The sequence below is a fragment of the Halomonas sp. NO4 genome, assembly GCF_010994375.1.
In the GTDB taxonomy this organism is placed as follows: Bacteria; Pseudomonadota; Gammaproteobacteria; order Pseudomonadales; family Halomonadaceae; genus Halomonas.
Genome location: NZ_WHMA01000004.1, coordinates 1 through 56,309, shown reverse-complemented (window position 1 = coordinate 56,309; position 56,309 = coordinate 1). Strand labels below are relative to the sequence as shown.

Here is a 56,309-nt window from a genome sequence, read left to right as displayed (position 1 = left end):
GTCGGTGTGGTCGGCGACGGCCGCCGCTACGAATGGGTCATCGCCCTGCGCGCCGTCGAGACCATCGACTTCATGACCGCCCGCTGGGCGCACCTGCCCTATGAGCTGCTGGAGACCGTCTCCAACCGCATCATCAACGAGCTGGAAGGCGTCTCGCGCGTGACCTACGACGTGAGCAGCAAGCCGCCCGCGACGATCGAGTGGGAGTGAGAGTGAGTTCAGACTGACACTGTTCTCAGTCAAGGGGCCTACCAATGGGTAGGCCCCTTTTTTTGCAATCCATCACAGGGTCCGGTGTACTGAGGCTAAGGCCGCTGAAACGGGCGCCAATAACGAGTGGTAAGGAACACAGGGACTGTCGAAGGGAGGTGGCATGAAGGGCCATCACACCATGCCGGGCAGGGCGGTAACCGGTTCGAGTGAGCATTGGACGGAGCGGGGGCATGGATAGGGCGGCCCTCCATCGGCAGTTGGCGCCGGAGGCCTGGCCGCGGCCAGGCCTGTCGCCGCTCAATCAGCTCATCTGTGTGCTGATCCTGCTGGCCTCGCTGGCCGCCGTGCTCGAGACAGAGCCGACCCTGCGTCGCCTGGCACCAGGGCTCTTCACTACTCTCGAGGTGGTCTTCGTCACCCTCTTCGTCCTCGAGTACCTGCTGCGCCTCTATGCAGTGGGGGAAGACCCGCGCTACCGAGGTCTCAGGGGCCGTATCCTCTATGTCTTCTCCATCTGGGCACTGATCGACCTGGTTGCCATCCTCCCGTTCTTCCTGGGCCTCCTTGCCCATAACAACGCCTTCCTGCTGCGGCTGCTGCGCATTCTTCGCATATTGCGCCTTTCGCGCCTGGGGCGTTTCAGCCGAGCCTGGTCGGCGCTGGCTGAAGCGCTGAAGACGCGCGTCCATGAGCTGCTGCTCAGCGTCGGGGTGGCGGGTCTGCTGCTGCTGTTCTCCTCAGCTTGCCTCTATGTGGTGGAGGCTGCCGACCAGCCGGAGGCCTTCGGCAGCGTGCCCCGGGCACTCTGGTGGAGCATCGCCACCCTGACCACGGTGGGCTACGGGGACGTGACCCCGATCACCGCCCTGGGCAAGTTCTTCGCCGGACTCACTGCCGTGGCGGGCATCGGCATCATCGCCATGCCCACCGGCATCCTGGCCGCTGCCTTCAGCGACGCCTTCCAGAACAAGCACAAGACATCAGGAGAGCGAGAATGGAACGACCCGACTTCGTGAAACGTGCCGAGGTGGCACGGCTTATTCCGGTGACGGCTGATACCAACCGGGAACAGCGAGCGGCCTCGATCATGCTGGCCGCCTTGCGTGGTGTACAAGAGTTTCGACAGCTGATGCTGGGTTCGCTGGGACTGCGGGTCGGTAGTCGCGCCTCTCTGGAGGCCTGGACGGAGGTGGAATTGGAGGCCGATGTCGGTGCTGCCAAGAGTGACCGTCCCGATGGACTGATCGTGTTAGAAACGGGGCGCAAACGCTGGCTGGCGCTCGTCGAAGCCAAGATCGGCAATGCCGAGATCGGCGAAGAGCAACTCAAGCACTATCTCCAGCAGGCCAAGAAGAACAAGGTAGATGCGGTACTCACCATCACTAATCAATTCGTGGCCATGCCCTCTCACCACCCGGTGAAGGTGCCGAAGACCATGCTCAAGGGTGTCGAGCTTTTCCACTGGTCCTGGATGTATGTGGTGACTCAGGCGACGCTGCTGCTGGAATCCGGCGAGATCACCTCACCCGATCAGCGGTTCCTGTTGGAGGAGGTGCTGCGTTACCTCGGCCACGAGTCCAGCGGGATCTCCCGTTTCGACAGCATGAACCGCGAGTGGAAGGAGGTGGTGAGCAAGGTGAAGAGCGGTGCCGTGCTGGGCAAGAGCACCGAAGAGGTGGAGAACACCGTCTCCAGCTGGCACCAGGAACAGCGCGACCTCTGTCTGGTTATGAGCCGTAAGCTGGGGCGCCCCGTCAAGCTAAAACTGGCCCGTGCCCACCGTACCGATCCAGTGAAGCGCCTCAAGGACGACTGCGAAGTGCTGGCTAAGGACAAGGTGCTGTGCTGTTGCCTGGAAGTACCGGATGCCGCAGCAGATCTGGAAGTCACCGCCGACCTCACCAAGCGTACGATCGTCTGTTCGATGCGTCTCACGGCTCCTCAAGACAAGAAGCGCAGCACGGCACGGGCCAACTGGCTGGCGCGGCAGCTTCCCAAGGCAGAGCCCGAGGGCATGTTCGTCAAGGCGATTCGTCCTGGCCGTGCCGAGGAGACCCAGGCGACCCTGACCAAGGTCCTCGAAGACGCCGCGGTGCTGGATTCATCGGTCACTGCTGTGGTTCCCAGTGCCTTCGAGGTCTTCTATATGGCTGATCTCGCCCACCGCTTCGCCGGCAACAAGGTATTCATTGAGGAACTGGAGAAGGCGGTGCCGCACTTCTATGAGCAGGTAGGCCAGCGTCTGAGAGCCTGGGTGGCACCGCCGCCCAAGCTGCACCGGCGAGACCCGGTTGAGGAAAAAGCCGACGCCGAACTGGAGGATACGGAGGGGGGGAATGATGATAGGGCAGGGTGGGATGCGGCTGAGTAGTGGTCATTGGCAACGGTCGTCGCGACAAGAGGATCATTGCCTGCGCGCTGGGAGACCATCGACTTCATGACCGCTCGCTGGGCCCACCTGCCCTACGAGCTGCTGGAGACCGTCTCCAACCGCATCATCAACGAGCTGGAAGGCGTCTCGCGGGTGACCTACGACGTTAGCAGCAAGCCCCTCGCGACGATCGAGTGGGAGTAAGGCTTGTGCTGTGTAGGCGACATCGTTCCAGGTTGTGGGTAAAAAGGCTCGTACGCAAGACGTAAGGAGTCCAAGCCATGCCAACACTACCCCATCCCACCCTCCGCCCCGAAACATCAGACGATGCCGAGGCCATCGAGGCCGTCACCGTGGCGGCCTTCCGCGAGGCGCCGCATACCAGCCATACCGAGCAGCATATCGTGCGGGCGCTGCGTGCGGCGGGGGCGCTGGCCGTGTCGCTGGTCGCCGAATGTGACGTCGAGGTGGTGGGCCATGTGGCGGCCTCGAAGGTGTCGATTTCGAACGGCGCACCGGACTGGTTCGGGCTGGGGCCGGTGTCGGTGTTGCCGGCGTGGCAGGGCCGGGGCATCGGCTCGGCGCTGGTGGAGGCGTGCCTGGCGCGATTACGGGAGCGTGGCGCCCGGGGCTGTGTGCTGGTTGGCGAGCCCGGCTACTACCAGCGCTTCGGCTTCCGCCCTCTGCCGGGGCTCATCCTGCCCGGCGTGCCGCCGGAATACTTCATGGCGCTGAATTGGAGCAGCGAACGGCCTGAGGGGCAGGTGGCCTTCCATCCGGCCTTTGCGGCGACGGCCTGATCACCGCTGCTCGCCGGTGAACCGGCTGGCTCTTGCGGCAGCGGGTACCCTATAGGGGTAAGGCCCACCACATGAGGTTCGAATGACACAGCCCGACCTCATCGCCTGCCCCTGCGGCAGCGGCCGGTCGCTCGCCGGCTGCTGCGGGCGATATCACGCCGGCGATCCGGCGCCGACTCCCGAGGCGCTGATGCGTTCGCGCTACAGCGCCTTCGCTCTCGATCTGGCCGACTACCTGTTGGCGACCTGGCACCCGAGCACCCGGCCAGCGAGACTGGACCCGGACCCCGCGACCGTCTGGAAGTGTCTCGAGGTGCTCGAGGTGCTCGAGAGCGGCGAGGAGGGCGAACGGGGCTGGGTGCATTTCCGTGCCACCTTCCGCGAGGGGCGGCGCTGGTCGGTGCTGGAGGAGTCGTCGCGCTTCGTGCGCGAGGCGGGGCGCTGGTTCTATCTCGATGGCAACCCCACTGTCCATCGGCTCAAGCCCGGCCGCAACGCACCCTGCCCGTGCGGCAGCGGGCGCAAGTTCAAGGCCTGCTGCGGCTAGGCCTGGCCGAGTCGGTGGTTGCTCCGCTGCTAGGGTGTTGCACGGGAGAAATGGCAGTGCAATCCCGCCTTCGGCGTCGACTCACCCACTTTGGGCTTTCGGTGGAATCTTGACCACACTGGCAGTGACGCCCTGCATCTCACGCGGCCGATGTCGCGTTGCAGGATTGTGATCCATCCGGCCAGATCGACCACCGCTCACCGAGGGGTATTCCGCCATGGCCCATCACGGCAAGTCCGAGGAGGAACTGCAGAGAGAGCGTGAGCAACGTCATGAGGCGCACTTAGAGAGTTCCTACAAGGCGTTCATCAATGAGCTGTGCCAGCCCGGCGACATGGAACCGGGCGAGGCCGAGTGTGCCGCCACGGCGGTGTTGTGTGCCCTGGAAAACCGCATCCATCCTGAGGAGTCGCAAGACATGGAGGCCCAGCTTCCCCAGAAGCTGCGGGAGCTGCTGGCGCACTGCCGCCATGGCAAGGCGGAGGCGCCGCAGCGGTTCGGCAAGGAGGCCTTCATCGACCGAGTCGCGGCGGATCTCGATGTCACGCCCGAGCAAGCGGAATCGGTGGCGCGCCGGGTCTTTGCCACGGTGCGCGACCAGATCAGCGAGGGCGAGTGTCAGGATATCGAGGGCCAGCTTCCCCCGGATATCGCCGACCTTTGGCGCGCCCCGCCGGTGTGATCCCCGGCATGCACGCTACCTCTGCCAGGGGGGTAGCAATCGGTACCCGAAACGATGGGAGGTGGCCGTATGGATCAGCGTCTCAGCGTGATCACCCTGGGCGTGGGCGACCTGGCACGGGCGCGCCGCTTCTATGAGGAGGGCCTGGGCTGGCAGGTGGGCATGGCCGTAACGGGCGAGGTAGTGTTCTTCCAGCTCAACGGCCTGATCCTGTCGCTCTATCGCCGTGCTGACCTGGCGAAGGATGCCGGCGTGCCAGACCCGGGCAGCGGTTTCGCGGGCATCGCGCTGGCCCACAACGTAGCGATCGAGGCCGATGTGGACCGGGTGATCGGCGAGGCGGAACGCGCCGGCGGCCAGGTCGTCAAGCCGGCTTGCAAGGCGGAATGGGGCGGCTATTCCGGCTATTTCGCCGACCCTGACGGGCACCTGTGGGAAGTGGCGCACAATCCCCATTTCCCCATCGATGACCAGGGCAACACCTGGCTCGGTTGAATATGGATGCCGGCAGTGAGGTGGCATGCTCGCCTGCAGTAGAGGATCATCCGGCACCTCGCCGTCATCGTCTCGGGGGCTCGAGATCCCGAGACGATGCGCAAAGAAGGCCTGAGACGGCCCTGTGCCCGGCGTCCGAAATGGGATGGCCGCTCGGGGCGGCAGACATACAACGAAACGGGCCCGCCTAGGCGGGCCTTGTTATCGAACGGGGCGCTTCGAGAACGCGTTAATCCCGAAAAAACCGTCGTTTGACGAGCTGCTTGAAAGGAGCCATGTCCTGACAGACTTGGCAGTCAGCCGACTTGCTCTGCCGGCAACGGGTGCCCTATACGAGTAGGATCCACCACGCGAGGCTTTTGTCATGACCGGTACCCTTTATCGACTCTCGGCCTTTACCCAGGACCCCGCCGGCGGCAACCCCGCCGGCGTCTGGCTGGGCGAGGCCCTGCCCGATGCCGCCACCATGCTGCGCATTGCCGCCGAGGTGGGCTATTCCGAAACCGCCTTTCTCGCGCCGATGCAGGGTGAACGGCGCACCGTGCGCTACTACAGCCCCCAGGCCGAGGTGAGCTTCTGCGGCCATGCCACCATCGCCAGCGGTGTGCTGCTGGGGCGCCTGGAGGGAGCGGGCACCTACGTGCTGGAAACCGCGGTCGGCGAGGTGCCGGTCACGGTCACCCGCGAGGGCAATGACTGGCACGCTGCGCTGGAGTCGGTCGCGCCCGCCCACCGGCCGGCCGAGCCGGCGCTGGTGAGTGAGGCCCTGGCACTGCTGGGCTGGCACGCTGATGAGCTGGCCGCCGACCTGCCGCCGGCGCTGGCCTACGCCGGGGCCTGGCACCTGGTGCTGGCTGCCGCCAGCCGGCAACGGCTCGAGCGACTGAACTACGATTTCGATGCCCTGAAGGCGCTCATGGAGCGCGAAGGCCTCACCACGCTGCAGCTCGTGTGGCGCGAATCCGCCACGCAGTTCCACGCTCGCGATCCCTTCCCGGTGGGCGGGGTGGTGGAGGACCCGGCCACCGGCGCGGCGGCCGCGGCGCTGGGCGGCTATCTGCGTGACGCCGGGCTGATCCAGGCGCCCGCCCAGCTGACGATTCGCCAGGGAGAGGCCATGGGTCGGCCGAGCCGCCTCGAGGTGACGATTCCCGCCGCCGGCGGCATCCAGGTGTCGGGCTCCGCCGTCGAGCTGTGAGCGAGATGCCCGGCGGACGCGCCCGGCCGATAGAGCGCCGGGCGCGTCCGCCGCCGGGGCTCAGGCAATCTGTCGTTGCTCTTCGGCCGGGGCGGTGGCGCGGCGCAGGAAGTCCCGATTGAGGGGACTGTGCGGCTTCAGCGCCAGGCGTTCGTTAGCCAGGCCCTCGGCCAGTTCGCGATTGCCGCCGCGCAGGGCGGCCTCGGTCAGCGTCCAGTCGATGATGTCGCGCTGTGCGTGGCTGCCGCCGAAGGCGTTGGCGATGAAACGCGCCGGGTGCAGGCGCTCGGCCGCAGCGGCGTGGTCGCCGTGCCAGAAGGCGACGAAGCCTTCCACCAGAGGCAGTCCGATGCGCCGGGCCCAGGCCGCCGTCTCAGGGCTGTGGCCGGCGTCGCCCAGCGCTGCCCGCAACGCCGCGACCCGGTCGGCGCGCCCGGCACCCAGGTAGGCCATGACCGCGTGCCAGTCGTTGAAGGGGTAGAGCTGGCCGTCGGCGTGCGCGTCCCAGGCGTCCGCCAGCTCCTGCCAGCGTTCTCCCACGTCCTGGCCGGTGAGGGTCAACCGCCAGAGCAGGGCCGAGGCGTCGACCATATCGAGCGCCACGGCGCTGCGTGCCTCTCGGATCGGCCCGTCGTAGAGGGCCAGCGCCTCGTCGGTCTGGCCGAGGTCGAGATAGCAGAGGGCGAGGTGCCACCAGTTGTGTACCTTGAAGAGGTTGTCGTCGCCGGACCAGTAGGGTTCGCGCGCCCGCATCCAGCCGATGCCGTCCTGGGCGCGGCCCTGCATCTCCATGACGTGGGCCACGGCGTGATGTGCCCAGCAGTCCAGCGGCTGCCCGTCCAGCGCCTGGCGGCCGGTCTCCTCGGCGCGGGCGTAGTCGCCGGTCTCTTCCAACCCGAAGGCGTACATGCCCAGCGCGATCGAATGGCCCGGCATGTCGGACGACCACCGCGGCAGCACGCGGGCGAGACGGTCGCGCAGGTTACGGGCGTTGGCGCGGTAGAAGTCGATCAGGTGCCCCGCCTGCAGGGCCAGCAGATCGTGCGGGTAGCGCAGGTTGTGGCGATCCAGGGCAAGCCCCGCGGCGCTCCACTCGCCGGCCAGCAGCTGCTCGAGAGCGGCCGCATGGGAGGCCTCTCGGTCGTTCAGGCGCGAGCCCTTGATGGCTGCCAGGTCGGTCCTGGCGATAGCGGCGGCGTCGGGCTCGGTGGCCAGGGCGAAGAGGTAGGCCCGGGCGAGGCGCGCCATGATGAAGTCGGGGGCGGCCTGAATGGCCTGGTCCAGCGGCGTCACGGGATCGCCGCGGTAGATATTGAAGGCGTCGATGGCGCGGTTATACAGCGTCAGGGTTTCGGCGGTGGCGCCGGGCAGGGGGTTGCCTTGGCGGTCGGTCAGCATGGCATGGGCTCCACGTTCTCGTTGTTGGCGGCGACGGCGTGTCGACCGCCCGGCGGCGGCCGGGCCGCTCGCCATGCTGCTAGACTAGGTTGAGGTGCGGGGAACCAGAATGGCCGAGGCGCCGGCGTTGTTGTCCGATCCGCCGCGATAGAGGCACTCACCCATGGATGCGGCGCTCGATGTGCTGCGCATGATCCGCTTTACCGGCGGCATCTTTCTCGATGCGGAGTTCTCTGCGCCCTGGTGCGTGGCCGCACAGGTCACCCCGGAGGATTGCCGACCCTTCACCCCGGTGCCCCAGGGCATACTGGCCTATCACTACGTCAGCACCGGCCGTCTGCTGCTGCAGGTGGAGCCAGGCCTACCGGTGGCAGTATCGGCGGGGCACATCGTACTGCTGCCGCGCAACGACCCGCATCGCCTCGGTAGTGAGCTCGGCGGTCGACCCGTCAGCGTCGACCATCTCCTTCAGCCTATGATCGCGGGCGGGCCGGCGCGCATCGTCTACGGCGGCGGCGGCGAAACCACCCGGCTGCTGTGCGGCTTCCTGCATGGTGACAGGCCCTGCGATGCCCTGATCGGCATGCTGCCCAGGGTGATGACGCTGGACGTCGCGGAGGGCGCGGCCGGGGCCTGGATCGAGAGTTCCTTGCGCTTTGCCGCCAGCGAACTGGGCAGCGGGGCGGTGCACTCGCCGGCGCTGCTCGCCCGGCTTGCCGAGCTGCTCTTCATCGAGGCCGTGCAGCGCTATCTCGCCGGCCTTCCTCCCGAGCAGCGGGCCTGGGTGGGCGGGCTGCATGACCCCTTCGTCAGCCGGGCGCTGGCCCAGCTGCACGACCATCCCGAACACCACTGGACGACGCAGGCGCTGGCGCGCCAGGTCGGTCTCTCCCGTTCGGCCTTTGCCGGGCGTTTCACGGAGCGGGTGGGCGTGCCGCCGATGCGCTACCTGGCCCGGCTGCGCATGCAGAGTGCCGCGCATCGTCTGCGTGAGTCGCCGACGCCCATCTCGCGCATTGCTCTGGAAGCGGGATACGAGTCGGAAGCCGCCTTCAGCAAGGCCTTCAAGCGTGCGTTCGGTACGCCGCCGGCCACCTGGCGCCGGAAGCAGCGCTCTGCCCCGGCGCCGACCCGGGGCGAGTGACAGGCGGGGCACTGTCGCGGCGTGGTGCCGCTGTGCTTGTCGGGGCCGTGTGAGACGCCATCCTGTATGAGCGCTATCATGCGGGGCCAAACAGCCATCGCAGCGTGTGAGGAGGCCAGGTGGGGGTAGTGATTGATTGTCAGGATTGGCAGGAGAGGGTGCGCGGGGTGGTGACACGTGCAGGACGTGGGCTGCTGCTCGCGGGACTCGCGCTGCTGGCCGGGGGCTGCGCGATGCTGGCGCCGGCGCCGCCGCAGGATCAGAGCAATATCTGCGAGATCTTCCGCGAGCAGCCGGAGTGGTATGACTATGCCCGCGACTCCCAGGAGAAGTGGGGCTCGCCGATCGCCACCCAGATGGCCTTCGTCCAGCGGGAGTCGTCGTTTCGCAGCCACGTGCGCCCGCCCCGCGAGCGCTTTCTGTGGATCTTCCCCGGCTCGCGCCCCTCGTCGGCGTATGGCTATGCCCAGGCCCAGGACCCGGTATGGGGCGAGTACGAGGCGGATGCCGGGAGTCTCTTCGCTCGGCGCACCCACATGAAGCACGCCACCGACTTCATCGGCTGGTACAACGCGCGCACCCACCGCCAGCTGGGCATTTCGCTTCATAACCCCGAGCATCTCTACCTGGCCTACCATGAGGGGGCCGGCGGCTATCGGCGCGGCACCTATCGCAGAAAGCCGCGGGTGATGCAGGCGGCACGGCAGGTCAGTGCCCAGGCGAGCCGCTACCAGTCGCAGCTGGCGTCGTGCGAGGCGGAGTTTCGCTGCCGCCGCTTCTACCAATTCTGGCCGTTCTGTCGGGCGTGACCGGCCGGCTCGTGAATGAACCTTACCAGGCTAGCGTTTGTCGCACGGGTGTTATACACCTGAGCTGCCATTGTGCAAGATGCGGCAAGCCTACTGCCATCAAGGAGTCATCATGAGCCAAGGAACCGAGTACGTGCCGCCGAGAGTCTGGAAGTGGGAGAAGGCCAGCGGCGGTACCTTTTCCAGCATCAACCGCCCCGTGGCCGGCCCCACCCACGAGCAGGAACTGCCCGTCGGCAAGCACCCCTTCCAGCTCTACTCCATGGGCACGCCCAACGGCGTCAAGGTCACGGTGATGTTCGAGGAGCTGCTGGCGCTGGGCTACCGGGACGCCGAGTACGACGCCTGGCTGGTCCGCATCGGCGAGGGCGATCAGTTCGGCAGCGGCTTCGTGGGGATCAACCCCAACTCCAAGATCCCGGCGCTGGTCGATCACAGCACCACGCCCCCCACCCGGGTGTTCGAATCGGGGGCGATCCTGCTCTACCTGGCGGAGCGGTTCGGTGAGTTCCTGCCGGGTAGCCTGACCGGGCGTACCGAGACCCTGAACTGGCTGTTCTGGCAGATGGGCAGTGCGCCCTTCGTGGGCGGCGGTTTCGGCCACTTCTATGCCTATGCGCCGGAGAAGCTGGAGTACCCGATCGACCGCTATGCCATGGAAACCAAGCGTCAGCTCGACGTGCTCGACCGGCGCCTGGCCGAGGTGCCCTATCTCGCCGGCGATGACTACACCATCGCCGATATCGCCACCTGGCCTTGGTATGGGCAGTTGGCGCTGGGTCGGCTCTACGACGCCGGTGAGTTCCTGCAGGTGCAGGAGTACGAGCACGTGCAGCGCTGGGCCAAAGAAATCGATGCCCGCCCGGCGGTGCAGCGCGGGCGCATGGTCAACCGCACCTTCGGCGATCCGGCGATGCAGCTCCACGAGCGCCATGACGCCGGCGACTTCGCGACCCAGACCGAGGACAAGCGCGAGACCCAGACCTGAGTCGCCTCCACCGACCCCCACGGCGGGGCCCGACGATGTGCCCCGTTGACAGCCATGGTTTCCCCGTCGTGCGTGCTTGGGCGTGACGGGGATACCGGTAGCCGCCCCCCTTGTGGCATCTTGGGGTTTTCTGCCTGGAGGCCAGCGACATGCCAAGCGTCTTTTCCCGCATCATCCAGGGTGAGCTGCCCGGCAACTTCGTCTGGGAAGATGAGCTGTGCGTAGCGATCATGACCCTGAACCCCATGAAGCCGGGGCACCTGCTGGTGATCCCCCGCGAGGAAGTGGATCACTGGGACGACCTGCCGCCGGTGCTGGCGAGCCACCTGATGGCGGTATCGCAGCGGCTGGCCAAGGCGCAGAAGCGTGCCTTCCCCTGTGCCCGGGTGGGGCTGCTGGTGGTGGGGCTCGAGGTGGCGCATGTGCACCTGCATCTGGTGCCGCTCGATGCCATGCAGGACATTCGCGTCGAGGGCCTGCCTCAGGCGGAGGCGGAGGAGCTGGCGGCGGGCGCCGCGCGGCTTCGCGAGGCCCTGGAGGCTGAGTGAGCCTGCCCAACGAGGGCGCTCTTCCCGCAGGACAGCAGATGGGAGGGCAGGGGGAGGCAGCGAACTGAGGGCGCCTCGCGCCCTCAGTTAGTTGACGAGCGTGACAAGCACCGGCGCAGTACCGCGATGGAGCATGCCGAGCTTCTTGGCGGCGCGCTTGGAGAGGTCGATGATGCGTCCCTTGACGAAGGGGCCGCGGTCATTGATCAGCACTTCCACCGCATTGCCGGTATCCGGCCGCGTCACGCGCACCTTGGTGCCGAAGGGCAGGCTGGGGTGGGCGGCGGTCAGCGCCTGCTGGTCGAAGGGCTCGCCGCTGGCAGTGGTGCGGCCCTGGAAGTAGTCGCTGTAGTAGGAGGCCACGCCGCGCTGGGCGTCGGTATTGTGGGCGTGGACGGTACCGACGGTGCCCGCGGTCAACAGGGCGGCGAGACAGACGGTCAGGGCGAAACGGGTCAAGGCTCCCATGGGAGTACCTCAGGGTGGTCGTGCGGCGCGGGGATCGCGGCCAGCGATGAGGGGCCTGGGTGGCGAGTGGATGGTAACCGCCACGGTTGGGTGCGGCAAGGCATTACGGCTTTCGGCAAGACCGAAACGCTGGCCGGGCCGCGAGGAACCGACGACACGAGGGGAAAACGACGGGGGGAGACAGCCATGACACGGTCAATCCGCAGGGCGGGGTGTGTCGGCGGGTGCCTTCTCGGGCTTGCCTGGGCGGGGCTCGTCGCGGCCAGCGGCCTGGCCTGGGGGCAATCGAGCGTGAGCTCGGTGGTGGTCAGCTCATCGGCCGGTGGCCATGCCAGTGCCGAGGCGGTGATCACCGGCCCCGATGCGGCGGTGGCGGTCAACGGTGACCGGCTGGAAGTGCGCGACGGGCGGTTGACCCTCAACGGCGTTGCCTATGGCCGGGTGGCGGATGGCGAGACGGTCACCTATCGGGTGCGTGACGGCGTGCGCACCCTGCAAGTGGACGGCGTGCCGCGCGAGCCTATGGAATGACACGAAACGGCCGGCGCAAGACGCCGGCCGTTTTGATCGGGCAGGTAAGAGCATTCAAAGCGCATTCAGCGCTGCCCGTGTTCCTCGAACAGCTCTGCCTTGGCGTCGCGCATGACATCCTCGCAGGCGGCCTGGTGAGCGAGCTGGGTCAGCAGCCCCTGGGCGACTTCGAAGCCCTTGCCGAGGCAGCTGTCCACCTCCTGGCGGCTCACCTCGGGTGTCACGTTGCAGTCGATCTTGAGCGTTCTTCCGCCGCCTTCCAGTCGGTCGGCGAATTCGCGCAGCTGCCAGGCGATTCGTTCCTTCCAGCTGGCTGCTTCCTCCGCGCCTTCGTTTACGCTGAACGTGCACTGCCACTCCGGTCTGTAAACCTTCATGTGAACCTCCTGCGTGCTGGCTGGGAAGAATGATCGATCGTGATTCGTACTCCGTTCCGGCGACTGTCGCCCGCCCATCATAGCGGTTTTTCCCGTTCATGACAGGCATGACGAGCGGACCGTCTGTCTTTTCCTGATGACACGGGTCGGAACCGGCCGACGGGAGGGGAGGAGTCGGACATGAACCGGGTCAGACGGGGTGCGCAATAGCCTGACATCGGGCTCGCTCGCTGTCTGGCAACGGCGCTAAGTCCTGGGTGCTGGTAGCTATCGGCCTTGCCGGCGAGGCGCGAGGTTTCGCCATGGCGCGGGCCCGTGCTATCCTGCCGGCCTTCCATCACCTCGCCCCCTGCTCTGGCTTGAGGGCTTGCGCTCCTCCCTGTTTGCCGCCCGGCGCCCGCCTTTTCCTGCAGGTTTATCTACGTGTCTGTTTTTTCATCCGATTTCGCTGCGTTGCCGTTGGCGCCGGAGCTGCTGGCTAACCTCGACTCTCTCGGCTACCACGCCATGACGCCGATCCAGGCCCAAAGCCTGCCGCCCATGCTGGCGGGCCGTGACGTGATGGCCCAGGCGAAGACCGGTTCGGGCAAGACCGCGGCCTTCGGCCTGGGGCTGCTGTCGCGTCTTCGGGTAGAGAGCTTCCGGGTGCAGGGGCTGGTGCTCTGCCCCACCCGCGAACTGGCGGATCAGGTGGCGGACGAGATCCGCCGCCTGGCGCGCAGCCTGCCCAACGTCAAGGTGCTGACCCTGTGCGGCGGCGCCCCGCTGGGGCCGCAGTTCGCCTCGCTGGCGCATGGCGCGCATATCGTCGTCGGTACGCCGGGCCGTGTGGCGGAGCACCTGCGCAAAGGCTCGCTGGAGCTGGACTCGCTGGCGACCCTGGTGCTGGACGAGGCCGACCGCATGCTCGACATGGGCTTCCAGGCGACGATGGAGGCGATCATCGACGAGACGCCGGCCAGCCGTCAGATCTGGCTGTTCAGCGCCACCGGCCTGCAGGGCTCCGGTGCCGAGGGGATTCGCGCCATCGCCGAGGGGCTGATGCGGGAGCCGGTCACGGTGGCGGTGGGCGAAGCCCATGACGCGACCACGATTCGCCAGCATTTCTACCGGGTGGCGGAGGAGTCGGCGCGTGGGGAGGCGCTGCGTCGCCTGTTGCTGCAGTTTCGGCCGAGATCCAGCGTGGTGTTCTGCAATACCAAGCGCGAGACCGACGAGGTCGCCGATGCCCTGAACGAGGCCGGCTTCAGCGCTCTGGCCCTGCATGGCGATCTCGAGCAGCGCGACCGTGATCGCCTGCTGGTGCTGTTCGCCAACGGCAGCGTCTCGATCCTGGTGGCCACCGATGTGGCCGCCCGCGGCCTGGATATCGATGCCCTGGACGCGGTGTTCAATTACCGGATCGCCCGCGAACGCGAGGTGCATGTCCACCGCATCGGGCGTACCGGCCGGGCCGGTGGCTCCGGAGTGGCCTGCACGCTGGTCACCGAGCAGGAGGACTACCGGCTGGCGCGGCTCGCCGATTTCCTCGGCGAGACCCTCGAGACCGAACCGCTGCCTTCCCGCGCGGTGCTCGAACGCTCGCCCGTCACTCCGGCCATGACGACGCTCCAGCTCGGGGGCGGCAAGAAGCAGAAGCTGCGCCCCGGCGACATTCTCGGCGCCCTGACCGGCGAGGGAGGCATTGCCGGCGACCGGGTGGGCAAGATCAAGGTGCTGGCCAATAGCGCTTACGTGGCCGTGGAGCGCGACGTCGCCCGGGCGGCCCTCGACCGGCTGTGCAACGGCACGCTCAAGGGGCGCTCGTTCCGGGCGCGGCGAATCAGCCGCTGAGCCGATGTATAACGTACTACGCCCGCGGGTTTCCGAGCCGGCGGGCCCTCTGTCAACGGGGTGACATGAAGATACCCAAGCGATTGCAACCGCTGGTCGATGACGGCCTGATCGATGCGGTTGAGAGCCAACTGATGAGCGGCAAGGAAGCCCAGGTGTACGTGGTGCGCTCGGGCGGCGAGCGACGCTGCGCCAAGGTCTTCAAGGAGGCCAAGCAGCGCAGCTTCAAGCAGGCCGTGCAGTACCAGGAAGGGCGCAAGGCGCGCAACAGCCGGCAGAGCCGGGCCATGGCCAAGAAGACCCGCTATGGCCAGAAGGAGCAGGAGCAGGCCTGGCTCAACGCCGAGGTCGATGCCCTCTACCGGCTGGCGGCGGCGGATGTGCGGGTGCCCCGGCCCCACGGCTTCGTCGACGGCGTGCTGCTGATGGAGATGATCGCCGATGCTGAGGGCCTGGCCGCTCCGCGACTGGATGACGTGACCCTCACCGCCGAGCAGGCTCGGGAACACTACGCCAAGGTGATCGGCGATGTGGTGCGCATGCTGTGCGCCGGTCTGGTCCACGGCGACCTCTCCGAGTTCAATGTACTGCTTGCCGCGGATGGACCGGTGATCATCGACCTGCCCCAGGCGGTGGACGCCGCCGGCAACAACAGCGCCGCCATGATGTTCGAGCGCGATGTCGACAACATGCGTCGCTATTTCGGCCGCTTCGCCCCGGAGCTGCTGGCAACCGACTACGCCAAGGAGGTCTGGGCGCTCTTTGAAGCCGGCGATCTCCACCCCGACAGTCGGCTGACCGGCTGCTTCGAGCACGACACCGGCGCCGTGGACGTGGAGGAGCTGATGGCCGTGATCGACGACGTGCGGGAAGCGGAGGCCGAGCGCCAGGCGCCGGCCTGGGAGGACCTGGACGACCGTTAGCAGACGTTTTGCTTGGCGCTGCCGCTGTTCCGGCTAGCCGGAGGCGAGTCGCGCGGCAGCAGTCGTGCCGCCAGGGCAACCAGCACAGCGAGCAGCGGCGGCCAGGCGGCCGGGCTGTCGAGCAGGTAGAGCGTGGCGGCGCTGGCCAGGCACCAGAGGGCAGGAATCGCCAGCAGGGCCCAGCCACGGCTCGCCGGTCGGGCCATGGCCGCCACGCCCAGTGTGGCGATGGCCAGCGGGTCGGGGGCGAGCCCGACCACCTCGGCGCCGGCCAAGCCGCGGCCGTGCAGCAGTGCAGTCAAGGGATGCAGGAAGACGGCGTAGGCGACCAGCGCCACGCCCAGCCCGCGCGGCAGGTCCCAGCGTGCCGGCAGCTTGAGTCCTCCCCGCCAAAGTCCCAGGGCCAGCAGCAGCGCCTGGAGGGCGAACAGCGGCACCACGTAGCGGATGCCCCAGTTGATGGGCGCGTAGCGCTGCCACAAGAACGCCCAGGCGACGAACGCCCAGGCCAGTCCGAGCAGGCCGAGCGCCGCGCGCACCCGGCCCGGCCGCGGGAAGGCCAGCGCCAGCAGCAGTGCCGCGCCGAGCGCCAGAGCCAGCAGCGGCAGCGGCCACAGCGCCTCGTTGTGCAGCACGAAGAGGCGCTCGTAGACGCGCTGCGAGAACATCAGGAAGTCCCCTGGGCGGTAGCTCAACCACTCCTTCATGGCGTGCTCACAGCGCGGCCACGTAGTCGGCCATGCGCCGGCGCAGCGCGGCGTCAGGCAACGGCTCGCGGGCGGCGGCGAGGTTCTCGCGCACGTGCTCGACCTGGGTGGTGGCGGGAATGGCGCAGGTCACGTCGGGGTGGGAGAGGATGAACTTGAGAATGAACTGTGCCCAGTTCTGCGCGCCTGTCTCGGCCAGCCAGTCGGGCAGCGGCTTGCCCTCCAGACGGCGGATCAGGCGCTTCTGCTGGAAGGGGCGGTTGGCGATCACCCCGATGCCCCGCTCGCGGGCCAGAGGCAGCAGGCGCTGCTCGGCCTCGCGGTCGACGATGTTGTAGGTGAGCTGCACGAAGTCGAGGGGCGCCTCGCGCATGATCTGCTCGACGGCGTCGTGGCGCCGCCCGTGGGAAGTGGTGATGCCCACGTGGCGCACCTCGCCGGCCTCGCGCATTGCCAGCAGGGTCTCCAGGTTGGCCTCCCGGGCCACCAGGTTATGCACCTGCAGCAGGTCGAAGCGCGGCACGCCCCAGTGCTGGCGCGAGGCCTCGATCTGCGCAGAGCCTTCATCGGGACTCGAGGTCCACACCTTGTCGGCGGCGTAGGCCTGCTCCACGGCATCGAGCTCGGCCAGCCCGTGGCCGATGGTGGCCTGCGACGAGCCGTACATCGGCGAGGAGTCGATCATCCGTCCACCGCCGGCGAAGAAGGCGCGCATGACGGCGGTGCATTCGGCGAGCAGGGCCGGGTCGTCCCCCACGTTGAAGGTGATCCAACTGCCCAGCCCTACCAGCGGCAGGGGCTCGCCGGTGGCGGGCAGGGCACGCGTGAGGATCTCGCCGGTTGCGGCACGGGCGGGGAGCGGCGGCAGGGCCGAGGCGGCGGCCAGCGCGCCCAGGCCGCCGAGCAGCCGGCGTCGCGACAGGCGGTGGCGGTCCGAATCCATGGGCATCTCCCGATTGGCGGCTGTGGAGCCTGTAGACGCCACGGGCCTCAGGCCAGTTCCACCGCCTCCAGGCGTGCCGTGAGTCCGGCCAGCAGGTTGCCACTGTGGCGCCAGAAGTGCCAGTAGAGCGGTACCTCCAGCCCCTGGCCGGGGGCGACGCTGGCCAACTCGCCGCTGGCCAGTTCAGCCGTGGCCTGCAGGCGCGGAATCATGCCGTAGCCCAGCCCGGCGCTCGCCAGGCGCACGAACCCCTCCGAGGAGGGGCAGAGGTGGTAGGGAAAGGGACCGTGGTAGCCGCAGCGGGCGAGAAAGCGATGCTGCAGCTGGTCGTTGGGGCCGTAGACGATGGCCGGGGCCTGTCGGAAGGCGGCGTCACCCGGGCCGTCGGGGAAGTGGCGGGCGATGTAGGCGGGGGTGGCGAGCGGCAGGTAGGTCATCTGCCCCAGGGCCACGCAGCGCGCCCCGGCAATGGGCTGGGAGCTGGCGCACAGGCAGGCGGCCACCTCGCCGTCACGCAGGCGCTTGAGGCCCACGTCCTGGTCCTCCACCACCAGGTCGAGCAGCACCCCCTCCGCCCGGCAGTAATCGCCGATGGTGGCAGCCCACCAGGTCGCCAGGCTGTCGGCGTTGAGGGCGATGCGCAGCCGCGGGGCTGCCGTGGCCAGGGTGGGCAGGCTGCCGGTGAGGTCGCGTTCCAGCAGGCGCACCTGCTGCAGGTGGTTGAGCAGCCGCTGCCCCGCCGGGGTGGGGGCCAGCGCCGGGTGGCGGATCAGCACCGGCTGGCCGAGGCGCACCTCCAGCGCCTTGATGCGCTGGGAGACCGCCGACTGCGACAGCCCCAGGGCCTCTCCGGCCCGCTCGAAGCCGCCGCACTCCAGCACCGTGGCCAGCGCTTCGAGGTGTTTGTAGTCGAGCATAAGGAAAACTGATGCGGTATTAGGAGAATGATTTTTCAGTATATCGGTGCCTGGCTATGCTGGCTGCTCTTTATGACCCCTGCAGGGGCGACCACCATGCCAGGATCACGGAGCAGGCACATGCTGGAGAGCTATGTCACCGGTTTTCTCGTCAGCGGCGGCATCATTGTCGCCATTGGCGCCCAGAACGCTTATGTACTGGGCCAGGCGGTGCGGCGCCAGCATCACTGGTGGTCCGCCGGGCTGTGCATGGGCAGCGACGTGCTGCTGCTGGCTGCGGGGATGTTCGGGGTCAGCGCGGTGCTGCTCACCCTGCCCGCCGCCATGGAGGTGCTGCTCTGGCTAGGGGTCGGCTTTCTCGCCTGGCTGGCCGGCCAGGCGCTGTATCGCGCCGCCACCGGGCGCGGGCGGCTCGAGGCCGCCGGGGTGGAAGGCCGCTCGCGCCGCCGAGTGCTGCTGGCCACCCTGGCGGTGACCGTGCTCAATCCCCAGGTCTACCTGGATACGTTGCTGCTCATTCCCGCGGTGGGCGCCCAGCAGGAGAGCGCGGGGGTGTTTCTGGCGGGGGCCGGAAGCGCCTCGGTGGTGTGGTTCAGCCTGCTCGCCTGGGGCGGCGCGGCGCTCTCGCCGTGGCTCTCCCGGCCCCTGGCCTGGCGGGCCATCGACGCCACCATCGGCGTGATGCTGGCGGGTATCGCCGTGCAGCTTTCCTTAACTCAGCTTTGACGTCAACGGGGGCGCGTGCTATCCCAAAAGTCCGCGGGAGCCGTCAATGTATCGTGAAAACTGCATATAAATAATAACTAATAAGTAGCAGGTCGCTTCTCTGGGCGCCGAGGTGGCGGGCGACTTGCCAGCAGTACACGCGAGCCAGGAGAAGACTCAGACATGCACGTCGCCACGCCATGCCAGCTCCATGATCATGTCGCGCAGTTCTACGAGGACGAGGCCACCCTGGCGGATCGGGTGGCCAGCTTTTTGACCGCCGGGGTCAGCGCCGGCGAGCGGCTACTGATGCTGCTGACGCCGCCGCGTCGCCGCGCCGTACTGGCGCGTCTCGAGGCCTGGGGTCTGGACACGGCGGCCGCCGAGGCCAGCGGCCAGCTGGTGGTGCGCGACGCCGAGTCGCTGCTCGAGGCCATCATGGACGGCGACATGCCCGACGAGGCGCGCTTCAATCGCCACGTGCTGGCCGAGGTCGAGTCGGCCGGGGCGCAGCCGACTCGCGCCTTTGGCGAACTGGTCGACGTGCTGTGCGCGCGCGGCCAGTCGCGGGCGGCCGTCTACCTGGAAAGCCTGTGGCACGCGGCCTGCCGGCGACTGCCGCTGACCTTGCTGTGCGGCTATGCGCTGGAGCACTTTCGCGAGCCCGAGGGTCACGACGCCTTCGCCGCCGTCTGCGACCACCACTCCCGGGTGCTGCCCGCCGGGGAGTTTTGCGGCCTGGCGCCGCACGACCAACTGCGCGAGGTCACCCGGCTGCAGCGGGAGGTGGCCCACCTGCGCCAGGAGCTTGCCGAGCGCCAGGGGGTGGAGCAGACCCTGACCGCGGTACAGGGGCTGTGCAGCGAGATGCTGGGCGAGCTGGCCGAGCAGGCGCGACATGACGACCTCACGGGCCTTACCACCCGGCAGTATGCCCAGCAGCGGCTGGCGGAGCTGCTCGCCGAGGCGGGCGAGGGCAGCGGGCGCATCGCCGTGCTGCATATCGACATCGACCAGCTCAAGGCGATCAACGACTCCCTGGGGCTGGAAACCGGCGACGACTTCCTCCGCCAGACCGCTCAGCGAATCCGCCATTGCCTCGCGGACAGTGAGGTGGTCAGCCGCCTGGGCAGCGACGAGATGATGGCGGTGCTCGCCGGCGTGGCGGAGCCCGACGCGGTGGTGGCCCGGGTCGAACGGCTGATCGCCCGGGTCAGCGAGCCCGTCGAGGTGGAGGGCCAGACCATTGCCGCCGGCTGTTGCGTGGGCATCAGCCTCTCTCCCGATCACGGGCGTACGGTGGCCGAGCTGATGCGCTCCGCCAACCTCGCCCGCCGCCATGCCCAGAGCCTGGGCCGGCGGCGTCATCATCTCTTTTCTGCGGAGCTGATCGGTGACGAGCCCGATCGCCTGGCGCTGCGCACGGCGCTGAGTGAGGCGCTGCCGCGCGGCGAGCTGGCGCTCTATTTCCGGCCCCGGCTCGGCGCGCGCAGCGGCCAGGTGGTGGCGGTCTCCGCCCAGCCGCGCTGGTACTCGGCGCGTTTCGGGGTGATGGAGCCGGAGCAGTGGATGGCAGCCATCGAGGAGGCCAACCAGGTGGAGGCGATCGGCCAGTGGGTGCTCGACGGCGCCTGCGAACACGCCCAGGCGTGGATTGAGGCGGGGGTCGAGCTGCGCGTGGCGGTGCAGATCACCAGCGCCGACCTGCTGGGCGGGGCGTTCGTCGAGCGTGTCGCCGCTGCCCTGGCGAGCAGCGGCCTGCCGGGTACGATGCTTGAACTCGAGCTCACCGAAAGCGCCCTGATGCAGGCCCCGGTACGGGCGGAAGCGACCCTGGTGCGGCTCAAGGCGCTGGGCGTGCACCTCACCGTCGACGAGTTCGGCAGCGGCCGTTCGATTCTCGGCCACCTGGGGCGTTTCCCGGTGGACACTATCAAGTTCTCGGGCGCGTTCGTCGACGGCTGCCTCGAGAACGCCCACCACCAGGCCATCATCCGCTCGGTGGTGATGATGGCCCACCAGCTCGGCATCAGTGTCACCGCCGGTGGGGTGGCCACCCGCGCCCAGGCCGACTACCTGCGCGAGCAGGGCTGCGACGGCCTGGAGGGGCCGCTGTGGTCGCGCATGGAGTACCGTGGCAACGCCGTTGGCGAGGCCGCCGAGCGGTGATGGGCCAGCGGGCGCGGCCGGGGCCATCCTTGCAATGCGTCCGCGGCATCGTCATGTTCTGAAGCACACCCTTGCGAGCCGAGCCCGACATGACGACACCCGATTCCCGGCAGTCATCCTCCGCATCGCAACGGCCGGACGAGACACCCGCGTCGCGCCGCTGGAAACGTCCCACGGCCGAGCCCCCGCACCGGCAGTTCCTGCTGTTTCTGTGGTTCGCGGTGGGCATCCTGCTGCTCTTCCACTACCTGGACACCGCCGAGCGACAGGTGGAGACCGAGCTCACCTACTCCGAGTTCCTCCAGGCCGTGGACGCCGGGCATGTGTCCCAGGTGACCCTGCGGGGCCAGTCGGTGGAGGGGCAGTTCAGCGAGGCGGGCCGCGAGGCGCGCGACGACAGCGAGGTGGAAATCTTCGAGACGACCCGTCCCGACGTCGAGGGCGAGCGGCTGCTGGAGCGGCTGGAAGGCCAGGGCATCGAGATGATAGCCGAACCCGTGGAGCCGCCCTGGTGGCAGCGCATTCTGGTCGGCGCGCTGCCGTGGATTCTCGTCCTCGGCCTGCTGTTCTGGTTCTGGAACCGCATGCAGCAGCGCATGATGTCGGGCGGCGGACCGCTGGGCATGGGCAAGTCACAGGCGCGCCAGATCACCAGCGAGCAGAGCCACACGCGCCTTACCGACGTGGCCGGCTCCGAGAACGCCAAGCGCGAGGTCACCGAAGTGATCGAGTTCCTCAAGGAGCCGGAGCGCTTCCGCGCCCTGGGGGCGAAGATTCCCCGCGGCGTGCTGATGATGGGCCCGCCCGGCACCGGCAAGACGCTGATGGCCAAGGCGGTGGCCGGCGAGGCCGAGGTGCCCTTCTTCAGCATCAGCGGCTCGGAGTTCATCGAGATGTTCGTCGGGGTGGGCGCCTCCCGGGTGCGCGACCTCTTCAAGCAGGCCAAGGAGCAGGCGCCGGCGGTGATCTTCATCGACGAGATCGACTCCATCGGCCGCGCCCGCGGCGCCGGGATGGGCGGCGGCCACGACGAGCGCGAGCAGACGCTCAACCAGATACTCGCCGAACTGGACGGCTTCGAAGAGCACGAGTCGGTGGTGGTGCTCGCCGCCACCAACCGCCCCGACGTGCTCGACCCCGCCCTGCTGCGCCCGGGGCGCTTCGACCGCAAGGTCACCCTGGAAAACCCCCACCGCCAGGCGCGGTGCGATATCCTCGGCGTGCACACCCGCGAGATGCCCCTGGCCGACGACGTCGACCTGATGCGACTGGCCGAGATCACCACCGGCTTCTCCGGCGCGGACCTGGCCAACCTCGCCAACGAGGCGGCGCTGCATGCCGGGCGGCGCGGCCAGGACCGCGTCGATTGGGCCTGCTTCACCGATGCCCGGGACCGGTTGCTGCTCGGCGAGGCCAAGGACGTGGGGCTCTCGGACAGCGAGCGCCACATCGTCGCCTACCACGAGTCGGGCCACGCCCTGCTCGCCTACCTGCTGCCCCACGCCGACCCGCTGGAGAAGGTGACGGTGCTGCCGCGCGGCCGCGCCCTGGGCGTCACCGCCCAGGTACCCGACGAGGATCGCGTCAACTACGGCGAGGCCTACCTGCGCGACCGCATCACCGTGATGTACGGCGGCCGGCTGGCCGAGTCCGTGGTGTTCGGCGAGGTGTCGAGCGGCGCCGAGAACGACCTGGAGCAGGCCACCAAACTGGCCCGGCGCATGGTGGGGCGCTGGGGCATGAATCGCCGCATCGGCCCGGTGATGGCCGCGCAGAGCCAGGAGCACGTCTTCCTCGGCCGCGAGATGGCCCAGGCGCGCGATCACAGCGAGAAGCTCGCGAGCCTGGTCGACGAGGAGGTTCGCCAGCTGCTCACCGACCTGGAGGCGCGCGGCCGCGAACTGCTCGAGGAGCACCGCGCAGCGCTCGATGCCCTCGCCGAAGCCCTGGAAACGAACGAGACGCTGGAGATCGAGGAGGTCCGCGAGGTGCTGCAGGGACACCTCCCGGCCGCCTCGCCCACCCCTTCGTGAGTTCAAGGCCCCAAGTCGGCTTTGCCCCGCGGCCTGGGCCAGGCAAACTAGACGACCGGGCGATGGGGCGAACTACCAGCAGGGACGGGCACATGGGGGGCAGCGGGCCAGGAAGGCGGTGGCAAGACGGGCGAGGGCGTATCCGGCATCTGTCGCGGCTGCTGGGCTGGCTGGTGCTGCTCGGGCTGGCGACGGCGGTCGAGGCCCAAAACCAGGCGCCCCAGCACCTGCGGCTGCTGGAGCATGCCGGCGAGGCGCCCCCGACGGCACCCTGGGACACCCTGGCGGGGCGTGCGCTGCCGGCCGTCGAGCGCCACAGCCTGGGGATCGTCGATGCGCCGGTGTGGCTGGCGGTGACCCTGGCGCCCTATGACGGCCCACGCCTGCTGCATCTCGACAACCCGCTGCTGCACGAGGTCGCCCTGTACCACCTCCGCGAGGGGGCCTGGCAGCCGGTGGCGCGTTCCGTCATGGAAACCCTCACCGGCGAGCGACGCCCGGCCTGGCGGCCGATCTACCGCGTCGAGACGCCCGGCCGCTACCTGCTCAAGATCGACTCCACCCAGTCGCTGCGCTTCGCGCTCAAGGACCAGTCGCCACAGGCCCTGGCGCGGGACTGGCGCGCCTTCACCCTGGGCCAGGGGCTCTACCTCGGCCTGGTGCTGGGGCTGGTGCTCTACAACAGCGTGCTGCTGCTCAGCCTGCGTGATGCCAGCTACTTCTGGTACCTGGGCTTCGTGCTCGGCGCCGCCGGCTACTTCGTTGGCCAGAAGGGGCTGCTGCACGAGGTGTGGCCGTCGCTGCCCATCGCCACCAACGAGGCGCTGATGTTCACCGCCCTGGCGATCGGCTCGACCAGTGCCTTGCAGTTCTGCCGACGTTTCCTGCTGATGCATCGCGAGGACCCGGTGGTCGGTCGCTGGCTGCGCGCCGTGGGTTGGTTCGCCGCGGTGGGCATCGCCCTGGCCTGGACTCACCCCGGCCACCCCACGGTGATCTTCTTTTCGGTGTTCGGGGCGGCGGTGCTCCTGCTCTTCCTGGTCGCCGCTATTCGTGCCCTGCGCCGCCGCTTCCGGCCGGCGCGCTGGCTGCTGCTCGCCTGGGCGGCGCTGGTGGCCGGCGCCGCGGCCTTCATCCTTGCCACCTACGGGTGGCTGCCTCACCACTTCCTCACCTACTACGGCTTCCAGCTCGGCTCGGCCATCGAGGTGACCCTGCTCTCGCTGGCCCTGGCGGATCGCATCAGCCTGCTGCACCGCGAGCGCCAGAGCCTACTCGACGAGCAGGCCCGCCTGAAGGGCATGAGCTACACCGATGGACTCACCGGTCTGGGCAACCGCCGCTTCCTGGACGAATACCTGGCGGCCGCGGCGAAACCCGTGGCGGGTGAGGCCGCGCTACTGAGCCTGGTGCTGCTCGACATCGACCACTTCAAGCAGTTCAACGACCGCTGTGGCCACCTGGAGGGGGACCGTGCCCTTCAGCACCTGGCTGCGGTCCTGCGCGAGGCGGTGCGCCACGAGGACCCGGTGTGTCGTTACGGCGGCGAGGAGTTCGTGCTGGTGCTGCCCGGGCACGACGAGGCGCGGGCGGTGGAGATCGCCGAGCGGTTCCGTGCCGGGCTGGTGCGGCGCCCGCTGCGGCTGGAGGACGGCGGCCTGGTCTACCTGACGGCGACCCTCGGGGTGGCCTGCCGGCAGCCCGGCGAGCCTCCCGAGTCGCTGCTCGGGCGGGCCGACCGGGCGCTGTACCGTGGCAAGCGCGCGGGGCGCAATCGCGTCGTGTTCGACCGCCCCGAGGGGGAGGAGCCGCAGCCGGTGGAACGCGCTGCCGAGCCAGGGCCGGACAGACCGGGCGGGCGTTCTACACTGGGATAGCGGAACGGGTACAGGCCAGGCGCGGCTCACCAGGGCAGGGGGAGGTCGGCATAGCACCGTCGAGAGGCGAATGATGGGGGTAATACTCAGGACCGGCCTCGGCCTCCTGGCCGTCTACTGCCTGGTCGTGCTGCTGGCCTGGGCCTTCCAGGCGCGCTTGCTCTACCTGCCTCACGTGGGGCGCGAGCCGGTCGGCACTCCCACGGACATCGGCCTCGACTGGGAGCCGGTGACGCTGCGCACCCGCGACGACCTCACCCTGGACGGCTGGTGGGTGCCGGCCGAACGGGCGCGCGCCACGCTGCTTTTCTTTCACGGCAATGCCGGCAACATCTCCCATCGCCTGGCATCGATCCGCCAGTTCCACCGGCTGGGACTTTCCGTGCTCATCGTCGACTATCGCGGCTACGGGGAGAGCGAGGGGCGCCCCTCGGAGGCCGGCACCGCGCGCGATGCCCGGGCGGCGTGGCGCTGGCTGATCGAGGAGCGCGGTCTCGCCCCCGGCGAGATCGTGCTCTTCGGGCGCTCGCTGGGGGCCGGCGTGGCCGCCGAGCTGGCCGCGGCGCTGGAGCCGGAGGCGACGCCGGGGGCGCTGATTCTGGAGTCGGCGTTTCGCTCGGTGCCCAAGCTCGGCCAGCGGCTCTATCCCTTTCTGCCGGTTCGCTGGCTGTCGCGTTTCGATTACGATGTCGAGACGTACGTGACCCAGCGCTTGATGCCGCTGCTGGTGATCCACAGCCGGGACGACGAGATCATCCCCTTCAGCGAGGGCGAGGCCGTCTTCGCGGCCGCTTGCGAGCCCAAGGAACTGCTGGTCATCCACGGCGGCCACAACACCGGCTATCTCGACAGCGAACCGGACTACTCCGCCGGCATCGCGGCCTTTCTGGATCGGCATGTCGAGCGCCGGCCTCCCTGACCGACGCGCCACGCCCACGCCGCCCTATGGTGAAGACAAGGAACCGTCCATGCCACGCCGCCCCCCGAGCTCCTACCTGCTGGCTGTCGCGCTGCTGCTGGGGCTGCTGCTGTGGCTCGCCTTCGGCGACCTGCAGCGCTTCCAGCGTGCCCCGCCGCCGGCAGAGGAGGGCGAGGGGACGACCCCGACCCGGGTCGAGTACCGCCTCAGCGAGGCCGAGGCCTATGCCCCGCGCCTGATCGCCCAGGGCCAGCTCGAGCCGGTGCAGGAACTGGCGCTGCGCGTGCAGCGCGCCGGGCGCGTCGCCGCGCTGCCGGTGGCCCAGGGAGCCGACGTGGCCGAGGGCGAGACGCTGCTGCGCCTTGCCCCGGAGGCCCTGGAGGCGCGCCTGGCCCAGGCCGAGGACGCGCTCGCCCGGGCCCGTGCCGAGCTCGCCGGCGCGGAAGAGCTGCGGCGTCGCGAGCTGATCTCGCAGCCCGAACTGCTGCGCCGGCGGGCCGAGGTCAGCGCAGGGGCGGCCGAGCTGGCCGAACTCGGCGAGGCGCTCGACCAGACGCGCCCGGCCGCCCCCTTCGCCGGGGTGTTCGACCGCCTCGACGTGGAGCGTGGCGAGGTGCTGCAGCCGGGCGAGACCTTCGGGCGTCTGGTGGACGACCGCCAGCTGACCGCCAGCGCCTGGATCGCCCAGCGCGAGGCGCTGGACCTCGCCCCGGGGCTCGCGGTGGAGGCGACCCTGCTCGACGGCTCGCGCCTGAGCGGCGAGCTGACCCACGTGGCGCGCCGTGCCGATTCGGCCACCCGCACCTTCCACGTCGAGGCGACCCTCGACAACCCCGAACGGCGGCGCCTGGCCGGGGCCAGCGCCTCCCTGGCGATCACCCGCGAGGCGCGCGCGGTGCACCGCCTCTCGCTGGCCCTGCTGGTGCTCGACGACAGCGGCGCGCTGGCGGTCAAGCACCTCGACTCCGCCGACCGGGTGGTGGTCACGCGCGTCACCCTGGTGGATGCCGGCGCCGAGGCGGCGCGGGTCGCCGGGCTGCCCGAGCGGGTGCGCCTGATCACCCTGGGCGGCGGCTTCGTCGCCGCGGGGGAGCGGGTCGAGGCCGTGGCTGCTGACGGCAACGGCGCGGGAGCCCGCTGAGCATGCGCACCCTGATCGAGGCGGCGCTGTCGCGCTCGCGCACCACCCTGCTGCTGCTGGCGGCCCTGCTGGCTGCCGGCATCGCCGCCTGGCAGGTGGTGCCCAAGGAGGCCAATCCCGACGTCGCCATTCCCATGATCTACGTCTCGCTGGCCCTGGAGGGGGTGAGCCCCGAGGACGGCGAACGGCTGCTGGTGCGCCCCATGGAGCAGGAGCTGCGCACCATCGAGGGGGTGCGCAAGATGACCTCCCAGGCCAGCCAGGGCCACGCCTCGGTCACGCTGGAGTTCGACGCCGGCTTCGACCCGCGCCGGGCGCTCGCCGACGTGCGCGAGAAGGTCGACATCGCCAACGCCGACCTGCCCGCCGAGGCCGAGGAGCCGCGGGTGATCGAGGTCAACGTCGGGCTCTTTCCGGTGCTGTCGTTGGGCATCTCGGGGCCGCTGGCGGAAAGCGAGCGGCTCGCCGTGGCGCGCCGCCTGCAGGACGCCATCGAGGGCATTCCCGAGGTGCTGGAGGTGGAGATCGGCGGCGAGCGCGAGGAGCTGCTCGAGGTGGTGGTCGACCCCCTGGTGCTCGAGAGCTACGGCGTCGACTTCCAGACCCTCTTCAACCTGGTGACGCGCAACAATCGCCTGGTGGCCGCCGGCAGCCTGGACACCGCCGGCGGTCGCGCCCCGGTCAAGGTGCCGGGGCTGATCGAGTCGATCGAAGACGTGCTGGACATGCCGGTCAAGGTCGACGGCGACCGGGTGGTCACCTTCGGCGACGTGGCCTGGATCCGTCCCACCTTCAAGGACCCGGACGGCTTCGCGCGCATCGACGGCGAGCCCGCCCTGGTGCTGGAGATCGCCAAGCGCGCCGGCGCCAACCTGATCGCCACGGTGGCGAGCGTGCGCGAGGTGCTCGAGGCGGCGGGGCCGCGCCTGCCCGAACGGCTGAGTCTGACCACCATCATGGATCAGTCCGAGATGGTCGAGCAGATGCTCTCGGAACTGCTCAACAACGTGATCACCGCCGTGGTGCTGGTGCTGGTGGTGATCCTGGCGGCGATGGGCGTGCGCGCCGCGCTCATGGTGGGGCTGACCATTCCCGGCGCCTTTCTCACCGGCATCCTGCTGATCTGGGCCATCGGCTACACCCTCAACATCGTGGTGCTCTTCGCCCTGATCCTGGTGGCGGGGCTCCTGGTGGACGGGGCCATCGTGGTCAGCGAGCTGGCCGATCGCCACCTGCGCGAGGGCCAGGCGCCGCGCGCGGCCTGGATCAATGCCGCCCACCGCATGAGCTGGCCGGTGATCGCCTCCACCGCCACTACCCTGGCGGTCTTCGTGCCCCTGCTCTTCTGGCCCGGGGTGGTGGGCGAGTTCATGAAGTACCTGCCGGCCACGGTGATCCTCTGCCTGCTGGCGTCGCTGGCCATGGCGCTGATCTTCCTGCCCACCCTGGGCGGGCTGCTGACCCGCGCCGTGGCGGTGCCGACAAGCCCGCAGGCGCTGGTGACGGCCGGCGGGCGGATCTACCGGGCGGTGCTCGCGCGCCTGCTGGCCCACCCCTGGCTGACGCTCTGCCTGGCCCTGCTGCTGATGGCGGTGATCTACACCGCCTACGCCCGCTTCAATCACGGGGTGGAGTTCTTCCCCGAGGTCGAACCCGACACCGCCCAGGTGGTGGTGCGGGCCCGCGGCGACCACTCGGCGGCCGAGAAGGATGCCGTGGTGCGGCGCGTGGAGGCGCGGCTGGCCGGCATGAGCGAAGTGGAGGCGCTCTATGCACGCTCCTATGCCGTGCCCAACGAGCAGCTCGGCAGCGACGTGATCGGCACGGTGCAGTTCCAGCTCATCGATTGGCATCGGCGCCGTCCGGCGCAACGTATCATGGACGAGATGGCCGCGCGCACCGCCGACCTGCCCGGCGTGGTGCTGGAGTTTCGCGAACAGGAAATGGGGCCCGGTGCCGGCAAGCCGATCCAGCTCGAGGTGAGCGCCGCGGAGGAGGCCCGTATCCTGGCCGTCGTCGACGCCCTGCGCGCCGAGATGGCGCGCCTGGGGGGCTTTCGCGACATCGAAGACAACCGCAGCCTGCCCGGCGTGGAGTGGCGGCTCAACGTCGACCGCGAGGCGGCGGCGCGGCTGGGCGCCGACGTGGCGGCGGTGGGCAGCGCCGTGCAGCTCGTCACCACCGGGCTGCAGGTGGCCAGCTACCGGCCGGAGCGTGCCCGCGACGAGGTGGACATCCGGGTCCGCCTGCCCGAGCAGTGGCGCTCGCTGGACCAGCTGGGGCGACTGACGTTGAACACCGCGCGCGGCCAGGTGCCGATCGCGCATTTTGCCGATCTCGAGCCGGCACCCAAGGTCGGCACCCTGCAGCGCATCGACGGGCGGCGCGCCATCACGCTGTCGGCCGATGTTGCCGCGGGCTACCAGGTCGATGAGCGACTCACGGCGCTGCTCGAGGCGGCGGGGTCGCCGCCCGAAGGCGTCACGGTCGAGGTGGCCGGTGAGCAGGAGGAGCAGCAGCAGGCGGCGCGCTTCTTGACCAGTGCCTTCCTCGTCGCCATCGGCCTGATGGCGCTGATCCTGGTCACCCAGTTCAACAGCCTCTACCAGGCGGCACTGGTGCTCTCGGCCATCGTCTTCTCCACGGCGGGGGTGCTGCTGGGCCTGCTGGTCAACGGCCAGCCCTTCGGCATCGTCATGGTGGGCATGGGCATCATCGCCCTGGCGGGGATCGTGGTGAACAACAACATCGTGCTGATCGACACCTACAACCAGCTGCGCCGGGAAGGCATGGCGCCGCGCGAGGCGGCGCTGGAGGCGGGCGGCCTGCGCCTGCGCCCGGTGCTGCTCACCGCCGTCACCACGGTGCTGGGGCTCACGCCCATGGTGCTCGGCGTCAACGTCAACCTGCTCGAGCCGAGCCTGGGCCTCGGCGCGCCCTCAACCCAGTGGTGGACGCAGCTCTCCAGCGCCATTGCCGGCGGGCTCACCTTCGCCACCGGCCTGACGCTGCTGCTCACGCCCTGCCTACTGGTGCTGGGCGTGGGGCGCGTCGAGTCACGCTGAGCTACTCGTCGGCGAACTCGGGCAACTCGGCGTTGTGGAAGACGCGCTGCACGTCGTCGCACTCCTCGAGGCTGTCGATCAGCTTCTCGAACAGCGCCACGTCGTCGCCTTCGACCGGCGTGGTGGTCTGGGGCACGAACTGGATTTCGTCGACCTCGAAGTCGAGCTCGCCGAAGGCGTCGAGCAGCGCCTGCTTGGCCTTGGCGTACTCGGTGTGGGGGGCGAAGACGGTGATGCGGCCGGCCTCGTTCTCGATGTCGGTGACATCGACGTCGGCTTCCATCAGGGCCTCGAGCGTGGCTTCCTCGTCGTCTCCCGCGAAGGCGAGAATGGCGCAGTGGTCGAAGAGGTGGCTGACGCTGCCCGGGGTGCCGAGCTTGCTCTTGGCCTTGTTGAAGCAGGTACGCACCTCGCCGAAGGTGCGGTTGGGGTTGTCGGTCAGGCAGTCGACGATGACCATGCAGCTGCCCGGCCCGAAGCCTTCGTAGCGCGCCGGTGAGTAGTCCTCGCCGCCCACGCCGCTGGCCTTGTCGAGCGCTTTGTCGATGACGTGGCTGGGCACCTGATCCTTCTTGGCGCGCTCGATCAGCCCGCGCAGCGTCAGGTTGCCGTTGGGGTCGGTGCCGCCCTGCTTGGCGCAGACGTAGATCTCGCGACCGTACTTGCTGTACACCTTGGTCTTGGCGGCGGCCGTCTTGGCCATGGATTCCTTGCGGTTCTGGAAGGCCCTGCCCATTGCGTTGTCCTGTGACGTCGAAACACGAGGCGGATTCTACGAAACCGGGCGGGGCGCGAACAGGACTATTTTCCCGTGGCTAACCCCTGTCATGACTACACTGGCGGTAGTCATTCACCCTGACCGGAGGCGCCATGGATCACCATGCCTATCGCGACCTGCTGGCCGAGCGGCTTGCCGAGAGCGAGCTGCCGTTTCCTCATGCCGAGTTCACTGCGCGCCGCTCGCGAGTGCGTCAGGCCATGGGCGAGGCGGGACTCGAGGCGCTGTTGCTCACCGATCCGGCCGATATCTTCTATCTGACCGGCTATCACACCTTCGAGGTGTCGGTGTACACCGCCTTGGTGGTCACCCCGGAACGCCTGGTGCTCCAGGTGCCATCCATCGAGACGGGGCCGGCGGTGGTCACCGCCACGGTGGACGAGATTCTCGGCTATCGCTGGGAGAGCATCGAGGAGGTGATCGATCCGCTGGCCGAGCTGCTGGACCCCTTTCGCGTGATCGGCATCGACCCCTTCGGTGCCGGGCTGCGTTTCGGCGTGATCCGCGAGCTGTGCTCGCGCCTCGGCGCCGAGCGCTTCCGCGACGATGGCGGGGCGCTGCTCGATGCCATCCGCATCGTCAAGACTCCCGCCGAACTCGACTGTCTGCGCGAGAGTGCGCGCCTCACTGCCATGGGGCTCGACGCCGCGCTGGCGGCGCTCCGCCCCGGTGTCACCGACAACGAGGTGGCCGCGGAGGGCGCCCGGGCGCTGCTCGCCGCGGGCAGCGAGTTCATGAGCCTGCAGCCCATCGTCACCACCGGGGCGCGCATCGGCACCATCCACGTCAACCACAAGCGCACGGTGATCGGCGAGAACGAGCCGGTGTTCCTGGAGTTCGGCGCGGCCTTCCAGCGCTATACGGCACCCATGATGCGTACCGCCGTGGCCGGTCGGGCGAGCCCCGACATGCTGGAGGTGCGCGACCTGTGTCGGGCACTCTTCGAGACCCTCTGCGCGCAGATGCGTCCCGGCAACACCTTCGATGCCGCGGCCCGCGCCGCCGAGGCGGTGCTGGCGTCGAAGGCCGACGAACTCTTCTTCTCGGGGGTGTTCGGCTATGCGGTGGGCGCGCAGTTTCCACCCAGCTGGGTGGAAGGCACGGGCTTCATCGCCCGCGGCGAGCACCGCGAGTTCGCCGAGGACATGGTCTTTCACCTGCCGCTGTGCCTGCGCCGGCCGGGGGAGTGGGGCATCGGTCTCAGCGACACGGTGCGTGTCACCCCCGACGGCGGCCAGGCGCTCACCGACAACGACTGGCAGCTGCGGGAGAGCCAGGTATAGGCCCCGGGCGGGCCGGCGCTTTCCCATCTTCCGCGGCGCTGACTATGCTTGTGTCAGGGTTCCCCGAGGTCCGATGACAGGAGGGTGCCATGTCCATGGAGCGCGTGACGCAGTATCTCGACGAGCAGGGCGTCAAGTACGTCATCCTGCAGCATTCACCGGCCTACACGGCCCAGGAGGTGGCCGCTTCGGTGCACGTGCCGGGTCGCCACTTCGCCAAGTGCGTGATGGTCAAGATCGATGGCCGGCTGGCGCTGGCGGTGCTGCCGGCCACGGATCAGGTGGTGCTGGAACGCATGGCCAAGTCGGTCGGCGCCCAGAACGTCGAGTTGGCCTCCGAGGCCGATTTCCAGGACCGCTTCCCGGAGTGCGAGGTGGGGGCCATGCCGCCCTTCGGCAACCTCTTCGACATGGAGGTGTTCGTCTCGCCGCACCTCACGGCAGCCGAGCGCATCGCCTTCAATGCCGGCAGCCACACCGACGTCATGCAGTTGGCCTATGGCGATTTCCAGCGCCTGGTCAACCCGGCCGAGGTGGCGCTGTAGGGCGTGTCTCCGGTCCGGCGACGGCGGTAAACGCCTGGCCATTGCCACCCAGGTCGCGGCCGGTCGGGCCGTGCCGCCCAGATCCAAGCAAGGCAACAGGTTACTGCAAGCGACAAGGAGGGTGACATGACATTGACCATTACGGCAGCCTATGGTGAGGACGACAAGGCCATCAATGCCTACGATGAACTGATTTCCGAGGGGCTTCCGCGCGAGAAGCTCTTCCACGACAAGCAGGCCCGGCAGGTCAAGGTGATCGTGCCGGACAGCGCGAAACCGGAAATCGAGGCCATCCTGCAACGCCACGAACCGGACGAGATCTGGTCTCGCCCCTACGAGGAGGCGTAGCTACCGGCCGCAGGCGCGGCCGGTGGTCGCCGGTACGTGGCCTGCCAACCCGGTGATACCATCCATGCTCCACCGCCTGTTCCGGCGCTTCGAGACCCTGGTCGACCCCTATCCCAAGGGCGACACCGGGACACCGCCGGCGGGGCTTCTGCCCTTCATCCACCACTTCTCGCGGCCGGTAGTGCCGCTGCTGATCGCCATGTCGCTGGTCACGGCGCTGGTCTCCGCCGCCGAGGTGCTGTTCTTCCATTATATGGGCGAGCTGGTGGACTGGCTTTCGGGCGCCGAGCGCGAGGGCTTCTTCGCCGCGTACGGCTGGCCGCTGGCCGGCATGGCGGCGCTGGTGGTGGTCGGCCTGCCGCTGCTCACCCTGTTGCAGTCGCTGCTGACCCACCAGAGCATCTTCGGCAACTATCCGATGATCGGCCGCTGGCTGGCGCATCGTCACATGCTCGGCCAGAGCCTTGCCTTCTACCATGACGAGTTCGCCGGGCGCGTCTCCCAGAAGGTGATGCAGACGGCACTGGCGATCCGCGAGACGGTGATGAAGCTGATGGACCTGATGGTCTACGTGCTCGTTTACTTTGCCGGCGCCATGTGGCTGATGGGGCGCGCCGAACCCTGGCTGATGGCGCCGCTGGTGGTGTGGCTGGGCGGCTATGTCGCCATCATGTGGGTCTTCGTGCCACGCCTGCGCGATGTCTCCATGGCCCAGGCCGATGCCCGGGCGGTGATGACCGGGCGCATCGTCGACAGCTACAGCAACATCCAGACCATCAAGCTGTTCGCCGATACCCGGCGCGAGCAGGCCTATGCCCGCGATGCCATGGAGGGCTTCATGGCCACCGTGCATCGCCAGATGCGCCTGGCCACGGCGCTCACCGTGAGCCTGACGCTGCTCAACTCCCTGCTGCTGGCCGGGGTGGCAGCCATGGCCATCGGCGCCTGGTACCTGGAGGCGGTGTCGCTGGGCATCATCGCCGTGGCCATCGCCCTGGTGATGCGCATTCGCTTCATGTCCGACTGGATCCTCTGGGAGGTGGCGGGGCTGTTCGAGAACATCGGCACGGTGCAGGACGGCATCAACACCATCGCCCGCGAGCCGGCGGTCAAGGACCACGAGGAGGCCGGGGAACTGGCCGTGCCCGACGGCGAGATCCGCTTCGACGCGCTGCGCTTCGGCTATGCGCGCCCCGATGGCGAGTCGGCCCCGGTGTTCGACGGCCTGGACCTGACCATCCGCCCCGGCGAGAAGGTGGGGCTGATCGGCCGCTCCGGGGCCGGCAAGTCGACGCTCGCCAACCTGCTGCTGCGCTTCTACGACCTGGAGGGCGGGCGCATCCTGATCGACGGCCAGGACATTGCCACGGTGACCCAGGAGTCGCTGCGCCGCCACATCGGCATGGTCACCCAGGACACCTCCTTGCTGCACCGCTCGGTGCGCGACAATATTCGCTACGGCAGCCCCGAGGCCAGCGAAGCGGCAATCCGTGAGGCGGTGCACCGCGCCCACGCCGACACCTTCATCGACGACCTCGTGGACAGCCACGGTCGCCGCGGCCTGGACGCCCACGTCGGCGAGCGCGGCGTCAAGCTCTCCGGGGGCCAGCGCCAGCGCATCGCCATTGCCCGGGTGCTGCTCAAGAACGCGCCCATCCTGGTGCTTGACGAGGCCACCTCGGCGCTCGACTCCGAGGTGGAGGCGGCTATCCAGGAGCAGCTCTACGCGCTGATGGAGGGCAAGACGGTGATCGCCATCGCCCACCGCCTCTCCACCATCGCCATGCTCGACCGGCTGGTGGTGCTCGACGAGGGGCGCATCGTCGAGAGCGGCACGCACCGCGAGCTGCTGGCCAGGGGCGGCCTCTATGCCGCCCTGTGGCGGCGCCAGTCCGGCGGTTTCATCGGCGTGGACGTCGACGGCGAAACGGCCCAGCGCGAGGGTGCCGCCCGGGTCGACTAGGAGGGCTTCGGCGAGGGCGGTAGCGGCGGTTTGCGCGGCATGCTTCGAGCTGCCAAGGTGCCGAGGGTGTGTCGATTTCTGTTGTAGAAGAGGAGGTGAGCATGAAAGTGGTGACGTTGCGCAGCCCCGGTGGGCTGGATCGCTTGGAAGTCGTCGAGCGTGACGCCCCCGGGGAGCCCGGTCCGGGCGAGGTTCGCGTGCGCCTGCAGGCCAGCTCGCTGAACTTCCACGACTACGCGGTGGTGGCGGGGATGATCCCCGTGGAGGATGGCCGAATCCCGATGTCCGACGGCGCCGGCGTGGTCGAGGCGGTGGGCGAGGGCGTCGAGGACTTCGCCACGGGCGATGCCGTGGTCTCCACCTTCTTCCCGCCCTGGCTGGAGGGGCCGGCGCGGCTCGGCAACTTCGCCACCACCCCGGGAGACGGCGTCGACGGTTACGCCCGCGAGCGGATCGTGCGACCGGCCCACTGGTTCACCCACCAGCCTGCCGGCTATTCCCCTGCCGAGGCGGCCACGCTGACCACCGCGGGTCTGACCGCCTGGCGGGCGCTGGTGGTGGAGGGCGGCCTCAAGGCCGGCGATACGGTGCTGGTGCTGGGCACCGGCGGGGTGTCGATCTTCGCCCTGCAGTTCGCCCAGCTGATGGGCGCACGGGTGATCGCGACTTCCTCGTCCGACGACAAGCTCGCCCGGCTGCGCGAGATGGGGGCCGAGCACACCATCAACTATCGCGACGACCCCGAGTGGGGCAAGACCGTGCAGGCGTTGACCGGTGGGGCCGGCGTCGACCACGTCGTCGAGGTAGGCGGCCCCGGCACCCTGCCGCAGTCCATCGAGGCGGTACGCATCGGCGGGCATATCGCGCTGATCGGCGTCCTCACCGGCCGCGAGGGGGAGATACCCACCGCCAAGCTGATGGCCAAGCAGGCGCGCCTTCAGGGGTTGATCGTCGGCAGTCGACGGCACCAACTGGAGATGATCCGTGCCATCGAGGCGAGTGGCGTCAAGCCGGTGATCGATGCGACCTTCGGGCTCGAGGAGATTGCCGAGGCCTTCCGTCACCAGGAAGCCGGGCGTCATTTCGGCAAGATCTGCCTAGAGTGGTGAGCCGGCGCCCCTTGAGCGGGCTCGGGAGCGTGACGCCAGGCTTTATCATCGCCATTTGCTGATATGGGAAGGGCTGTCAACCTTTCTGCCAGGGTTGGGTATTCAACCTCTGAATTGGATAGACTCCCCCTAACGACGGAATGCAGTAAGGCATGCGTATGAGGGAGTCGGTGGTAACGCCGCCAGGAACGGCGGCAGAGGGCCAGAGGGGCAAGTACCACCGACGTGCCGTCGGAATCTATCTGCTGGCGGTAACGCTGATGGTCGCCAGCCTGGCGTGGGTGCTCGCCGACCAGTATCGGCGCGAAGTGGCGGACGGTCAGGCCCAGCTGCGCGCGCGGTCGGACCTGGTGGCCGAGTGGGTGGCGGGCTATTTCGCCCTCAGCGCACATACCCTGAGCGGCATGGCCCAACTGGTAGAGATGTCCGGCTCGGCGGCTCCGTCGTCGGGCCTGATGTCCCCGGAAAGCCTGGAAGAGTATCTGGTCCGTCGACGTGACGGCGTCGCCTTCCTCGACGAGCTGTGTGTCGTCGATGCCGAGGGCCGGGTGCTGGTCTCCTCGAGTTCGGTGCACCCACCGGGCTTCGACATCAGCGAGATGCCCTATTTCCGCCCCTTCGGCGCGTCGCCGGCGCGCGATACCTGGATCTCGCCGCTCACCTGGTCGGCCCTGTCGGACAGCTTCCAGGTGGTGCATGCCCGCCGACTCCCCGGTGCCGACGGCACCGCCCCCGGGGTGGCGATGGCCTGGCTCGACCCCTCCATCTTCAGCACGGCGCTGGAGCAGCTCAGCATGACGGCCGGCGAGAGCATCGCCATCGTCGACCGTGACAGGCGGCTGCTGGCGCGCGCGCCGAGCTACGGCGATGCCCCCAGGGTGCTGGGCCAGCGGGTCGAGTCGCCGGTGCTGCGTGAGTTCCTCGCCAGCGGTGCACCGAACACGCGGGCCCGGGTGATCTCGCCCATGGATGGCGTGGAGCGGTTCTATCGGCTGCGCCGCGTGGAGGGCACCCCCTTCGTGGTGGTGGTCGGCACCGAGGTCGGGGTGCTGCTGGCGGGCTGGACGCAGCGCCTGTGGGGGCTGGGCAGCATCGCGCTGCTGGTGGCGCTGCTGGGTGCGGTGGTGGTGCGCCACTATTTTCGCCGCCTGGACCTCGAAGGGGCCCTCCACCAGCGCCTGATGGAGCGTGAGCAGGCCCGCCGCGAGATACAGCACCGTGAGTCGCGTCTGGCGGCGCTGGTCTCCTCGATCCAGGACATGATTTTCGTGCTGGATGCCGAGGGGCGCATCGTCTACGTACATGCGCTGGATCATCGCCAGCTGCTGCCGGCGTCGTCGGAGGTGCTCGAACGCCACTACCGGGACGTCTTTCCCCCGGACATGGCCCGTTTCCTCGACAAGGCCCATGCGGCGCTGCGCGACAGCGACCAGCCGATGGAGTACGACTGCCAGCATACCCAGGATGGCCAGTCGCGGGACTACCATGCCGTGGTCAGTCCGCTCGCCGAGCAGGACGAGGCGTTCAGCGGCGTGCTGGTGCTGGTGCGCGACGTGACCCAGTCGCGGGCCACCGAGGCGCAGCTGCGCATTGCCGCCACCGCCTTCGAGACGCACCTGGGCATGATGATTACCGATGCCGAGGGCACCATCCTCAAGGTCAACGACACTTTCACCCGCATCACCGGCTATCGCGAGGCGGAAGTGCTGGGCAAGCACCCCCGGCTGCTCAAGTCCGGCCTGCACGACGACGCCTTCTACGACCGGATGTGGTCGTGCGTCTACGAGCAGGGCAGCTGGCAGGGCGAGATCTGGAACCGGCGCCGCAACGGCGAGGTGTTCCCCGAATGGCTCACCGTCAGCGCGGTGCGCAACGAGAGCGGTGAGCTGACGCATTTCGTGTCGACCTTCACCGACATCAGCGAGCGCAAGGCCGCCGAGGAGGAGATTCACCAGCTCGCCTTCTTCGATGGCCTGACCGGACTGGCCAATCGCCAGCAGCTCCAGGACCACCTCGAGACGGCACTCAAGGAGAGCCGGCGCAGCGGCGAATTCACCGCGCTGCTGTTCATCGACATCGACAACTTCAAGCAGGTCAACGACACCCTGGGGCACCACCAGGGCGACCGCCTGTTGCAGCACCTGGCCGGGCGTCTCGGCGAGGTGCTGCGCAGCACCGACACCCTGGCGCGCATCGGGGGCGACGAGTTCGCCGTGCTGCTGCGCGGCCTGGGCACCGATCAGGACCGCGCAGCGCACATCGCCGAGCGGGTAGCCCACAAGCTGCTGACGGTCCTGCCCTCGCCCTGCTGGCTGGGCGGCGAGGCCGTCAAGGTGACCGGCAGCATCGGGGTCACCCTCTTCCAGGGGCAGGCGGGGGACGGCAGCCTCCTCTTCCAGCAGGCGGACATGGCGCTCTTCCAGGCCAAGGATTCGGGGCGCAACACCCTGAGCTTCTTCGACCCGGTGATGCAGGCGCGGCTGCAGGCGCGTGCCGGTCTGGAGAACGACCTGCGCCAGGCACTGACACGCCGCGAGTTCCGGTTGCACTACCAGGTGCAGGTGGACACGGCGGGCGGCGTCACCGGGGTCGAGGCGCTGTTGCGCTGGGAGCACCCCGTGCGCGGCTGGGTCTCGCCCGGGGAGTTCATTCCGCTGGCCGAGGAGAATCGCCTGATCGTGGAGATCGGAGACTGGGTGCTGGAGACCGCCTGCCGCCAGCTGGCCGCCTGGGCACGCGATCCGGCCACCGCTGCGCTGAGCATCTCGGTGAACGTCAGCCCCCAGCAGTTCCGCGAACCCGACTTCGTCGCCCGGGTGACCTCCCTGCTCGAGGAGACCGGGTCACCGCCCGAGCGGCTCGAACTGGAAGTGACCGAGAACCTCTTCGTGGATCACCCGGACGAGGCCCGCGACATCATGCAGCGGCTCAAGGTGCACGGCGTGACCTTCGCCCTCGACGACTACGGCACCGGCTATTCGTCGCTGGCCTACCTCAAGCGGCTGCCCCTGGACAAGCTCAAGATCGATCAGTCCTTCGTGCGCGACCTGCTGGAGGACGAGGCGAGCGCGGCGATCGTCGCCAGCACCATCGCGCTCTCCCACAGCCTCAAGCTGGCGGTGATTGCCGAGGGAGTCGAGACCGAACCCCAACGCCGCTGGCTGGCCGCGCACGGTTGCGAGCACTATCAGGGCTTTCTCTTCGGCCGTCCCGTGCCCATCAATACCCTGGAGCGGCAGCTGCTGGGCCGGCCAGCCTGAGCCTGCGCCACCGATCGTGTCACAGGAGTTCGCTCAGCCAGGCCAGCAGCAGCCCCACGACCAGCGAGACGACCATGGGGGCCGCCACGCGCCGGGCCAGCTGGCGAGTGCCGAAGCCGGCCGCCAGCCCGGCCTTGACCAGGTTGTTGACGGCGGCGGCGATGACGATGCCCAGCACCGCCGTGGCGGGGTCGATGCGCTCCAGCGACATGCGGGTCAGGGAGAGGGTGATGGCGTGCACGTCGGCAATGCTCGACGAGGCCGCCAGCAGGTAGATGCCGGTCTCGCCGAGCCATTCGCTCAGCCATTCGCCCAGCACCATGATCAGCGCCAGCAGGGCCCCCAGCAGCAGGGCGACGCGCAGCTCCAGCGGATTGTGGGTCAGCTGCGGGCGGTCCACCTTCAGGGAACGCCGCTGGCGCCACCAGATGAGCAGCGCCGGGACGTAGAGGGTCAGGCCCATCACGGTGATCGGCAACGCCAGGTCGGGCAGCAGTCCGGGGCTGATCACGGCGGTATAGAGCAGGATGCGCGGGAACATGGTGCCGCAGGCGATCAGCACCCCGGCGGCCAGCATCGGGCCCAGCTCGGGTAGCTGGCGCGACTGACGGGCGAAGTGCAGGGTGAGGGCGGTGGAGGAGCTGAGCCCGGCGAAGATCCCGGTGAAGAGGATGCCCTTTTCGGTGCCCCCCACCCGGATGGCGAAGTAGCCGACGAAGGAGATCGAGGCGATCAGCACCACCAGCCACCAGATCTCGTAGGGGTTGAGCACATCGCCCGGGCCCATGCCACGGTCGGGGAGCAGCGGCAGCATCACCGCGGTGATCAGCAGCAGCTTGAGCCCGGCGTCCAGCTCGTGGGACTGCAGCTGGTTGAGCAGCCCGTGGATCTCGCGCTTGTTGTCGAGGATCACCGCCGTGACCACCGCGCAGGCCGTGGCCAGGGCCAGGTCGATAGTCACGGCGATGGCCCCGAAGCAGAAGGTGAGCAGCAGCCCCACCAGGCCTGTGATGCTGAAGTCGCGGCTCTCCGCCATGCGCGCCCGCCAGGCCACCAGTGCGATGCCGGCCATCGCCACGAAGATCAGCGGGAAGGCCCACTGGGTCACGGCCTCGGAGAGCAGCGCGGCGATGCCGCCGAGCAGGCCGACCAGGGCGTGGGTGCGAATGCCGGCGACGCGTTCGCCGGCCTTCTGCTCGCGCGCCACCCAACCCCGCTCGATGCCGATCAGCGCGCCCAGCAGCAGGGCGACGCCCAACTGGATGGCGGATTCGTTGGCGGTGATGAACTGGCTGGCGACGTCATCCATGGCGGGTGGGTAGCACTCCTTGGGATCGGCGAAAGGGTGTCTTTCAGGGTGGCGCGCGGCGCCGGTGGCTGCAACGTCGCCGCGATGCCTCCTACCCCTGCTGGGCGCGCAGCCAGGCGATCTCCTCGGCCCACAGGCTGGGCTCGATGGTCTCGAGGATCATGGGGATGCCGTCGAGGCGCGGGTCGCGCATCAGGGTGGCGAAGGCGTCGAGCCCGATGTTGCCCTGGCCCAGGCTGTGGTGGCGATCGACGCGGCTGGCGAACTCGCTCTTGGCGTCATTGAGGTGCATGCCGCGCAGGTACTCGAAGCCCACCACGTCACCGAACGCGTCGAGGGTGGCGGTGCAGGCCTCCGGAGTGCGCAGGTCATAACCGGCGGCGAAGGCGTGACAGGTGTCGATGCACACCCCGCCCCGCGACTTGTCGTCGACCTGGGCGATGATCTCGGCCAGGTGCTCGAAGCGCCAGCCGAGGTTGGTGCCCTGGCCGGCGGTGTTCTCGATCACGGCGGTGACGCCCCGGGTCTCGTCGAGCGCCAGGTTGATGGACTCGGCGATGCGCGTCAGACACTCGGCCTCGCTGATCTTCTTGAGGTGGCTGCCGGGGTGGAAGTTGAGCAGCGTGAGACCGAGCTGCTCGCAGCGCTGCATCTCGTCGAGAAAGGCGTCGCGGGATTTCTCCAGCCCCGCCGCATCGGGGTGTCCCAGATTGATCAGGTAGCTGTCGTGGGGAAGGATCTGGTGGGGGGCGAAGCCGTGCTCGCGGCAGGCCGCGCCGAAGGCCTCGATCGCTTCCTCGGTGAGCGGCTTGGCGCGCCACTGGCGCTGGTTCTTGGTGAACAGCGCAAAGGCGTTGGCGCCGATTTCCACGGCGCGCTGCACGGCCTGGTCAGGGCCGCCAGCGGCGCTGACATGGGCTCCCAGGTATTTCATGCGGCGTTTCCTTGCATCGCGATTCGGGGGAGGCCCTACCATAGCACCGCGACAGCGCGCCCTCATTCGCCCAGGTAGCGCGAGACGCGCTTCTCCTCGCGGATCAGCCCCTGGGGGCGGAAGAGCACGATGGCGGCGAGCAACAGTGCCACCAGCAGCCAGCGGAAGTAGGCGGCGCGGCGCGGCAGGTCGTCGGCGATCAGCGCCAGCAGCGGCTCGATGGCGTTGGCGAGGAAGGCGGTACCGCTCCACACCCCCCACACGATGAAGCCGCCGACCACGGCGCCGCGGTTGTTGCCGCTGCCACCGAGCATCAGCATCACCCACACCAGGAAGGTGGCGAAGAGCGCGTGGAAGTGGCTGTAGTCGATGGTCACCACGTAGTGGGCGTAGAGCGCCCCGGCGATGCCCATCACCACCGCGCCGACCACGAAGGACTGGATGCGCACGGCGGTCACCGGCTTGCCGTTCATCGCCGCCGAGCTCTCCTCGTCGCGGATGGCGCGCAGCATGCGCCCCCAGGGCGAGCGGCAGGCGCGCTCCACCAGCAGGTAGAGCACGGCAACGAAGAGCGTGATGATCACCAGATAGATCAGCGGGTAGTCGCGCGCGGAAAGGGGCTCGAACAGCGCCATGGCCCAGGTCGGCAGCCACTCGCAGCCCTGGCTTTGCACCAGGCAGTGCAGCGGCTGGGGGATGCCGCGCAGTGGCTGGGGGCCGTTGGCCAGCCAGCGCTCGTTCTGGAAGATCAGACGGATGATCTCGGCGAGGCCAATGGTGGCTATGGCCAGGAAGTCGAGGCGCAGGCGCAGCACGGGGATGGCGACCAGAAAGGCCAGCAGGGCCGAGACCAGGGCGGCGGTGGCCACGCCGACGAGAAAGGGCAGATCCAGGCCGAAGGCCATCTGGGTGTACTGGGCAGCGACGCCGGTGGGGGCCTCGACGGTCATCAGTGCCGAGGTGAAGGCGCCGATGGCGAAGAAGCCGGCGACGCCGAAGTTGAGGTGGCCGGTGTAGCCCCACTGCACGTTGAGACCGAGGCTGAGCAGCGCGTAGACGCTGCCCATGATGGCGAAGGAGACGACGTAGGCGAGGATGCCGCTGGGCAGGGCGTGGCTCGCCGCAAAGGCGAGCACCACCCCGGCGGGGATCGCCACGGGCAGTCGCCAGGGGCGCGCCGGCAGCACCAGCAGCGCGAGCAGCACGGCGGGAAGGATCAGCAACAGTGCCTTGGTGAGTGCCAGGGTCATCATGGGTCAGCCTCCCGAGCGTCCGAACAGCCCCTGCGGGCGTACCAGCAGCACGATCACCATCAATACGAAGGCCACGGCTGGCCCGTAGGTGGGGGAAAGAAAGGCGGTGGTGACCTGGTGTGTCACGCCGATGATCAGGGCCCCGGCCAGCGCCCCGTAGGGATTGCCGATGCCGCCCATGATGGTGGCGGCGAACATCGGCAGCAGCAGCCAGAAGCCCATCTCCGGGCGCAGCTGGGAGGAGAGGCCGTACATGGTGCCGCCGGCGGCGGCCAGGGCGCCGCCGATGATCCAGGTCCAGGCGATCACCCGCTCGGTGTTGATGCCGCGCACTTGGGCGAGCTCGGGATTGTCGGCCGTGGCGCGCATTGCCTTGCCGATGCGCGTGCGCTCGAGCAGGGCGTAGACGCCGAGCATCAGCACCAGGGCGAGTGCCAGGATGAACAGCTGGTCGGCGCGCACGCGGATGTTGAACGGCAGCGTCAGTGCGGGGTTGGGGCGCCCCGGGTAGTAGAAGTGGAAGTCCGGCCCCCAGGCGATGTAGATGAGGCTGCGCAGGAAGAAGGCCATGGCCAGCGAGGCCATGGCGAACAGCACCAGGTGGGCATTCTGGCGGCGCAGGCGGCGATAGACGACGCGGTCGACGGCCATGGCCACCACCCCCACCAGGGGCATGGCGATCAGCAGGGCTACCGGGAACTCCCAGCCGAACGACAGCGGGGTGAGCGGCTCGCCCTGGGGCAGCCAGGCGATGATGGTGAAGGTGAAGTAGGCGCCCAGGGTGACCAGGGCGCCGTGGGAGAAGTTGGGGAACTTGAGCACCCCGTAGACCAGCGTCAGGCCGATGCTGCCCAGGCCAATGATGCCGCCGAGCATCACCCCCCAGGCGGCCAGCGACAGCAGGCGCTCGGCGCCCACGCCGCGCACCTGGGCGATCACCACGAGCACCGCCAGCACCACCGCGATGGCCAGCAGCAGGAAGGCGCGGCTCTGCACCAGGGCCCGTGCGCGCTCGCCGGGGCGGGCGGTGCGCGTCACTGCGGTGGGTGTCTCGCGCTCCTCGTGTGTTGGTGTCGCCATGTTCAGCCTCCCAGGTACAGTCGGCCCACCTCGGGGTCGTCGAGCAGCGCCTGGCCCGGGCCGTCCACGCGATTCTGTCCGCTGGCCAGCACGTAGCCGCGCGTGGCCATGGCCAGCGCCTTGCGGGCGTTCTGCTCGACCATGAGGATCGCCAGGCCGGTGGCATTGATGTGCTCGATGTTGGCGAAGATCTCGTCGACGAGTTTGGGCGAGAGGCCGGCGGAAGGCTCGTCGAGCAGCAGCAGCGCCGGGTCGAGCATCAGGGCGCTGCCGATCGCCACCATCTGGCGCTCGCCGCCCGACATCTTGCCCACGCGCTGGTGGCGGCGCTCGCGCAGCTTGGGGAAGAGCGCGTAGACCCGCTCCTTGCGCTCGGGCAGCGCGCTCTCGTCGAGCAGGTAGCCGCCCATGTCGAGGTTCTCCTCGGCGGTGAGCTGCGTGAAGACGTTGGCCACCTGGGGCACGTAGCAGAGCCCCTCCTTGACGATGTTGTAGGGCGTGTGCCCGGCGATCTCCTTGCCGCGGAAGCGGATCGAGCCGTGGCGCGGCGTGACGAGCCCGAAGATCGCCTTCATCAGCGTCGACTTGCCGGCACCGTTGGGTCCGATCAGCGCCACGATCTCGCCCTCGTCCACCCGCAGGTGCACGTCGTGCAGGATCTCGCTGTCGCCGTAGCCGGCGGTGAGGCCCTCAGCCTCCAGCAGCGGCATACTGCCCTCCCAGATAGGCCTCGAGCACCCGCGGGTCGCGGCGCACCGCCTCGGGGGCGCCCGTCATCAGTTGGCGCCCCTCGCTCATCACCACCACCGGGTCGCACAGCGACATGACCATGTCCATGTCGTGCTCGATGACCAGGAAGGTGATGCCCCGCTCGCGGTTGAGGTAGCGGATGTTCTCGGTCAGGCGCTGCATCAGAGTGGGGTTGACGCCGGCGCCGGGTTCGTCGAGCAGCACCAGGCGCGGCTCGGTCATCAGGGTGCGCGCCAGCTCGAGCAGCTTCTTCTGCCCGCCGGAAAGGTTGCGGGCGTACTCGTCGTGGAGGTGGGCAAGCTCCACGAATTCCAGCACCTCCAGGGCGCGCTCGCGAAGGGCATGCTCCTGGCGGCGCACCTCGCCCGGACGCAGCAGGGCACCGAGCAGGTGCTCGCCGCGCTGGCCGCCGGGCACCAGCATGAGGTTCTCGAGCACCGACAGGCTCTGGTGCTCGCGGGGGATCTGGAAGGTGCGGCACAGGCCGTGGCGGAAAATACGGTGCGACGGCAAGTTGGTGATGTCGTGGCCGTCGAACACGACGCGCCCGGCCTGGGCGAGGTGGAAGCCGGTGATGACGTTGAACAGCGTGGTCTTGCCCGCGCCGTTGGGGCCGATCAAGCCGGTGATGGTGCCGGCGTCGACGGTGAGATCGGCACCGTCGAGGGCGCGCAGGCTGTCGAAGTGGCGGACCAGCCCTGTCACGTCGAGAAGGGGGGTGCCCCCTCGCGGTGGCGACGCGTTCGAACCCTTCTCGGCGTCATCGGCGGCGGTCGTCATGCCATCTCCCCTATCGGCGGGCCTGGGTGCCAACGTCTTTGAACATAGCAACAGGGGTGGGGAGTGTCGAAGCGGCGCCCCGCGTGGCACCGCCCCGGAAAGCAGCGTCTACACTCCGAGAGGGAACGCCCGCTGCAAGCGGTGTACCCGTCATGAACAAACCCAAGTGTCCGGCTGCCTGACCGGCGAATGACGGACGCAGGAGGTAACAACCATGAGCCACACATCGCAACCTGGCGCTCGCCTGAGGGGCATGCGCGCGTCAGCCATTCTCGGCGGCTGCGCCCTGGGCGCGGCGCTCGCCACCGGCGCGGCCAGCGCCCAGAACGCGCCGCCGGCCATCTCGGTGGGTCAGATCGCCCCCTTCACCGGGGCAGGGGCCGAATTCGGCGAGTTCTACCGCGACGGGGCGGCGCTCGGCGTCGACCACATCAACGCCGCCACCGAGGAGGCGCTCGGCGGCCCGGTGATCGGCGAGCACCTCTCCGAGGACACCAACACACTGCCTACCCCGGCGATCGAGGCGGCCCGCCAGCTCGTCGAGGTGGAAGGCGTGCCGGCCATCATCGGCGGCTGGTCCAGCGGGGTGACGGTGGCCGTTTCCACGTCGGTGACCATTCCCAACGAGGTGCTGCAGATTTCCAACGGCTCCACCTCGCCGCTGATTTCGGTGCTGCCCGAGGACCGCGAGGCGGACATGCTGTTCCGCACCACCGCCTCGGATGCCCTGCAGGGGGTGGTGGCCGCCCAGCTGGCGCGCGGCGAGATCTTCGACGACTACAGCGTGGAGAGCGCCTCGACGATCTTCATCAACAATCCCTACGGCCAGGGGCTCTCCAACGCCTTCGCCCGCTCCTTCCAGGCGCGTGGCGGGACCGTGCTGGCCCAGGTGCCGCACCCCGAGGAGGCGCAGCCCACCTACACCTCGCAGCTCGCCCAGGCCTACCAGGGAGAGCCGGAGATGCTGTTCGCGGCGAGCTATCCCGGCCACAGCGCCACCTTCCTGCAGGAGGCGCGCGACATCTTCGAGCACACCCACTGGCAGTTCGTCGACGGCAACCGCTCCGCGGAGGTGATCGACGCGGTGGGCGCCGAGGACCTCGAGGGGCGCTACGGCACCGCCCCCGGCCAGGACCCGAGCCTGCCCGGCTTCGAGAACTTCGCTGCGGCCTTCGAGGAGGCGTACGGCCACGACCGCATCCCGCCCTTCACCGAATCGGCCTATGACGCCGCCATCCTGATCGGGCTGGCCACGGTCAAGGCGATTGCCGACGGCCACGACAGCGTCGAGGCGATTACCGGCACGGTGCTGCGCGACCGCCTGCGCGAAGTAGCCAATCCGCCCGGTCAGGAGATCGTGGCCGGTGATCCGGACAGCATTCTCGCTGGCGTGGAGGCCATCATGAACGGCGAGGACGTCGCCTACACCGGCGCCGCCGGTCCGGCGGACTTCGACGCCAACGGCGATGTGATCACCCCTATCGCCATCTGGCGCTACACCGACGGCGACACCGAGACGGTGCAGATTCAGTCGCCGGAGGAGATTCCCGAGGAGTGAGCCTCGCCTGAAGGGGCCCCGACCCGGCCCGGGCGGCACCCGCCGCCCGGGCCGGTTTTTTGGCAGCCTGGCGCCAGGGTGGCGACTACGCTGAGAGCAGAAGGGTGGCAGCCCGGCAAAGGGGAGGCGCAGATGCTGGCGGAACTGATGGTGGTGGTTGCTCTGGCCCAGACGTCCGATGCGACCGACCCGGTGGCGATGGCGCTATCGCGCGTCGAGCAGCTCGACGCCTATCGCTTCACCCTGCGAAGCCGAGGCGAGCGTGGCGAGGAGGTGATCCGCTACGCCTATCGCCGGCCGGGTTTCATCCGCATGGACATGGTCAGTCCCTATTCGGGGGTGGTGCTGATCTATAGCCCCGAGACGCGTCGGGTGCGTGTTTGGCCGTTCGGCGCCCCGGGGCGCAGTCTCAGCCTGAGCCCGTTGAACTCCCTGGTGCGTAGTGCCCGCGGTCATCGGGTGGACGAGTCGGACGTGGCCACCCTGCTGCGCAACGTCCAGCGCCTGCAGCGCCACGGCGAGCTGCGTCGCCTCGGCGAGGCCGAGGTCGAGGGCCAGGCCACCCTTCATCTAGCTGTTACCGGTGAACCGGGCCATCGCGTGGGCGAGGTGGCCCGCTACGAGCTGTGGCTCGATCGCGAGACGCACTTCCCGCGGCGGGTGGTGAGCCACGACCGCCATGGCCAGGTGGTCGAGACCGTGCGCTTCGAGGGGGTCGAGCTCGACCCCGAGCTGCCCGCCAATACCTTCGACCCCTGAGGCCCGCCGGCATGGCCGCCTACGCCCTGACCACCCTCTGGTACCTGGAAGCGCCCATTGCCCGGGTGTTCGACGCCCTCGGCGAGGCGCCGCAGTGGCCCGCCTGGTGGCCGAGCCTGCTGGCCGTGGAGGAGCGCGCCGCCGGGGCGGTCGACGGCACCGGGCGGGTCTACCGCTACACCTGGCAGAGCCGCCTGGGCTATCGCTTGCGCTTCGACATCCGCGTGACCCGTGTTGTTACGCCCCGGCTCATCGAGGGCGAAGCCAGCGGTGATGTCTGCGGCGCCGGTTGCTGGCGGCTGAGCGAGCAGCGCGGGGTGACCCGGGTGCGCCACGAGTGGCAGGTACACACCACGCGGCCGTGGATGAACCTGGCGGCCCCGCTGGCACGGCCGCTGTTCGTGTGGAGCCACCATGCGGTGATGCGCGACGGTGCCCAGGGGCTTGCCCGTCGACTCGGCGGGCGGCTGCTGGGCCTGGTCCATGAGTGAACCGCTCTCGCGATCCCGACTCCGCTGCTACCCTTGAGATGAGCACGGCCCATCCGGACCGGCCGACTTGACGGAGGGGTACCGCCATGCCCGACCGCTCCCCCGAGTGCCTGCGCAACCTTGCCTTGACCGGTCCGGCCGGCGCCGGCAAGACCACGCTGGCCGAGGCCCTGCTGGCCACGGCGGAGGGGCGTGAGCGTCCCGGCAGCGTGACGAAGGGGACCACGGTGAGCGACACCATCCCGCAGGAGAAGGCCCTGCAGCACTCCATCCGCGCCTCGGTGATGGGCCTGGAGTGGGACGGCACCGAGATCAACCTGATCGACACCCCGGGGCTGGCCGACTTTCAGGGGGCGGCGCTCTCGATCCTGCCCGCCGTCGAGACGGTGGCGGTGGTGGTGAATGCCAGCCGCGGCCTCGAGGCCAGCGCCCGGCGGATGATGCAGTGGGCCGGCGAGCGCGGGCTGTGCCGACTGATCGTCGTCAACCAGATCGATGCCGCCCCTGCGGCGCTGCCCGCTCTGCTCGAGGAGATCCGCACCACCTTCGGCCCCGAATGCCTGCCGCTCAACCTGCCGGCGCAGGGCGCCCAGGCGGTGGCGGACTGCTTCTTCTCGCCGGCCGGCGATGCAGACTTCGCGTCGGTGGCCGAGACTCACGAGATGCTGGTCGACCAGGTGGTGGAGCTCGACGAGGCACTGATGGCGCGCTACCTGGAGCAGGGCGAAGCGCTGGATCCCGACCAGCTCCACGACCCCTTCGAGGCGGCCCTGCGCGACGGGCACTTGGTGCCCGTCTGCTTCGTCTCGGCGATCAGTGGCGCCGGGGTGCGCGAACTGCTCGAGGTGGTGGTGCGGCTGCTGCCCAGCCCCCTGGAGGGCAATCCGCCCCCTTTTCTGCGCGAGGACGAGGCGGGCATGCGCGAGTATCGGGCCCGTCCCGACCTGGACGCCCATGTCCTGGCCCATGTGGTCAAGGTCGAGCACGACCCCTTCCTCGGCAAGATGGCGGTGTTTCGCGTTCACCAGGGCACCGTCAGCCGCGACACCCGGCTGTTTGTCGGCGAGGCGCGCAAGGCGCTGCGGGTCGGCACCCTGTTTCGCCTGCGGGGAAGCGAGCGGCTCGACGTGGAGCGACTGGGGCCGGGGGAGATCGGTGTCCTGGCCAAGGTCGACGAGGTGACCTTCGACAGCGTGCTGCACGACTCCCACGACGAGGACCACATCCACCTGCGCCCCATGGCGCTGCCGGCGCCGGTCTTCGGCCTGGCGATCCAGGCCCGGCGCCACGGTGACGAGCAGAAGCTCTGGGAGGCCCTGGCGCGGATGGTCGAGGAGGATCGCGGCCTCGAGGTGGCGCAGGACAGCGCCACTCAGGAGATCGTGCTGCGCGGGCAGGGCGAGCTGCACCTGCGCACGGCGCTCGAACGGCTCGCCGAGCGCTTCCGTGTGGAGGTCGAGACCAGTGACCCCTCCATCGCCTATCGTGAGACCATCACCGGCACCGCCGAGGGCCACTGCCGGCACAAGAAGCAGACCGGCGGGGCCGGGCAGTTCGGCGAGGTGTTCCTGCGCGTCGAGCCGCTGCCGCGCGGGGGCGGATTCGAGTTCGTGGACACCATCCGCGGTGGGGTGATCCCGAGTTCGCTGCTGCCGGCGGTGGAGAAGGGCGTGCGCCAGGCCATGGCCGGCGGAGCGCTGGCCGGCTACCCCATGCAGGATGTCCGGGTGACCGTCCACGACGGCAAGACCCACCCGGTGGATTCCAAGGAGATCGCCTTTATCACCGCCGGGCGCAAGGCGTTTCTCGACGCGGTTCGCAAGGCGCATCCGGTGGTGCTCGAGCCGATGGTGGAGCTGGTGGTGGAGGGGCCGAGCAGCGCCATGGGCGACCTCACCGCCGATCTCGCCGCCAGCCGCGGACGCATCCAGGATACCCGTAACCTGAGCGACGAAGTCAGCATCCAGGCAGTGGTGCCGCTGGCCGAGGTGGCCGACTACGCCACTCGCCTCAATGCGCTGACCGCCGGGACCGGCAGCTACAGCCTGCAGTTCAGCCACTACGAGCCGGCCCCCGACCATGTCCAGCAGCGCCTCACCCGGGCCTATCGACCGGGCGAGGAGGGATGACGGCGCTGAGAAGAAGGTGGGAAAGGCCGGCTGAGCGGTTCGTGCGACAGGAACCAGGCCATGAAGTCGACAGGGTAGTTAGTCGGGGTGGATACCGATAGTGCCCTCTATCAACGCTGTACCAGCAATCCTGAATGGAAGTTTTCGCGAAGCTCTTCTTTACTGTAGCTGACGTGTCACTGCATTTCGGTGGCCAAGCGTCCTCGCGGCGACGACTGGGCCGCGAAAGGCAAGATAACGACAACGACGTTGCACGCAACGGGAGTACACAACAATGGATAAACTCACAGATGCCAGCAATAACCTGATAACCACCGCCACGACGGCCACGGACACCACCGCGGCTTCTCCCAGTGGCGTGACTGAGAAACCCACCTCGCGCCGCCAGTTCCTCAAGGGTGGCCTGCTGGCCACCGGCGGCGTGGCGGCCAGCACCATCGGCGCCCCGGCGGTCCTGGGGCAGAGCCCGCTCGTCCTGCGCATGCAGACCTCGTGGCCCTCCGGCGACATCTGGATGGACTTCGCGCAGCAGTACGTCGATCGCGTCCAGAGCATGTCCGGGGGGCGCCTGCAGATCGATCTGCTGCCGGCGGGCGCTGTCGTCCAGGCCTTCCAGGTGATGGACGCCGTGAGCGACGGGGTCCTGGACTGCGCGCACACCGTGGCCGCGTACTGGTACGGCAAGCACCGTGCGGCCTCGCTGTTCGGTACCGGTCCGGTCTTTGGCTGGGACGGGCAGAGCTTCCTCAGCTGGTTCTACCAGGGCGGTGGCCAGGAGCTCTATCAGGAGCTCACCCAGGACATGCTCGGGCTGAACGTGTATGGCCTCTATGCCTTCCCGATGCCGGCCCAGCCCTTCGGCTGGTTCAAGGAGCCGGTGACCACCGTCGAAGAGCTTCAGGGCTTCAAGTACCGCACGGTGGGACTCGCCACCAACGTCATGCAGGCCCTCGGCATGAGCGTGACCCAGCTGCCGGGCGGCGAGATCGTGCCGGCGATGGAGCGTGGCGTCATCGACGCCTTCGAGTTCAACAACCCGTCTTCGGACCTGCGCTTCGGCGCCCAGGACGTGGCCAAGCACTACATCCTGAGCTCCTACCACCAGGCCAGCGAGACCTTCGAGATCCTCTTCAATAGGGACGTGATGGACGACCTGGACGAGGACCTGCGCGCGATCCTGCGGCATGCCGTGGAGGCGGTGTCCACTGCGAATACGGCGTCGGCGATGCATAACTACTCCAGTGACCTGCAGCGCCTCCAGGAAGAGCACGGGGTCACCCTGCACCGGACCTCGGACGAGATCCTGCAGGCGCAGCTCGAGGCCTGGACCGACGTGATCGAGGAACTCGAGCAGGACGACTTCAACCGTCGCGTCCTGGACAGCCAGCGCGAGTGGGCGCAACGCGTGGGCTTCTACAACATCATGAACGGCGTGGATCAGGCGCTCGCCTATGAGCACTTCTTCCCGGGCAGGCTGAAACTCTGATGCTGTCACGGCGGCCTCCCCGGCTCCTGGCCGGGGAGGCCGAGTGGTGCCTGAGTCAGGGAATCCCTGTGTTTCTCCCTTGCGCGGCGGCCCGCGGGTCGGTGCGCGAGCCGACCCGGTAGGTGTGCTCATATCATGATCAATGTCATTCGCTTCATCGACTCCGTGACGAGCTGGTTCGGCCGGGCCTTTGCCTGGCTGATCCTGTTCATGGCGTTCGGCATGGGCTATGAGGTGGTGTCGCGCTATCTCTTCAACGCGCCCACTGCCTGGGCCTACGACACGTCCTACATGCTCTACGGTACGCTGTTCATGATGGGCGGCGCCTATACCCTGGCGCGAAACGCCCACGTGCGCGGTGACTTCCTCTATCGGTTGTGGCGGCCTCGCACCCAGGCCATGGTCGAGCTGGTGCTCTACTTCATCTTCTTCTTCCCTGGCATCCTCGCGCTGATCTTCGCCGGCTGGAAGTACGCCGAGCGCTCCTGGCGCTACCTGGAAGTGAGCGTCTTCTCCCCGGCCGGCGTGCCGATATTCCACTTCAAGACCATCATCGTGGCGGCGGGCGTTCTGCTGTTCATCCAGGGCATCGCCCAGGTCTGCCGCTGTATCGTCTGCATTCGCACCAATGAGTGGCCACCGAACGTGGAAGATGTCGAGGAGCTCGAGGACCAGCTGAAGCGCGAAGCCGTGCCCGTCGAGAGCGCAACGGACACGACCGCCCAGGGGAGAGATGACACATGACGGAGCCTCAGGTCGCCATCATGATGCTGGGGATCTTCATCCTCATCATCTTCCTCGGTTTTCCCATCGCCTTCACGCTGATGGCGCTGGGGGTCATCTTCGGCTATTTCGCCTATTTCAATCCGGGCCGCATGTGGCGCGACTACGACCGCGCCGTGGAAGCCGGTGCGGGTAACTGGGAACTCATCGAGACCTGGGTCGGCGGCTTTTTCAACAACCGAATATTCGATCTCTTCGTCAACCAGACCTATTCGGTCATGGCCAACGAGGTGCTCACCGCGGTGCCGCTGTTCCTGTTCATGGGCTATATCGTCGAACGTGCCAACATCGTCGACCGGCTCTTCTCGACACTCTACATCGCCGCCAAGCGGTTGCCCGGCTCCATGGCCGTGGCGGCGCTGATCACCTGCGCGCTCTTTGCCACGGCTACCGGCATCGTCGGGGCGGTGGTGACGCTGATGGGCCTGCTCGCCTTCCCGGCCATGCTCAAGGCGCGCTACAACACCAGCTTTGCTTCTGGGGTGATCTGTGCCGGCGGCACGCTGGGCATCCTGATCCCGCCCTCGATCATGCTGATCGTCTATGCGGCGGCCTCGGGGGTATCGATCGTGCGCCTCTATGCCGGCGCCTTGCTGCCCGGCTTCCTGCTCGCCGGGTTCTACCTGATCTACATCATCGGGCGTTCGATGCTGCAGCCTTCGGTGGCCCCCAAGCCGACCGAGGAGGAGGCCGGCGATATCCCCACGGCGAAGCTGGTCGTGATGATCTTTACGTCCTTCGTGCCGCTGGCGGTGCTGATCATGGCGGTGCTGGGCTCCATCCTCTTCGGCCTGGCGACGCCGACCGAGGCGGCCTCGGCGGGCGCACTCGGCGGGCTGCTGCTGGCGGTGGCCTATCGCGCGCTGACCTGGCAGCGGCTGCGCGAGGCCGTTTACCTGACGATGAAGACCACCGCCATGGTGTGTTGGCTGTTCGTCGGCTCCTGGACCTTCTCCTCGGTGTTCTCCTACCTGGGCGGTGAGCACCTGATCACCGAGTTCGTCACCGGCCTCGACATCACCCCGCTCACCTTCCTGATCCTGGCGCAGTTCATCATCTTCCTGCTGGGCTGGCCGCTGGAGTGGTCGGAGATCATCATCATCTTCGTGCCCATCTTCCTGCCGCTGCTGCCGCACTTCGGCATCGACCCGCTGTTCTTCGGCATGCTGGTGGCGCTCAACCTGCAGACCTCCTTCTTGACGCCACCCATGGCGATGTCGGCCTACTACCTCAAGGGGATCGCACCGCCCCACGTGCAACTGGTCGAGATCTTCCGCGGCTGCATGCCCTTCCTGGCGATGGTCTTCATGGCCATGGTGGTGCTCTACAACTTCCCTCAAATCGTGTTCTGGCTGCCGGAGGTAGTGTATGGCAACTAAGCGGAACCCTGCGCAGGACTTGGCCGCGCTGACGGCCTGCGAGGCGGCCCGGCGCATCGCCGAGGGGGCGCTGACCTCGAGTGAGCTGGTGGCAGCCTGTCTCGATATCATCGACGCCCAGGAAGCGGAGGTTCAGGCCTGGGCCTTTCTCGACCGCGACAGGGCGATGCTCGAGGCCCAGGAGCGCGACCGGCGGCGCCAGCGCGGCCTGCCGCTCGGCCCCCTGCACGGTGTGCCGGTGGGGGTGAAGGACATCATCGACGTCAAGGGCATGCCCACCGGCAACGGTACGCCCATCGACGAGGGGCGGCGGCCCTTCGCGGATGCCACCGTCATCCGGCGGCTGCGCGAGGCGGGGGCGGTGATCCTCGGCAAGACGGTGACCACGGAGCTCGCCTACTACCACCCGGGCAAGACCCACAACCCCCACGACCCCGCGCGTACGCCCGGCGGCTCGTCCAGTGGGTCGGCGGCGGCCGTGGCCGCCGGCATGGTGCCGCTGGCGCTGGGCAGCCAGACCAACGGCTCGGTGATCCGTCCGGCGTCCTACTGCGGGGTGGTCGGCTTCAAGCCGACCTTCGGGGCCGTGCCGCGCACCGGCGTGCTGACGCTGGCGCCAAGCCTCGATCAGCTCGGCGTCTTCGCCCGCTCCATCGAGGATGCGACGCTGGTCGAGTGGCTGATGGGCGCGGATGGCCAGGATCTCGACGCCAGCGAGAACCCCGGGCCGCTCACCGCCACCATGCTGGCCGAGCCACCGGTGACGCCGGCGCTGGCCGTGGTCAAGACGCCCTTCTGGGAGCGGGCCGATGCGGCCACTCGCGACGCCTTCGGCGAGCTGGCGCCGGCCTTGGGGGAGGCCGCCGACGAGGTGGAGCTGCCCGAGGTGTTCGGGCGTGGGGTCGGCTGGCTGGGCGGCGTGATGGCCGCCGAGATGGCACGCAACCTCGGCCACTACGTCGATCGTGCCCCGGAACAGGTGAGCGAGGCGCTGCGCCAGCTGATCGGCGACGGGCGGGCGATGCGCGCGCCCGACTACCTGGCGGCCCGCGATATGCAGCGGGTGCTGCGCGATGCGCTCGACCCGCTCTTCCAGCGCTTCGACGTCATCGTCACCCCGGCCGCCACCGGGGAGGCGCCCGTGGGGCTCGAGAGCACTGGCGATCCTACCTTCTGCTCGCTGTGGACCTTCTGCGGCCTGCCGGCCCTGAGCCTGCCGCTGCTGACCGGGCCCAGCGGGATGCCGGTGGGGGTCCAACTGGTGGCGCCGCGAGGACAGGATGCGCGCTTGCTGCGCACCGCCCGCTGGCTGGTGCGCACCCTCTCGCAGGAGGCCGACGCATGACCGACAAGATACTCGCCGGCGTGGCGCTGCTCGGGCTGTTCGCCTTTCTGATCCCGGTGCCGATCTTCGTGCCGCACCCGGACCTGATTCTCTTCACCCTGGGCTGCTTGCTGCTGGCCGCCTTCGACTTCTGGCGGGAGCTGTTCGGCAACGGCAGGCGGCGGTGAGCCTCGCCCGAGACCACTCGAGGCCAGGATTGTCCGCCTGCTAGGCTGAAGGCGTGTCCCGAATTGCACAGGGAGGCGGCCATGCTGCAGGCGGTTCTGCTCGATATCAGCGGTGTGCTCCACGAGGACGGCGTGCCGCTGCCCGGCGCGGTGGCGGCGGTGGCGGAGTTGCAGGCCTCACCGTTGGCGTTACGTTTCGTGACCAATACCTCGCGCAAGACCGGTGCCACCGTCTACGCCGAGCTTCGCGAGATGGGCTTCGAGCTGGAGCGCCAGCAAATCTTCACGGCGCCGGCGGTGATCCGGCGCTACCTGGAACGCCACCGGCTGCGTCCCTATCTGCTGGTCCACGAATCGCTGGAGCCGGAATTCGAGGGGCTCGATACTCGTGATCCCACTGCCGTGGTGCTGGGTGATGCCGAGCATCGTCTCGACTACCGGCGCCTCGACGAGGCCTTCCAGCTGTTGCAGCAGGACGCGCCGCTGCTGGCCGTGGGTACCAACCGCTACTTCCGCCAGCGCGGCGGCCTGCACCTGGATGCCGGTCCCTTCGTCAAGGCACTCGAGTACGCGGCCGGGATCGAGGCGCAGGTGCTGGGCAAGCCGGCGGCGGACTTCTTTCACGCCGTGCTCGCCGATGTGGGCGTGAGACCGGAGGAGGCATTGATGGTCGGCGACGATGTCGAGGCCGATGTCGCCGCCGCCATGGCGCTCGGCATGCAGGGCACGCTGGTGCAGACCGGCAAGTACCGGGCGGGCGACGAGACACGGGCGCCGGCGGCATCCGTCGAGGCTGGCCTAGCCGAGTTGGTGGCGCGGCTGCGATAACGCCGCGACCGGCCGGACCGGCGACGTGTGGCCACCGCGAGTGGCCGGAGACTTGCCAAATAGGGCTGTCTTCAGAATACTGTATATAAAGGGCTATGTTGGCATCTGCTGTTGATCTGCGCTTATCGCGACACGCAGCCACGCTTCCTCCGATGGGTTGGCGGTTTCGAACAACCGCCGCCATGCCAGGT

General features: G+C 68.7%; 51 protein-coding genes and 1 pseudogene (1 of these 52 running past the window's edge). 39 read left to right on the top strand and 13 right to left on the bottom strand.

Annotated features, from left to right (window positions below; all coding sequences use genetic code 11):
• The 9 genes and pseudogenes from guaA to FEF15_RS04740 all read left to right on the top strand — a co-directional run.
• Positions 1-210, top strand: the final stretch of a protein-coding gene (guaA, locus tag FEF15_RS04780; RefSeq protein WP_163558016.1) for a glutamine-hydrolyzing GMP synthase. Its footprint begins 1,368 nt before the window's first position; only the last 210 of its 1,578 coding nucleotides appear in the window; its start codon lies beyond the left edge, outside the window; its stop codon occupies positions 208-210.
• A 233-nt stretch (positions 211-443) separates the two neighbouring features.
• A complete protein-coding gene (locus FEF15_RS04775; RefSeq protein WP_163558015.1) occupies positions 444-1,229 on the top strand; it encodes an ion transporter in 786 nt (261 codons plus the stop codon).
• A complete protein-coding gene (locus FEF15_RS04770) occupies positions 1,208-2,584 on the top strand; it encodes a hypothetical protein (protein WP_163558014.1) in 1,377 nt (458 codons plus the stop codon). Before FEF15_RS04775 ends, FEF15_RS04770 begins: the two co-directional genes overlap by 22 nt.
• A 51-nt stretch (positions 2,585-2,635) precedes the next feature.
• Positions 2,636-2,788, top strand: a pseudogene (locus FEF15_RS04765) (hypothetical protein); the annotation flags it as partial.
• Between the two features lie 77 nt (positions 2,789-2,865).
• A complete protein-coding gene (locus FEF15_RS04760) occupies positions 2,866-3,384 on the top strand; it encodes an N-acetyltransferase (RefSeq protein WP_163558013.1) in 519 nt (172 codons plus the stop codon).
• An 82-nt stretch (positions 3,385-3,466) separates the two neighbouring features.
• Complete coding sequence (locus tag FEF15_RS04755) at positions 3,467-3,931, top strand: YchJ family protein (RefSeq protein WP_163558012.1); 465 nt, start codon at positions 3,467-3,469, stop codon at positions 3,929-3,931.
• A 217-nt stretch (positions 3,932-4,148) separates the two neighbouring features.
• On the top strand, positions 4,149-4,613 hold the full coding sequence (locus FEF15_RS04750; protein WP_163558011.1) for a DUF2267 domain-containing protein: 465 nt from the start codon (positions 4,149-4,151) through the stop codon (positions 4,611-4,613).
• A gap of 69 nt (positions 4,614-4,682) precedes the next feature.
• Positions 4,683-5,108: a VOC family protein gene (locus tag FEF15_RS04745; RefSeq protein ID WP_163558010.1), complete on the top strand. Its 426-nt coding sequence runs from the start codon at positions 4,683-4,685 to the stop codon at positions 5,106-5,108.
• Between the two features lie 364 nt (positions 5,109-5,472).
• On the top strand, positions 5,473-6,306 hold the full coding sequence (locus FEF15_RS04740; RefSeq protein ID WP_163558009.1) for a PhzF family phenazine biosynthesis isomerase: 834 nt from the start codon (positions 5,473-5,475) through the stop codon (positions 6,304-6,306).
• Between the two features lie 60 nt (positions 6,307-6,366).
• Here FEF15_RS04740 and FEF15_RS04735 read toward each other — a convergent pair whose 3' ends face one another.
• Complete coding sequence (locus FEF15_RS04735) at positions 6,367-7,704, bottom strand: tetratricopeptide repeat protein (protein WP_163558008.1); 1,338 nt, start codon at positions 7,702-7,704, stop codon at positions 6,367-6,369.
• A 163-nt stretch (positions 7,705-7,867) separates the two neighbouring features.
• Between FEF15_RS04735 and FEF15_RS04730 the strand changes: the two genes are divergently transcribed.
• From FEF15_RS04730 to FEF15_RS04715, 4 genes are all read left to right on the top strand, one after another.
• Positions 7,868-8,848 carry an AraC family transcriptional regulator gene (locus tag FEF15_RS04730; RefSeq protein ID WP_163558007.1) on the top strand — a complete coding sequence of 327 codons (981 nt, stop codon included), beginning with the start codon at positions 7,868-7,870 and terminating at the stop codon, positions 8,846-8,848.
• A gap of 167 nt (positions 8,849-9,015) precedes the next feature.
• Positions 9,016-9,657: a lysozyme-like domain containing protein gene (locus tag FEF15_RS04725; protein WP_163558006.1), complete on the top strand. Its 642-nt coding sequence runs from the start codon at positions 9,016-9,018 to the stop codon at positions 9,655-9,657.
• A gap of 112 nt (positions 9,658-9,769) precedes the next feature.
• Positions 9,770-10,645 carry a glutathione-dependent disulfide-bond oxidoreductase gene (yghU, locus tag FEF15_RS04720; protein WP_163558005.1) on the top strand — a complete coding sequence of 292 codons (876 nt, stop codon included), beginning with the start codon at positions 9,770-9,772 and terminating at the stop codon, positions 10,643-10,645.
• Positions 10,646-10,794: 149 nt separating this feature from the next.
• Positions 10,795-11,193 carry an HIT family protein gene (locus tag FEF15_RS04715; protein WP_163558004.1) on the top strand — a complete coding sequence of 133 codons (399 nt, stop codon included), beginning with the start codon at positions 10,795-10,797 and terminating at the stop codon, positions 11,191-11,193.
• 87 nt (positions 11,194-11,280) lie between these two features.
• Here the strand turns inward: FEF15_RS04715 and FEF15_RS04710 are convergent, their stop codons facing one another.
• A complete protein-coding gene (locus FEF15_RS04710; RefSeq protein WP_163558003.1) occupies positions 11,281-11,661 on the bottom strand; it encodes a septal ring lytic transglycosylase RlpA family protein in 381 nt (126 codons plus the stop codon).
• A gap of 186 nt (positions 11,662-11,847) precedes the next feature.
• Between FEF15_RS04710 and FEF15_RS04705 the strand changes: the two genes are divergently transcribed.
• Positions 11,848-12,192, top strand: coding sequence for a hypothetical protein (locus FEF15_RS04705; RefSeq protein ID WP_163558002.1), 345 nt, complete (start codon positions 11,848-11,850; stop codon positions 12,190-12,192).
• Between the two features lie 65 nt (positions 12,193-12,257).
• On the opposite strand, the gene FEF15_RS04700 is transcribed toward FEF15_RS04705, so the two are convergent.
• On the bottom strand, positions 12,258-12,569 hold the full coding sequence (locus tag FEF15_RS04700; protein WP_163558001.1) for a hypothetical protein: 312 nt from the start codon (positions 12,567-12,569) through the stop codon (positions 12,258-12,260).
• 423 nt (positions 12,570-12,992) lie between these two features.
• Between FEF15_RS04700 and dbpA the strand changes: the two genes are divergently transcribed.
• Complete coding sequence (dbpA, locus tag FEF15_RS04695) at positions 12,993-14,402, top strand: ATP-dependent RNA helicase DbpA (protein ID WP_163558000.1); 1,410 nt, start codon at positions 12,993-12,995, stop codon at positions 14,400-14,402.
• A gap of 65 nt (positions 14,403-14,467) precedes the next feature.
• Complete coding sequence (locus tag FEF15_RS04690; RefSeq protein WP_163557999.1) at positions 14,468-15,325, top strand: PA4780 family RIO1-like protein kinase; 858 nt, start codon at positions 14,468-14,470, stop codon at positions 15,323-15,325.
• Here FEF15_RS04690 and FEF15_RS04685 read toward each other — a convergent pair.
• Genes FEF15_RS04685 through FEF15_RS04675 form a run of 3 tightly spaced genes read right to left on the bottom strand, consistent with a single transcriptional unit; the run spans position 15,322 to position 17,892 of the window.
• On the bottom strand, positions 15,322-16,032 hold the full coding sequence (locus FEF15_RS04685) for an MFS transporter permease (protein ID WP_163557998.1): 711 nt from the start codon (positions 16,030-16,032) through the stop codon (positions 15,322-15,324). The genes FEF15_RS04690 and FEF15_RS04685 overlap by 4 nt on opposite strands.
• 7 nt (positions 16,033-16,039) lie before the next feature.
• Positions 16,040-16,975, bottom strand: coding sequence for an aldo/keto reductase (locus FEF15_RS04680; protein WP_163557997.1), 936 nt, complete (start codon positions 16,973-16,975; stop codon positions 16,040-16,042).
• A 47-nt stretch (positions 16,976-17,022) separates the two neighbouring features.
• Entirely contained in the window at positions 17,023-17,892 is an 870-nt protein-coding gene (locus tag FEF15_RS04675) for a LysR family transcriptional regulator ArgP (protein WP_163557996.1), read from the bottom strand.
• Between the two features lie 120 nt (positions 17,893-18,012).
• Here FEF15_RS04675 and FEF15_RS04670 point away from each other — a divergent pair, with 120 nt between their 5' ends.
• The 7 genes from FEF15_RS04670 to FEF15_RS04640 all read left to right on the top strand — a co-directional run bounded on the left by FEF15_RS04670 (position 18,013) and on the right by FEF15_RS04640 (position 29,801).
• Positions 18,013-18,618 carry a LysE family transporter gene (locus FEF15_RS04670; protein WP_163557995.1) on the top strand — a complete coding sequence of 202 codons (606 nt, stop codon included), beginning with the start codon at positions 18,013-18,015 and terminating at the stop codon, positions 18,616-18,618.
• 162 nt (positions 18,619-18,780) lie between these two features.
• Positions 18,781-20,766, top strand: a complete 1,986-nt coding sequence (locus tag FEF15_RS04665; RefSeq protein WP_163557994.1) for an EAL domain-containing protein — start codon at positions 18,781-18,783, stop codon at positions 20,764-20,766.
• 89 nt (positions 20,767-20,855) lie between these two features.
• Positions 20,856-22,799: an ATP-dependent zinc metalloprotease FtsH gene (gene ftsH, locus FEF15_RS04660; protein ID WP_163557993.1), complete on the top strand. Its 1,944-nt coding sequence runs from the start codon at positions 20,856-20,858 to the stop codon at positions 22,797-22,799.
• 92 nt (positions 22,800-22,891) lie between these two features.
• A complete protein-coding gene (locus FEF15_RS04655) occupies positions 22,892-24,676 on the top strand; it encodes a diguanylate cyclase (protein WP_163557992.1) in 1,785 nt (594 codons plus the stop codon).
• 70 nt (positions 24,677-24,746) lie between these two features.
• Positions 24,747-25,595 (top strand): alpha/beta hydrolase, encoded by an 849-nt coding sequence (locus tag FEF15_RS04650; protein WP_205598476.1) that lies wholly within the window; start codon positions 24,747-24,749, stop codon positions 25,593-25,595.
• A 49-nt stretch (positions 25,596-25,644) separates the two neighbouring features.
• The gene (locus FEF15_RS04645; RefSeq protein ID WP_163557991.1) at positions 25,645-26,736 is read left to right on the top strand and encodes an efflux RND transporter periplasmic adaptor subunit; all 1,092 of its coding nucleotides are present in this window, start codon (positions 25,645-25,647) and stop codon (positions 26,734-26,736) included.
• 2 nt (positions 26,737-26,738) lie between these two features.
• Positions 26,739-29,801 (top strand): efflux RND transporter permease subunit, encoded by a 3,063-nt coding sequence (locus tag FEF15_RS04640; protein WP_163557990.1) that lies wholly within the window; start codon positions 26,739-26,741, stop codon positions 29,799-29,801.
• 1 nt (position 29,802) lies between these two features.
• On the opposite strand, the gene FEF15_RS04635 is transcribed toward FEF15_RS04640, so the two are convergent.
• Entirely contained in the window at positions 29,803-30,537 is a 735-nt protein-coding gene (locus tag FEF15_RS04635; protein ID WP_163557989.1) for a YebC/PmpR family DNA-binding transcriptional regulator, read from the bottom strand.
• 134 nt (positions 30,538-30,671) lie between these two features.
• On the opposite strand from FEF15_RS04635, the gene FEF15_RS04630 reads away from it, so the two are divergent.
• From FEF15_RS04630 to FEF15_RS04605, 6 genes are all read left to right on the top strand, one after another.
• Positions 30,672-31,862 (top strand): Xaa-Pro peptidase family protein, encoded by a 1,191-nt coding sequence (locus tag FEF15_RS04630; protein ID WP_163557988.1) that lies wholly within the window; start codon positions 30,672-30,674, stop codon positions 31,860-31,862.
• A gap of 89 nt (positions 31,863-31,951) precedes the next feature.
• Positions 31,952-32,407 carry a YbaK/EbsC family protein gene (locus tag FEF15_RS04625; RefSeq protein WP_163557987.1) on the top strand — a complete coding sequence of 152 codons (456 nt, stop codon included), beginning with the start codon at positions 31,952-31,954 and terminating at the stop codon, positions 32,405-32,407.
• A 126-nt stretch (positions 32,408-32,533) separates the two neighbouring features.
• The gene (locus FEF15_RS04620) at positions 32,534-32,755 is read left to right on the top strand and encodes a hypothetical protein (RefSeq protein ID WP_163557986.1); all 222 of its coding nucleotides are present in this window, start codon (positions 32,534-32,536) and stop codon (positions 32,753-32,755) included.
• Positions 32,756-32,819: 64 nt separating this feature from the next.
• The gene (locus tag FEF15_RS04615) at positions 32,820-34,718 is read left to right on the top strand and encodes an ABC transporter ATP-binding protein (protein WP_276208189.1); all 1,899 of its coding nucleotides are present in this window, start codon (positions 32,820-32,822) and stop codon (positions 34,716-34,718) included.
• Between the two features lie 101 nt (positions 34,719-34,819).
• A complete protein-coding gene (locus tag FEF15_RS04610) occupies positions 34,820-35,827 on the top strand; it encodes an NAD(P)-dependent alcohol dehydrogenase (RefSeq protein ID WP_163557985.1) in 1,008 nt (335 codons plus the stop codon).
• Positions 35,828-35,979: 152 nt separating this feature from the next.
• The gene (locus FEF15_RS04605) at positions 35,980-39,087 is read left to right on the top strand and encodes an EAL domain-containing protein (RefSeq protein WP_240454071.1); all 3,108 of its coding nucleotides are present in this window, start codon (positions 35,980-35,982) and stop codon (positions 39,085-39,087) included.
• 19 nt (positions 39,088-39,106) lie between these two features.
• Here FEF15_RS04605 and FEF15_RS04600 read toward each other — a convergent pair whose 3' ends face one another.
• The 6 genes from FEF15_RS04600 to FEF15_RS04575 all read right to left on the bottom strand — a co-directional run bounded on the left by FEF15_RS04600 (position 39,107) and on the right by FEF15_RS04575 (position 45,193).
• A complete protein-coding gene (locus tag FEF15_RS04600; RefSeq protein WP_163557984.1) occupies positions 39,107-40,396 on the bottom strand; it encodes an MgtC/SapB family protein in 1,290 nt (429 codons plus the stop codon).
• A gap of 91 nt (positions 40,397-40,487) precedes the next feature.
• Entirely contained in the window at positions 40,488-41,330 is an 843-nt protein-coding gene (gene nfo, locus FEF15_RS04595; RefSeq protein WP_163557983.1) for a deoxyribonuclease IV, read from the bottom strand.
• Between the two features lie 62 nt (positions 41,331-41,392).
• On the bottom strand, positions 41,393-42,583 hold the full coding sequence (locus FEF15_RS04590) for a branched-chain amino acid ABC transporter permease (RefSeq protein ID WP_240454070.1): 1,191 nt from the start codon (positions 42,581-42,583) through the stop codon (positions 41,393-41,395).
• Between the two features lie 3 nt (positions 42,584-42,586).
• Positions 42,587-43,663 carry a branched-chain amino acid ABC transporter permease gene (locus FEF15_RS04585; RefSeq protein WP_163557982.1) on the bottom strand — a complete coding sequence of 359 codons (1,077 nt, stop codon included), beginning with the start codon at positions 43,661-43,663 and terminating at the stop codon, positions 42,587-42,589.
• Between the two features lie 2 nt (positions 43,664-43,665).
• Entirely contained in the window at positions 43,666-44,373 is a 708-nt protein-coding gene (locus FEF15_RS04580) for an ABC transporter ATP-binding protein (protein ID WP_163557981.1), read from the bottom strand.
• Positions 44,354-45,193, bottom strand: a complete 840-nt coding sequence (locus tag FEF15_RS04575) for an ABC transporter ATP-binding protein (RefSeq protein WP_163557980.1) — start codon at positions 45,191-45,193, stop codon at positions 44,354-44,356. Before FEF15_RS04575 ends, FEF15_RS04580 begins: the two co-directional genes overlap by 20 nt.
• Before the next feature lie 214 nt (positions 45,194-45,407).
• On the opposite strand from FEF15_RS04575, the gene FEF15_RS04570 reads away from it, so the two are divergent.
• The 10 genes from FEF15_RS04570 (at position 45,408) to FEF15_RS04525 (ending at position 56,118) form a co-directional block, all read left to right on the top strand.
• Entirely contained in the window at positions 45,408-46,751 is a 1,344-nt protein-coding gene (locus FEF15_RS04570) for an ABC transporter substrate-binding protein (protein ID WP_163557979.1), read from the top strand.
• A 132-nt stretch (positions 46,752-46,883) separates the two neighbouring features.
• Positions 46,884-47,510, top strand: a complete 627-nt coding sequence (locus FEF15_RS04565) for a sigma-E factor regulatory protein RseB domain-containing protein (protein ID WP_163557978.1) — start codon at positions 46,884-46,886, stop codon at positions 47,508-47,510.
• 11 nt (positions 47,511-47,521) lie between these two features.
• Positions 47,522-48,001, top strand: a complete 480-nt coding sequence (locus FEF15_RS04560; protein WP_163557977.1) for an SRPBCC family protein — start codon at positions 47,522-47,524, stop codon at positions 47,999-48,001.
• Positions 48,002-48,087: 86 nt separating this feature from the next.
• The gene (fusA, locus tag FEF15_RS04555; protein ID WP_163557976.1) at positions 48,088-50,130 is read left to right on the top strand and encodes an elongation factor G; all 2,043 of its coding nucleotides are present in this window, start codon (positions 48,088-48,090) and stop codon (positions 50,128-50,130) included.
• Between the two features lie 274 nt (positions 50,131-50,404).
• Positions 50,405-51,616 (top strand): TRAP transporter substrate-binding protein, encoded by a 1,212-nt coding sequence (locus FEF15_RS04550; protein ID WP_163557975.1) that lies wholly within the window; start codon positions 50,405-50,407, stop codon positions 51,614-51,616.
• Positions 51,617-51,751: 135 nt separating this feature from the next.
• The gene (locus tag FEF15_RS04545; RefSeq protein WP_163557974.1) at positions 51,752-52,360 is read left to right on the top strand and encodes a TRAP transporter small permease subunit; all 609 of its coding nucleotides are present in this window, start codon (positions 51,752-51,754) and stop codon (positions 52,358-52,360) included.
• Positions 52,357-53,778 carry a TRAP transporter large permease subunit gene (locus FEF15_RS04540; protein ID WP_163557973.1) on the top strand — a complete coding sequence of 474 codons (1,422 nt, stop codon included), beginning with the start codon at positions 52,357-52,359 and terminating at the stop codon, positions 53,776-53,778. Before FEF15_RS04545 ends, FEF15_RS04540 begins: the two co-directional genes overlap by 4 nt.
• Positions 53,768-55,123: an amidase gene (locus FEF15_RS04535; RefSeq protein WP_163557972.1), complete on the top strand. Its 1,356-nt coding sequence runs from the start codon at positions 53,768-53,770 to the stop codon at positions 55,121-55,123. The genes FEF15_RS04540 and FEF15_RS04535 overlap by 11 nt, the downstream gene beginning before the upstream one ends.
• Positions 55,120-55,290, top strand: a complete 171-nt coding sequence (locus tag FEF15_RS04530) for a hypothetical protein (protein ID WP_163557971.1) — start codon at positions 55,120-55,122, stop codon at positions 55,288-55,290. Before FEF15_RS04535 ends, FEF15_RS04530 begins: the two co-directional genes overlap by 4 nt.
• Before the next feature lie 81 nt (positions 55,291-55,371).
• Entirely contained in the window at positions 55,372-56,118 is a 747-nt protein-coding gene (locus FEF15_RS04525; protein WP_163557970.1) for a TIGR01458 family HAD-type hydrolase, read from the top strand.
• The last annotated feature ends 191 nt before the right edge of the window (positions 56,119-56,309 follow it).

Bases quoted from the DNA above. Each gene is read 5' to 3' on its own strand.
- FEF15_RS04775 (WP_163558015.1), top strand. From the start codon at position 444: ATGGATAGGGCGGCCCTCCATCGGCAGTTGGCGCCGGAGGCCTGGCCG.
- FEF15_RS04770 (WP_163558014.1), top strand. From the start codon at position 1,208: ATGGAACGACCCGACTTCGTGAAACGTGCCGAGGTGGCACGGCTTATT.
- FEF15_RS04760 (WP_163558013.1), top strand. From the start codon at position 2,866: ATGCCAACACTACCCCATCCCACCCTCCGCCCCGAAACATCAGACGAT.
- FEF15_RS04755 (WP_163558012.1), top strand. From the start codon at position 3,467: ATGACACAGCCCGACCTCATCGCCTGCCCCTGCGGCAGCGGCCGGTCG.
- FEF15_RS04750 (WP_163558011.1), top strand. From the start codon at position 4,149: ATGGCCCATCACGGCAAGTCCGAGGAGGAACTGCAGAGAGAGCGTGAG.
- FEF15_RS04745 (WP_163558010.1), top strand. From the start codon at position 4,683: ATGGATCAGCGTCTCAGCGTGATCACCCTGGGCGTGGGCGACCTGGCA.
- FEF15_RS04740 (WP_163558009.1), top strand. From the start codon at position 5,473: ATGACCGGTACCCTTTATCGACTCTCGGCCTTTACCCAGGACCCCGCC.
- FEF15_RS04735 (WP_163558008.1), bottom strand. From the start codon at position 7,704: ATGCTGACCGACCGCCAAGGCAACCCCCTGCCCGGCGCCACCGCCGAA.
- FEF15_RS04730 (WP_163558007.1), top strand. From the start codon at position 7,868: ATGGATGCGGCGCTCGATGTGCTGCGCATGATCCGCTTTACCGGCGGC.
- yghU (WP_163558005.1), top strand. From the start codon at position 9,770: ATGAGCCAAGGAACCGAGTACGTGCCGCCGAGAGTCTGGAAGTGGGAG.
- FEF15_RS04715 (WP_163558004.1), top strand. From the start codon at position 10,795: ATGCCAAGCGTCTTTTCCCGCATCATCCAGGGTGAGCTGCCCGGCAAC.
- FEF15_RS04710 (WP_163558003.1), bottom strand. From the start codon at position 11,661: ATGGGAGCCTTGACCCGTTTCGCCCTGACCGTCTGTCTCGCCGCCCTG.
- FEF15_RS04705 (WP_163558002.1), top strand. From the start codon at position 11,848: ATGACACGGTCAATCCGCAGGGCGGGGTGTGTCGGCGGGTGCCTTCTC.
- FEF15_RS04700 (WP_163558001.1), bottom strand. From the start codon at position 12,569: ATGAAGGTTTACAGACCGGAGTGGCAGTGCACGTTCAGCGTAAACGAA.
- FEF15_RS04690 (WP_163557999.1), top strand. From the start codon at position 14,468: ATGAAGATACCCAAGCGATTGCAACCGCTGGTCGATGACGGCCTGATC.
- FEF15_RS04685 (WP_163557998.1), bottom strand. From the start codon at position 16,032: ATGAAGGAGTGGTTGAGCTACCGCCCAGGGGACTTCCTGATGTTCTCG.
- FEF15_RS04680 (WP_163557997.1), bottom strand. From the start codon at position 16,975: ATGGATTCGGACCGCCACCGCCTGTCGCGACGCCGGCTGCTCGGCGGC.
- FEF15_RS04675 (WP_163557996.1), bottom strand. From the start codon at position 17,892: ATGCTCGACTACAAACACCTCGAAGCGCTGGCCACGGTGCTGGAGTGC.
- FEF15_RS04670 (WP_163557995.1), top strand. From the start codon at position 18,013: ATGCTGGAGAGCTATGTCACCGGTTTTCTCGTCAGCGGCGGCATCATT.
- FEF15_RS04665 (WP_163557994.1), top strand. From the start codon at position 18,781: ATGCACGTCGCCACGCCATGCCAGCTCCATGATCATGTCGCGCAGTTC.
- ftsH (WP_163557993.1), top strand. From the start codon at position 20,856: ATGACGACACCCGATTCCCGGCAGTCATCCTCCGCATCGCAACGGCCG.
- FEF15_RS04655 (WP_163557992.1), top strand. From the start codon at position 22,892: ATGGGGGGCAGCGGGCCAGGAAGGCGGTGGCAAGACGGGCGAGGGCGT.
- FEF15_RS04650 (WP_205598476.1), top strand. From the start codon at position 24,747: ATGATGGGGGTAATACTCAGGACCGGCCTCGGCCTCCTGGCCGTCTAC.
- FEF15_RS04645 (WP_163557991.1), top strand. From the start codon at position 25,645: ATGCCACGCCGCCCCCCGAGCTCCTACCTGCTGGCTGTCGCGCTGCTG.
- FEF15_RS04640 (WP_163557990.1), top strand. From the start codon at position 26,739: ATGCGCACCCTGATCGAGGCGGCGCTGTCGCGCTCGCGCACCACCCTG.
- FEF15_RS04635 (WP_163557989.1), bottom strand. From the start codon at position 30,537: ATGGGCAGGGCCTTCCAGAACCGCAAGGAATCCATGGCCAAGACGGCC.
- FEF15_RS04630 (WP_163557988.1), top strand. From the start codon at position 30,672: ATGGATCACCATGCCTATCGCGACCTGCTGGCCGAGCGGCTTGCCGAG.
- FEF15_RS04625 (WP_163557987.1), top strand. From the start codon at position 31,952: ATGTCCATGGAGCGCGTGACGCAGTATCTCGACGAGCAGGGCGTCAAG.
- FEF15_RS04620 (WP_163557986.1), top strand. From the start codon at position 32,534: ATGACATTGACCATTACGGCAGCCTATGGTGAGGACGACAAGGCCATC.
- FEF15_RS04615 (WP_276208189.1), top strand. From the start codon at position 32,820: ATGCTCCACCGCCTGTTCCGGCGCTTCGAGACCCTGGTCGACCCCTAT.
- FEF15_RS04610 (WP_163557985.1), top strand. From the start codon at position 34,820: ATGAAAGTGGTGACGTTGCGCAGCCCCGGTGGGCTGGATCGCTTGGAA.
- FEF15_RS04605 (WP_240454071.1), top strand. From the start codon at position 35,980: ATGCGTATGAGGGAGTCGGTGGTAACGCCGCCAGGAACGGCGGCAGAG.
- FEF15_RS04600 (WP_163557984.1), bottom strand. From the start codon at position 40,396: ATGGATGACGTCGCCAGCCAGTTCATCACCGCCAACGAATCCGCCATC.
- nfo (WP_163557983.1), bottom strand. From the start codon at position 41,330: ATGAAATACCTGGGAGCCCATGTCAGCGCCGCTGGCGGCCCTGACCAG.
- FEF15_RS04590 (WP_240454070.1), bottom strand. From the start codon at position 42,583: ATGATGACCCTGGCACTCACCAAGGCACTGTTGCTGATCCTTCCCGCC.
- FEF15_RS04585 (WP_163557982.1), bottom strand. From the start codon at position 43,663: ATGGCGACACCAACACACGAGGAGCGCGAGACACCCACCGCAGTGACG.
- FEF15_RS04580 (WP_163557981.1), bottom strand. From the start codon at position 44,373: ATGCCGCTGCTGGAGGCTGAGGGCCTCACCGCCGGCTACGGCGACAGC.
- FEF15_RS04575 (WP_163557980.1), bottom strand. From the start codon at position 45,193: ATGACGACCGCCGCCGATGACGCCGAGAAGGGTTCGAACGCGTCGCCA.
- FEF15_RS04570 (WP_163557979.1), top strand. From the start codon at position 45,408: ATGAGCCACACATCGCAACCTGGCGCTCGCCTGAGGGGCATGCGCGCG.
- FEF15_RS04565 (WP_163557978.1), top strand. From the start codon at position 46,884: ATGCTGGCGGAACTGATGGTGGTGGTTGCTCTGGCCCAGACGTCCGAT.
- FEF15_RS04560 (WP_163557977.1), top strand. From the start codon at position 47,522: ATGGCCGCCTACGCCCTGACCACCCTCTGGTACCTGGAAGCGCCCATT.
- fusA (WP_163557976.1), top strand. From the start codon at position 48,088: ATGCCCGACCGCTCCCCCGAGTGCCTGCGCAACCTTGCCTTGACCGGT.
- FEF15_RS04550 (WP_163557975.1), top strand. From the start codon at position 50,405: ATGGATAAACTCACAGATGCCAGCAATAACCTGATAACCACCGCCACG.
- FEF15_RS04545 (WP_163557974.1), top strand. From the start codon at position 51,752: ATGATCAATGTCATTCGCTTCATCGACTCCGTGACGAGCTGGTTCGGC.
- FEF15_RS04540 (WP_163557973.1), top strand. From the start codon at position 52,357: ATGACGGAGCCTCAGGTCGCCATCATGATGCTGGGGATCTTCATCCTC.
- FEF15_RS04535 (WP_163557972.1), top strand. From the start codon at position 53,768: ATGGCAACTAAGCGGAACCCTGCGCAGGACTTGGCCGCGCTGACGGCC.
- FEF15_RS04530 (WP_163557971.1), top strand. From the start codon at position 55,120: ATGACCGACAAGATACTCGCCGGCGTGGCGCTGCTCGGGCTGTTCGCC.
- FEF15_RS04525 (WP_163557970.1), top strand. From the start codon at position 55,372: ATGCTGCAGGCGGTTCTGCTCGATATCAGCGGTGTGCTCCACGAGGAC.